This window comes from Bacillus sp. FSL K6-0069 (assembly GCF_038007785.1).
Taxonomy (GTDB): Bacteria; Bacillota; Bacilli; order Bacillales; family Bacillaceae_G; genus Bacillus_A; species Bacillus_A mobilis.
On record NZ_JBBOXN010000001.1, the window covers coordinates 880,344 to 938,014 of the forward strand.

Annotated in this window: 49 protein-coding genes and 1 pseudogene (1 of these 50 only partly in view); 33 read left to right on the forward strand and 17 right to left on the reverse strand. The window is 35.5% G+C overall.

Annotation, left to right across the window (positions count from 1 at the left end; genetic code table 11):
* Window positions 1-201: 201 nt before the first annotated feature.
* Window positions 202-405 carry a small acid-soluble spore protein, SasP family gene (gene sasP, locus MHB74_RS04505; RefSeq protein WP_000013349.1) on the reverse strand — a complete coding sequence of 68 codons (204 nt, stop codon included), beginning with the start codon at window positions 403-405 and terminating at the stop codon, window positions 202-204.
* Window positions 406-806: 401 nt separating this feature from the next.
* On the opposite strand from sasP, the gene MHB74_RS04510 reads away from it, so the two are divergent.
* A complete protein-coding gene (locus tag MHB74_RS04510; protein ID WP_061677876.1) occupies window positions 807-1,052 on the forward strand; it encodes a hypothetical protein in 246 nt (81 codons plus the stop codon).
* A gap of 16 nt (window positions 1,053-1,068) precedes the next feature.
* Here MHB74_RS04510 and MHB74_RS04515 read toward each other — a convergent pair whose 3' ends face one another.
* Window positions 1,069-2,529, reverse strand: a complete 1,461-nt coding sequence (locus MHB74_RS04515) for a YheC/YheD family endospore coat-associated protein (RefSeq protein WP_061677877.1) — start codon at window positions 2,527-2,529, stop codon at window positions 1,069-1,071.
* 20 nt (window positions 2,530-2,549) lie between these two features.
* Window positions 2,550-3,602, reverse strand: a complete 1,053-nt coding sequence (locus tag MHB74_RS04520; RefSeq protein ID WP_061677878.1) for a YheC/YheD family protein — start codon at window positions 3,600-3,602, stop codon at window positions 2,550-2,552.
* Window positions 3,603-3,736: 134 nt separating this feature from the next.
* Here MHB74_RS04520 and MHB74_RS04525 point away from each other — a divergent pair, with 134 nt between their 5' ends.
* Window positions 3,737-4,873: a DUF445 domain-containing protein gene (locus tag MHB74_RS04525; RefSeq protein ID WP_061677888.1), complete on the forward strand. Its 1,137-nt coding sequence runs from the start codon at window positions 3,737-3,739 to the stop codon at window positions 4,871-4,873.
* Window positions 4,874-5,015: 142 nt separating this feature from the next.
* Window positions 5,016-5,372 (forward strand): YlbF/YmcA family competence regulator, encoded by a 357-nt coding sequence (locus MHB74_RS04530; RefSeq protein ID WP_000164617.1) that lies wholly within the window; start codon window positions 5,016-5,018, stop codon window positions 5,370-5,372.
* Between the two features lie 41 nt (window positions 5,373-5,413).
* Here MHB74_RS04530 and MHB74_RS04535 read toward each other — a convergent pair whose 3' ends face one another.
* Together MHB74_RS04535 and MHB74_RS04540 are read right to left on the reverse strand one after the other, a co-directional pair.
* Window positions 5,414-6,010, reverse strand: coding sequence for an NDxxF motif lipoprotein (locus tag MHB74_RS04535; protein ID WP_061677879.1), 597 nt, complete (start codon window positions 6,008-6,010; stop codon window positions 5,414-5,416).
* Window positions 6,011-6,027: 17 nt separating this feature from the next.
* Window positions 6,028-6,588 (reverse strand): HAAS signaling domain-containing protein, encoded by a 561-nt coding sequence (locus tag MHB74_RS04540; RefSeq protein ID WP_061677880.1) that lies wholly within the window; start codon window positions 6,586-6,588, stop codon window positions 6,028-6,030.
* A 400-nt stretch (window positions 6,589-6,988) separates the two neighbouring features.
* On the opposite strand from MHB74_RS04540, the gene alsS reads away from it, so the two are divergent.
* Together alsS and alsD are read left to right on the forward strand one after the other, a co-directional pair.
* Window positions 6,989-8,677 carry an acetolactate synthase AlsS gene (alsS, locus tag MHB74_RS04545; RefSeq protein ID WP_061677881.1) on the forward strand — a complete coding sequence of 563 codons (1,689 nt, stop codon included), beginning with the start codon at window positions 6,989-6,991 and terminating at the stop codon, window positions 8,675-8,677.
* Window positions 8,678-8,693: 16 nt separating this feature from the next.
* Window positions 8,694-9,452: an alpha-acetolactate decarboxylase gene (alsD, locus tag MHB74_RS04550; RefSeq protein WP_061677882.1), complete on the forward strand. Its 759-nt coding sequence runs from the start codon at window positions 8,694-8,696 to the stop codon at window positions 9,450-9,452.
* Between the two features lie 61 nt (window positions 9,453-9,513).
* Here the strand turns inward: alsD and MHB74_RS04555 are convergent, their stop codons facing one another.
* Window positions 9,514-10,131 carry a DNA-3-methyladenine glycosylase gene (locus MHB74_RS04555; RefSeq protein ID WP_061677883.1) on the reverse strand — a complete coding sequence of 206 codons (618 nt, stop codon included), beginning with the start codon at window positions 10,129-10,131 and terminating at the stop codon, window positions 9,514-9,516.
* Window positions 10,132-10,265: 134 nt separating this feature from the next.
* On the opposite strand from MHB74_RS04555, the gene MHB74_RS04560 reads away from it, so the two are divergent.
* The 3 genes from MHB74_RS04560 (at window position 10,266) to MHB74_RS04570 (ending at window position 15,421) form a co-directional block, all read left to right on the forward strand.
* The gene (locus MHB74_RS04560; protein WP_061677884.1) at window positions 10,266-11,138 is read left to right on the forward strand and encodes a Cof-type HAD-IIB family hydrolase; all 873 of its coding nucleotides are present in this window, start codon (window positions 10,266-10,268) and stop codon (window positions 11,136-11,138) included.
* 230 nt (window positions 11,139-11,368) lie between these two features.
* The gene (locus tag MHB74_RS04565) at window positions 11,369-14,848 is read left to right on the forward strand and encodes a chitobiase/beta-hexosaminidase C-terminal domain-containing protein (RefSeq protein WP_081110219.1); all 3,480 of its coding nucleotides are present in this window, start codon (window positions 11,369-11,371) and stop codon (window positions 14,846-14,848) included.
* 12 nt (window positions 14,849-14,860) lie between these two features.
* The gene (locus MHB74_RS04570) at window positions 14,861-15,421 is read left to right on the forward strand and encodes a hypothetical protein (protein WP_061677885.1); all 561 of its coding nucleotides are present in this window, start codon (window positions 14,861-14,863) and stop codon (window positions 15,419-15,421) included.
* 343 nt (window positions 15,422-15,764) lie between these two features.
* On the opposite strand, the gene MHB74_RS04575 is transcribed toward MHB74_RS04570, so the two are convergent.
* A complete protein-coding gene (locus tag MHB74_RS04575) occupies window positions 15,765-17,504 on the reverse strand; it encodes an S-layer homology domain-containing protein (RefSeq protein WP_061677886.1) in 1,740 nt (579 codons plus the stop codon).
* A gap of 260 nt (window positions 17,505-17,764) precedes the next feature.
* On the opposite strand from MHB74_RS04575, the gene MHB74_RS04580 reads away from it, so the two are divergent.
* From MHB74_RS04580 to MHB74_RS04590, 3 genes are all read left to right on the forward strand, one after another.
* Entirely contained in the window at window positions 17,765-19,255 is a 1,491-nt protein-coding gene (locus MHB74_RS04580) for a coproporphyrinogen III oxidase (RefSeq protein ID WP_002007015.1), read from the forward strand.
* Window positions 19,256-19,475: 220 nt separating this feature from the next.
* Window positions 19,476-21,032, forward strand: a complete 1,557-nt coding sequence (locus MHB74_RS04585; RefSeq protein WP_061677887.1) for a fatty acid--CoA ligase — start codon at window positions 19,476-19,478, stop codon at window positions 21,030-21,032.
* Window positions 21,033-21,645: 613 nt separating this feature from the next.
* Window positions 21,646-24,387 carry a Cna B-type domain-containing protein gene (locus MHB74_RS04590; RefSeq protein ID WP_340844712.1) on the forward strand — a complete coding sequence of 914 codons (2,742 nt, stop codon included), beginning with the start codon at window positions 21,646-21,648 and terminating at the stop codon, window positions 24,385-24,387.
* Between the two features lie 269 nt (window positions 24,388-24,656).
* Here the strand turns inward: MHB74_RS04590 and MHB74_RS04595 are convergent, their stop codons facing one another.
* Window positions 24,657-25,262 carry a DedA family protein gene (locus MHB74_RS04595; protein WP_061679989.1) on the reverse strand — a complete coding sequence of 202 codons (606 nt, stop codon included), beginning with the start codon at window positions 25,260-25,262 and terminating at the stop codon, window positions 24,657-24,659.
* A gap of 106 nt (window positions 25,263-25,368) precedes the next feature.
* Entirely contained in the window at window positions 25,369-26,004 is a 636-nt protein-coding gene (locus MHB74_RS04600; RefSeq protein WP_061679990.1) for a GNAT family N-acetyltransferase, read from the reverse strand.
* A gap of 109 nt (window positions 26,005-26,113) precedes the next feature.
* Here MHB74_RS04600 and MHB74_RS04605 point away from each other — a divergent pair, with 109 nt between their 5' ends.
* Window positions 26,114-26,932: a MerR family transcriptional regulator gene (locus tag MHB74_RS04605; protein WP_270401955.1), complete on the forward strand. Its 819-nt coding sequence runs from the start codon at window positions 26,114-26,116 to the stop codon at window positions 26,930-26,932.
* A gap of 79 nt (window positions 26,933-27,011) precedes the next feature.
* Here MHB74_RS04605 and MHB74_RS04610 read toward each other — a convergent pair whose 3' ends face one another.
* Entirely contained in the window at window positions 27,012-27,482 is a 471-nt protein-coding gene (locus tag MHB74_RS04610; RefSeq protein ID WP_061679992.1) for a hypothetical protein, read from the reverse strand.
* A gap of 152 nt (window positions 27,483-27,634) precedes the next feature.
* Here MHB74_RS04610 and MHB74_RS04615 point away from each other — a divergent pair, with 152 nt between their 5' ends.
* Window positions 27,635-29,149, forward strand: a complete 1,515-nt coding sequence (locus MHB74_RS04615; RefSeq protein WP_141658096.1) for a SulP family inorganic anion transporter — start codon at window positions 27,635-27,637, stop codon at window positions 29,147-29,149.
* 218 nt (window positions 29,150-29,367) lie between these two features.
* Window positions 29,368-29,727: a hypothetical protein gene (locus MHB74_RS04620; RefSeq protein WP_061679994.1), complete on the forward strand. Its 360-nt coding sequence runs from the start codon at window positions 29,368-29,370 to the stop codon at window positions 29,725-29,727.
* A gap of 63 nt (window positions 29,728-29,790) precedes the next feature.
* Here the strand turns inward: MHB74_RS04620 and MHB74_RS04625 are convergent, their stop codons facing one another.
* Window positions 29,791-30,669 carry an accessory Sec system S-layer assembly protein gene (locus tag MHB74_RS04625; protein WP_061679995.1) on the reverse strand — a complete coding sequence of 293 codons (879 nt, stop codon included), beginning with the start codon at window positions 30,667-30,669 and terminating at the stop codon, window positions 29,791-29,793.
* Between the two features lie 13 nt (window positions 30,670-30,682).
* Window positions 30,683-33,046: an accessory Sec system translocase SecA2 gene (secA2, locus tag MHB74_RS04630; RefSeq protein WP_061679996.1), complete on the reverse strand. Its 2,364-nt coding sequence runs from the start codon at window positions 33,044-33,046 to the stop codon at window positions 30,683-30,685.
* A gap of 251 nt (window positions 33,047-33,297) precedes the next feature.
* On the opposite strand from secA2, the gene MHB74_RS04635 reads away from it, so the two are divergent.
* Both MHB74_RS04635 and csaB read left to right on the forward strand, forming a co-directional pair.
* Complete coding sequence (locus tag MHB74_RS04635) at window positions 33,298-34,818, forward strand: putative polysaccharide biosynthesis protein (RefSeq protein ID WP_061679997.1); 1,521 nt, start codon at window positions 33,298-33,300, stop codon at window positions 34,816-34,818.
* Window positions 34,819-34,948: 130 nt separating this feature from the next.
* Entirely contained in the window at window positions 34,949-36,037 is a 1,089-nt protein-coding gene (gene csaB / locus MHB74_RS04640) for a polysaccharide pyruvyl transferase CsaB (RefSeq protein ID WP_061679998.1), read from the forward strand.
* A 25-nt stretch (window positions 36,038-36,062) separates the two neighbouring features.
* On the opposite strand, the gene MHB74_RS04645 is transcribed toward csaB, so the two are convergent.
* The gene (locus MHB74_RS04645) at window positions 36,063-37,484 is read right to left on the reverse strand and encodes a glycosyltransferase family 39 protein (protein WP_068987172.1); all 1,422 of its coding nucleotides are present in this window, start codon (window positions 37,482-37,484) and stop codon (window positions 36,063-36,065) included.
* Between the two features lie 264 nt (window positions 37,485-37,748).
* Here MHB74_RS04645 and MHB74_RS04650 point away from each other — a divergent pair, with 264 nt between their 5' ends.
* Both MHB74_RS04650 and MHB74_RS04655 read left to right on the forward strand, forming a co-directional pair.
* Window positions 37,749-39,587, forward strand: a complete 1,839-nt coding sequence (locus MHB74_RS04650) for an S-layer homology domain-containing protein (protein WP_061679999.1) — start codon at window positions 37,749-37,751, stop codon at window positions 39,585-39,587.
* 543 nt (window positions 39,588-40,130) lie between these two features.
* Window positions 40,131-42,614: an S-layer homology domain-containing protein gene (locus tag MHB74_RS04655; RefSeq protein WP_061680000.1), complete on the forward strand. Its 2,484-nt coding sequence runs from the start codon at window positions 40,131-40,133 to the stop codon at window positions 42,612-42,614.
* Between the two features lie 138 nt (window positions 42,615-42,752).
* Here MHB74_RS04655 and MHB74_RS04660 read toward each other — a convergent pair whose 3' ends face one another.
* On the reverse strand, window positions 42,753-44,132 hold the full coding sequence (locus tag MHB74_RS04660; RefSeq protein ID WP_061680001.1) for an O-antigen ligase family protein: 1,380 nt from the start codon (window positions 44,130-44,132) through the stop codon (window positions 42,753-42,755).
* A 460-nt stretch (window positions 44,133-44,592) separates the two neighbouring features.
* Here MHB74_RS04660 and MHB74_RS04665 point away from each other — a divergent pair, with 460 nt between their 5' ends.
* The 3 genes from MHB74_RS04665 to MHB74_RS04675 all read left to right on the forward strand — a co-directional run bounded on the left by MHB74_RS04665 (window position 44,593) and on the right by MHB74_RS04675 (window position 46,155).
* Complete coding sequence (locus MHB74_RS04665; RefSeq protein ID WP_061680313.1) at window positions 44,593-45,381, forward strand: enoyl-CoA hydratase; 789 nt, start codon at window positions 44,593-44,595, stop codon at window positions 45,379-45,381.
* A gap of 112 nt (window positions 45,382-45,493) precedes the next feature.
* Window positions 45,494-45,811, forward strand: a complete 318-nt coding sequence (locus tag MHB74_RS04670) for a hypothetical protein (protein ID WP_061680314.1) — start codon at window positions 45,494-45,496, stop codon at window positions 45,809-45,811.
* A gap of 17 nt (window positions 45,812-45,828) precedes the next feature.
* Window positions 45,829-46,155 (forward strand): nucleoside triphosphate pyrophosphohydrolase, encoded by a 327-nt coding sequence (locus tag MHB74_RS04675; RefSeq protein WP_061680315.1) that lies wholly within the window; start codon window positions 45,829-45,831, stop codon window positions 46,153-46,155.
* 22 nt (window positions 46,156-46,177) lie between these two features.
* Here MHB74_RS04675 and MHB74_RS04680 read toward each other — a convergent pair whose 3' ends face one another.
* Window positions 46,178-46,357 carry a hypothetical protein gene (locus MHB74_RS04680; protein WP_061680316.1) on the reverse strand — a complete coding sequence of 60 codons (180 nt, stop codon included), beginning with the start codon at window positions 46,355-46,357 and terminating at the stop codon, window positions 46,178-46,180.
* A 126-nt stretch (window positions 46,358-46,483) separates the two neighbouring features.
* Here MHB74_RS04680 and MHB74_RS04685 point away from each other — a divergent pair, with 126 nt between their 5' ends.
* The 3 genes from MHB74_RS04685 (at window position 46,484) to MHB74_RS04695 (ending at window position 50,504) form a co-directional block, all read left to right on the forward strand.
* A complete protein-coding gene (locus MHB74_RS04685; protein ID WP_061680317.1) occupies window positions 46,484-47,533 on the forward strand; it encodes a M42 family metallopeptidase in 1,050 nt (349 codons plus the stop codon).
* Between the two features lie 262 nt (window positions 47,534-47,795).
* Window positions 47,796-49,418: an N-acetylmuramoyl-L-alanine amidase gene (locus MHB74_RS04690; RefSeq protein WP_061680318.1), complete on the forward strand. Its 1,623-nt coding sequence runs from the start codon at window positions 47,796-47,798 to the stop codon at window positions 49,416-49,418.
* A 132-nt stretch (window positions 49,419-49,550) separates the two neighbouring features.
* The gene (locus tag MHB74_RS04695; RefSeq protein ID WP_061680319.1) at window positions 49,551-50,504 is read left to right on the forward strand and encodes a TRM11 family SAM-dependent methyltransferase; all 954 of its coding nucleotides are present in this window, start codon (window positions 49,551-49,553) and stop codon (window positions 50,502-50,504) included.
* A 204-nt stretch (window positions 50,505-50,708) separates the two neighbouring features.
* Here the strand turns inward: MHB74_RS04695 and MHB74_RS04700 are convergent.
* A pseudogene (locus MHB74_RS04700) lies at window positions 50,709-50,909 on the reverse strand (YflJ family protein); the annotation flags it as partial.
* Between the two features lie 131 nt (window positions 50,910-51,040).
* On the opposite strand from MHB74_RS04700, the gene MHB74_RS04705 reads away from it, so the two are divergent.
* The 4 genes from MHB74_RS04705 to MHB74_RS04720 all read left to right on the forward strand — a co-directional run bounded on the left by MHB74_RS04705 (window position 51,041) and on the right by MHB74_RS04720 (window position 54,408).
* Window positions 51,041-51,502 (forward strand): VOC family protein, encoded by a 462-nt coding sequence (locus MHB74_RS04705; RefSeq protein ID WP_061680320.1) that lies wholly within the window; start codon window positions 51,041-51,043, stop codon window positions 51,500-51,502.
* A gap of 236 nt (window positions 51,503-51,738) precedes the next feature.
* Complete coding sequence (locus MHB74_RS04710; RefSeq protein WP_141658102.1) at window positions 51,739-52,791, forward strand: proline racemase family protein; 1,053 nt, start codon at window positions 51,739-51,741, stop codon at window positions 52,789-52,791.
* Between the two features lie 19 nt (window positions 52,792-52,810).
* Complete coding sequence (locus tag MHB74_RS04715) at window positions 52,811-53,788, forward strand: ornithine cyclodeaminase family protein (RefSeq protein WP_061680322.1); 978 nt, start codon at window positions 52,811-52,813, stop codon at window positions 53,786-53,788.
* Between the two features lie 107 nt (window positions 53,789-53,895).
* On the forward strand, window positions 53,896-54,408 hold the full coding sequence (locus MHB74_RS04720; RefSeq protein WP_061680323.1) for a hypothetical protein: 513 nt from the start codon (window positions 53,896-53,898) through the stop codon (window positions 54,406-54,408).
* A gap of 92 nt (window positions 54,409-54,500) precedes the next feature.
* On the opposite strand, the gene MHB74_RS04725 is transcribed toward MHB74_RS04720, so the two are convergent.
* The gene (locus MHB74_RS04725) at window positions 54,501-54,839 is read right to left on the reverse strand and encodes a hypothetical protein (protein WP_061680324.1); all 339 of its coding nucleotides are present in this window, start codon (window positions 54,837-54,839) and stop codon (window positions 54,501-54,503) included.
* A 229-nt stretch (window positions 54,840-55,068) separates the two neighbouring features.
* Between MHB74_RS04725 and MHB74_RS04730 the strand changes: the two genes are divergently transcribed.
* The 5 genes from MHB74_RS04730 to MHB74_RS04750 all read left to right on the forward strand — a co-directional run.
* Window positions 55,069-55,698 (forward strand): hypothetical protein, encoded by a 630-nt coding sequence (locus tag MHB74_RS04730; RefSeq protein ID WP_061680325.1) that lies wholly within the window; start codon window positions 55,069-55,071, stop codon window positions 55,696-55,698.
* 272 nt (window positions 55,699-55,970) lie between these two features.
* Complete coding sequence (locus tag MHB74_RS04735) at window positions 55,971-56,267, forward strand: WXG100 family type VII secretion target (RefSeq protein ID WP_000918591.1); 297 nt, start codon at window positions 55,971-55,973, stop codon at window positions 56,265-56,267.
* Window positions 56,268-56,427: 160 nt separating this feature from the next.
* Entirely contained in the window at window positions 56,428-56,703 is a 276-nt protein-coding gene (locus MHB74_RS04740; RefSeq protein ID WP_048545595.1) for a TIGR04197 family type VII secretion effector, read from the forward strand.
* Window positions 56,704-56,743: 40 nt separating this feature from the next.
* The gene (locus MHB74_RS04745) at window positions 56,744-57,106 is read left to right on the forward strand and encodes a DUF3958 family protein (RefSeq protein ID WP_048545593.1); all 363 of its coding nucleotides are present in this window, start codon (window positions 56,744-56,746) and stop codon (window positions 57,104-57,106) included.
* On the forward strand, window positions 57,103-57,671 hold the 5' end (the start) of the coding sequence (locus tag MHB74_RS04750) for a T7SS effector LXG polymorphic toxin (RefSeq protein ID WP_061680359.1). Its footprint extends 811 nt past the window's final position; the window shows 569 of its 1,380 coding nt (coding positions 1-569); it begins with the start codon at window positions 57,103-57,105; its stop codon lies off the right edge, out of view. Before MHB74_RS04745 ends, MHB74_RS04750 begins: the two co-directional genes overlap by 4 nt.

A 57,671-nucleotide genomic window follows, 5' to 3' on the forward strand; every position in this document is an offset into this window, starting at 1 on the left:
GAAACTTTAATCAGTGGGGGTTTTCTTCATCCCCCACTGATTATCAGCCCTCACCAATCGGACTTTTATGGGCAGCCCGATCCCCACCTAACTTCTTCGCTTTCGCTGAATTTTGAGGTGGGGGTCTTACTGCCCATTAAAGCGGGATAAACTAAGGAAGGTCTCAAGGCATATGCCTTGAGACCTTTTTGCCATATATATTTATTTTTGGAATCCGCCAAGGCTTTGCTCAGCCATTGCAACTAGACGTTTTGTAATTTCTCCACCAACTGAACCGTTAGCACGAGCCGTAGAATCTGCTCCTAATTGTACACCAAATTCTTGAGCGATTTCGTACTTCATTTGATCGATTGCAGCTGTTGCACCTGGTACTACTAATTGATTGTAAGAACTTTGGTTTGCCATAGGAATATATCCTCCTTAGAGTTATAAAAATTTTTTTGGTTGGACTAGCTGGATTTGAACCAGATTATCGCCCCGTTTGGCGCTAATCCATCGGTAATTAAGTTTGTACTCATAGTATGGATGTTACCTAGAAAGATATACGAAATAATAATTTGTAAATTTTGTAAAAAAATCTTAGTGGTTTCGTAAAGTATGAAATAAGAGTAATCGTTGTATTTTTTAGAAAGAAGGCTAAACTAAGAGCGATTTGAAATATGTTTTTTTGTTTGTATCCCGCTATTGTGGGGCAAACCATTAACTTTATAGTTCTATTTTGAATAGGAGTGGAACAAAATGCTCCTATGCACGGCTAGATGTTCTCTTCAATCAGCTTGTAAATGATAATGCATGGAGGAATCGTGATGGGAATTTGCCCGCTTTGCAACGCATTAGAATCACAAACATATTCTTGTCAAAATTGCGAAGGTATACTCCAAGATTATGGGAAAACTGTAGATTACATAGACGATTATAGTGCGTATATGGATCAAGAATTATTAAGTGCAGTAGATGGTTTAACACATAGTAATTCACAAGAGTATTGCAATCATGTTTTTTATTGCGGGATATGTAATGTGGAAACAGAAGTTGTAGTAAAGCTTGTGTAAATAGAAAACTTCCACCTTATGAATGAGGTGGAAGTTTTTGTTTTCGTATTTGTGAGTGAATCATAGGGGAAGGGATATGTTCGGTGTTTGAGGGAGCCTCTGATTTTATTTGAGACATTTTTTCTTTTGCATCGCGCAAAGAATGTTCAGTTAAGTAGATGGCATATTCGTAAAATAATTGGCGCGTCAGTTCACTTTGTTCTTTTAACTTTTCATCTTGGAATACAGTTCGCCCGGGTTTAGAGTTTGCTTCAAAGAGCCACGGGTTTTCCTGCGTGTCTAAACCGATATCAAAACCAATTTCTCCAATATTTCCGGTTACTTGTTCATCAAGCGCGTAACTGATTTGTAAGGCAGTTTGTTTTAATTTATTTTCAATTTGAACTTGTTTCGTTGAATCAGGAAAAAGTTCTTGTAGTAATTTTGTATCGCCACCGCTATTTACATGTGTTGTTAAGCTACCTTTGCCAGCAATTTTTGCAACGATTGCACTGACAATCCATTGACCGAAATGATTTTTATTTGTATGAATGCGGAAATCAACCGGTTGCCCATCGAAGCGAAGTAAGGAAATACCTTGTTGTACGATAAACTTTTTTAAATCATGTCCTTTTAATACATGGTTCAGAAGCGTTTCTAATGATTGATACTTTCTTAGTTTGTTTTCTTCATTTTCGCGATAACGACAGTAGTAGCAATTCTCTGCTTGAGAATAAAATAGTTGGTGAATATTTCTCCCGAAGCTGCCGTGAATCGGTTTCATGTAAATCGATTTATACGTACCGAGAAACCGCTCTACTTGTTCGAAGTGTTGAAATGTTTCTGTGTTCGGTAAGAATGGCATAATGGACTCATCTTTCATAAGAAGTTGATGCACTTCCCATTTATTAAAAAAACCTGGATTAAACCATGGAATCGCATAGTCATGCTCTAATTTTCTTTTTGCTCTTACAATTGGTTTATAATTTTCGGCTTTCCGATTTGGTAAGCGGTCATAAATGACATTCGGGAAAGGTACTTTTTTCTTGATCCATTGTTCCTCTTGAAAAAAATAGCCTTCAATTGTTTCATCTTCCCAGTTTATATGTTGCACACCAAAAACGAATACAAATGGTCGCAAGGTGAATGGCGGCGTTAGTAACTCGCCAAGAGAAGTTGAACGGTTTCCTAAAGGGTTAGAAGAGTCATCGTTAAAACCAGTTGTGAAAATCCCGATTAATGGTCCGAAAATAATTGTTTCATTTTGCGTGAATGCATGGATAGTAGTGGAATGAGGAAGCAAAAGTTTCTCTGCAATTTGTTGTCCGATAATGATTTCACGAGTAAAGGAATAATGAATTTTTACCTCTTCACTTGCAACATGGCGTACGCCGAAGGAAAGGGATGTAATGGGTGGTGTAATGGAAAAAATATAAGGTAAAGTAATGCTATTTGGATGCTCATCTGAAATATTTAACGTATATATGTGCTCTTTCAAAATGGGTTTACCCCCTTTCATTATGGTGTGAAGCGACTAAACTTTAATGGTCCGTGATATATTTTTTCGGCTAATGAATCACTATGACGAATGTAATGTTCGTATGGGGGAATCGTGTTGACATACATAAGCCAAATTGCCCCTTTTTGATCCATAATGGTGGAAAGCTCTAGCTCGAATAACGAAGAATAAGATTGATCTAATGTTTGAAACACTTCATTTATAATGTCTTGTAAAGCGTCTTGTAATAGTTGAACACCGGTACTAGATAGTACGTATTTAATTTTTGAAAATGAATGCAGTGAGGAATCATCCGTTGCCGAAAGTAAAAGTTGATTCGGAAATGAGCTTTTTTGTATAAATTGGCCGATAGCATGCCACTTCTGTTCTTTATTTTTTTGCAAAATGGTTCGAATATGGAGTGGGTATGTTAATTGATTTGGTGGCTGTAGCATGATATGGGTGATGTAACGTGCTGATCGTATATTAGATTTGTACCAAGATATAAATTCATCTGTCCGCTTGATTGGAGTAGAAGTATGATAGTCATCATTTATCGTATCGATATGAAACGTTTTATTTTTGTAAGCAATCCGGTACAGACTTTCATTGGAATGTGTATGAGTAGGACGTATAATAATATCTTTTGTTTTTAATAACAGTTTGAAAATGTTTTGGATTGTCGCTATTTCAAATTTTGGTATATAAGGAGATAATTTTTTATTCGTGAGAAATACGTCATGTAGTTCGCTTAAGTCAATGAGTGTGTTATTTAAAAAGGTAGTGGTAGGACGGTTGTGTAATGAGTGAATAATTGACTTTGCTTTTTCGGAGTCTGTTTCCTCGTTAAAAGAAGAACGATCGTATATATAAGAAGGAATAGGGAATGTTTGCTCTTTCCATTTTCCTGTATCAGTATCATAAATCAGACCAGAAATAAGATCTGTTTTAGGATCAATACCAAATGGCGTAAACTGGGCAACGACATTATGATAAAGCCGAGCGCGTTTAGCGATTTCGGTGTAATACGTTTGCTCATAATGAGGGTGAGAAGTTAAAATACCGAGAACCAACGAAATCACTCCTTTACTAACAAAATGTTGGCACAATAGGCGAAGCTATATATTGCAAATACGTTTTTATAACATTATACTTTTGTCCGTATGATGATATGCTATAGTTTTGGAGAAGCGAAAGGTTGATTGTAATGAATATATGGTTAAGTATGTTAACGACGACAGGGCTCGGAGCAATTATTGGGGGATTCACAAATCATTTAGCGATAAAAATGTTATTTCGTCCGCATCGCCCTATTTATATTGGGAAGTTTCAAGTTCCATTTACACCAGGATTAATTCCGAAGCGCCGCGATGAGCTTGCTGTTCAATTAGGAAAAATGGTTGTCGAGCATTTGTTAACGCCAGAAGGAATCGGAAAGAAGCTAACAAATGAAGAGTTCCAAAAAGGTTTAATTCGCTGGGCGCAAGTAGAAGTGGATAAAGTAATGACGAATGAACAGTCGTTACGACAAATGTTAGAAAAATGGAACGTAGCGCATGTAGAAAAAGAAGCAAACGAGAAAATCGAGCATGTAATTACAGAAAAAATTCAGGCATTTTTAGAAGAGTACTATACATATACATGGGAACAGGCTTTACCTCATTCTGTTCATGAAAAAATTGAGAATGCGATCCCGAACGTTTCGGCGTTTATTTTAGGACGAGCAACTCAATTTTTTGAAAGCGAAGAAGGGAAAGCACGTCTTTCAAAAATGGTTGATGATTTCTTTGCTTCTAGGGGAACGCTGCTTAACTTAGTCGGAATGTTTTTAGGTAATGTAAGTGTAGTGGATCGTGTGCAGCCAGAGGTTATTAAGTTTTTAGGGCAAGATGGCACAAAACAGCTTTTAACTGATGTACTGCAAAAAGAGTGGGAGAAGTTAAAAGGAAGAGATGTAAAAGAAGTAGAAACGTTTGTAGAAAAAGAAATGATTGTAAGCTCCATATTGTCAGCAGTTAAAGTGGAGGAAACAGTAAGTAAGTTTTTAAACCAATCTGTGCAGCAAGTATGTGAGCCAGTTCGAGAAACAATCAAGGAAAAGGTAGTCCCGAGCGCAGTAACGAAAGGCTTGAAGTGGGGAACAAAAAACGTAGCGAGTATATTAAAAAATCTCCATCTTGCGGAAATTGTGCAGCAGGAAGTATCCACATTTTCAACAGAGAGACTAGAAGATTTAGTTCTATCCATTACAAAAAATGAACTGAAAATGATTACGTATTTAGGTGCCTTATTAGGCGGGATGATTGGACTCGTGCAAGGACTGTTACTGTTGTTTCTTAAATAATAAGAAGAGTACATAGAAATAAAAGTGAAATTTCTTCACATCTCTTGCATAGTTTGATATGGTAAGAAGAGGTGCGTATGTAAATGCACTTAAAAGGCAGTGCGAGTGAAAAGCGCTAGCCTTCTAAAGGAGGAAAAATAAAATGACAAAAAACATTCATGATGTTGCATATGAATTACAAAAAGCAATCGCAGAAAACGAAGATTTCCAAACATTAAAAGCAAGCTACGCAGCAGTTCAAGCTGATACTGCTTCAAAGAACTTATTCGATGAGTTCCGTACAATGCAACTTGGCCTACAACAAAAAATGATGCAAGGTCAAGAAATCTCTGAAGAAGATAACCAAAAAGCACAAGAAGTTGTAGCTCGCATTCAACAAGATGCTAAAATCACAAAGTTAATGGAAACTGAACAACGTTTAAACATCGTTATCACTGACGTTAACAAAATTATCATGAAGCCACTTGAAGATTTATATAACGCGCAACAACAAGCGTAATAGTGGAAGACGCCCCTGTATAGGGGCGTCTTTTTTGTTTGTTATTTGCGGAAATACTCAGTCTCAATATTCTTCTCCTTCAAAAACTTTTCAATTTTTTTTTGCTTCCTACCATTCACTTGCTCAAAGCGTTTTGTAAAAGAAAAATCAGTTTTGAATAAGTTACCATCTTGCGCGAGTTTGTCTAATTCTTGCTCTAGTTCTACTGAAAGTGCCGTAGACGCTGAAATGTAATCATGAATTTCCTTCGAAGGCTGTTTGTAATCCTCGGGGATCGTATTGTTACTAATAAAATTAAGGAAGTTCGCATCGTTTTGTTGCGCTAGATTTACTAGTTGTTTTAATTTCTCCCGATCGGATTTCGTGACTTCCTCGTCAGACATGGCTGACGAAAGTGGAACGATGTTTTCGTCTAAATCTCCGCTATAATCTAAATACGTTTTTATATTTTGTTTCATTTCATCTTCATTAATCGTTTCATTCTTTTTTGAGGAAGTGAATATAGTTTCTGGAATTTTAACCGTAACATCTTTAATAGATTGTACATCGTTTTCTTCCTTAGGTTCTGCACTGTTTGAACAAGCTGATAGAAATAAAATTGTAAGTAACGTGAGTGGGTATAAAATATACTTTTTCATCTTAATCTCCTTTTGCATTAGTGTCTTTGTAAAATAGCTATATTCCATTTCAAGTACTTAACTAAAGTTGCGTATAGATGTTTTATCATTTGATAACATATGACAGATATGAGTAAACCGCTGCAAAAAGCGATAAACACATTATAAACATCGGAATAGCTAATTTGATGAAACCCTTTAAAGAATCCTAACCCTATTAATAAAATAGGTGAGATGATTAATAATGGAGTAGCAATGATAAGTGCTAGAAGAATCGGTAATAAAAAGAGTAATACGAAAAAGGCGATAATGATAAAGGCAAAGTTTAAAACACTTAAGCTCATAACAGAAAATAGTGCGGTTATCATATTTTTAAAGCTTCGTTTCTTGTCAGCATTGCTTATTGCATAGGAAACAGTAAGTTCTTTCGCGATCGTTTTAGGGTTTCCTAGTTTTCTAGCAATTTCTTCTTCGCATTTTCCATCTTGTTTACCACTGATAAAATGAGTTTCATACTCCGAAATAATATCTTTCTTTTCTACATTAGGCATATTCCGTAGGGAAGAATGAAGTTGTTCCAAAAATTCATTTTTGTTCATAACAATCACTTCCTTTATAAAATGATGAATGAAAGCTGAGAATCCTATCTTTTGAAAGGGAGGATACGAAATACAAGATACGTTCCAATTAATGGGTATTCCAATATTTACAAATATATCATTTACTAGTGTTCTTTGCAAGGTACTGTGAAGTTTTTAATACTGTGATGAGATGAAAGTTTTCCGTATATTTTTAGAGGAGATATAAAAATATTATTTTAGGATAAGCAAAGGGTTGTAAGCGTATTCTCTAATGGTTGTCAAAAAACTTTCAAATTCATATTGTTGGAAAAATAATGCATTTGTACTATAATGATAAACGATACTTCACCACATTAATTAACTAGGTGAAATTAAAAAATCTTTATTACACACATTATGAAATAAAGGAATGATTAGTTTGAGTACAGGTGTAAAAGCAAACGACGTGAAGACAAAAACAAAAGGAGCAGATCTTGTTGTTGATTGTTTAATTAAACAAGGTGTGACACATGTTTTCGGTATTCCAGGGGCGAAGATTGACTCTGTATTTGATGTACTGCAAGAAAGAGGACCAGAGTTAATTGTTTGTCGTCATGAACAAAACGCAGCATTTATGGCAGCTGCTATTGGTAGATTAACAGGGAAACCGGGCGTATGTCTTGTAACTTCAGGACCAGGGACATCAAATTTAGCGACAGGTCTTGTTACTGCGAATGCGGAGAGTGATCCCGTTGTTGCTTTAGCTGGTGCAGTTCCGCGTACGGATCGATTAAAACGTACGCATCAATCTATGGATAATGCTGCACTATTCGAACCAATCACAAAATATAGCGTAGAAGTAGAGCATCCTGATAATGTGCCAGAAGCATTATCAAATGCATTCCGAAGTGCGACTTCCACAAATCCAGGGGCTACTTTAGTAAGTCTTCCGCAAGACGTTATGACTGCGGAAACGACTGTAGAGTCTATCGGTGCGCTTTCTAAGCCACAGCTTGGAATCGCTCCCACACATGAAATTACATATGTAGTAGAAAAAATAAAGTCAGCGAAATTACCGGTTATTTTACTCGGTATGAGAGCGAGCACAAATGAAGTGACGAAAGCTGTTCGTGAATTAATTGCGGATACAGAACTTCCTGTCGTTGAAACATATCAAGCAGCTGGTGCAATTTCACGTGAGTTAGAAGATCATTTCTTCGGCCGTGTTGGGTTATTCCGTAACCAACCAGGTGATATTTTATTAGAAGAAGCAGACCTCGTTATTTCGATCGGTTATGACCCAATTGAGTACGATCCGAAATTCTGGAATAAACTTGGAGACAGAACGATTATTCATCTTGATGACCATCAAGCAGATATCGACCACGATTACCAACCAGAGCGTGAATTAATTGGCGATATCGCTTTAACTGTAAATAGCATCGCAGAAAAATTACCGAAACTTGTGTTAAGTACGAAATCAGAAGCAGTGTTAGAGCGATTACGCGCGAAATTATCAGAACAAGCAGAAGTTCCAAATCGTGCTTCAGAAGGTGTTACGCATCCACTTCAAGTCATTCGTACACTTCGTTCTTTAATTAGTGACGATACAACTGTTACATGTGACATCGGTTCCCATTCTATTTGGATGGCGAGATGTTTCCGTTCTTATGAACCACGTAGATTATTATTTAGTAACGGTATGCAAACGTTAGGTGTTGCACTTCCTTGGGCAATTGCTGCTACTTTAGTAGAGCCAGGTAAAAAAGTAGTTTCCGTATCAGGTGACGGTGGTTTCTTATTCTCAGCAATGGAATTAGAAACAGCGGTACGCTTAAATGCGCCAATTGTACATCTTGTATGGAGAGACGGTACATATGATATGGTTGCATTCCAACAAATGATGAAATACGGTAGAACATCAGCTACAGAGTTTGGCGATGTTGATCTTGTGAAATATGCGGAAAGTTTCGGGGCGTTAGGTCTTCGTGTTAACAAGCCTGATGAATTAGAAGGTGTATTAAAAGAAGCACTAGCAGCAGACGGCCCTGTCATCATTGATATTCCAATCGATTACCGTGATAACATTAAATTAAGCGAAAAATTATTACCAAACCAATTAAACTAATGGAGGCAGATTTGAGATGACTGTTGCGCAATTAATCGATATTGATGCAAAAAGAACGAAAACGAGTAATGAAGTATATCAAACATCTACAATGCTTGCGCTATTAGATGGTATATATGATGGTGTGATCAGCTTTGAGGAATTGAAAGAACGTGGTGATTTCGGCATCGGCACATTTGATCAATTAGATGGTGAAATGATTGCATTTGATAACGAATTTTATCATTTACGTTCAGACGGTTCAGCAGAAAAAGTAGAACCAGAAGAAACAACACCGTTTGCTACAGTAACGTTTTTTGAAAAAGAAATGAGTTATACGGTAGAGCACCCGATGAATCGTGAAGAAGTGGAATCTTTATTACATGAATTGATGCCGAGTAAAAACTTATTTTACGCTATTCGAATGGACGGTACGTTCCGTGAAGTAAGAACGAGAACTGTTCCAAGGCAAGAAAAACCGTATACACCACTTGTTGAAGTGACGAAATCACAACCGATTTTTTCATTTAAACATACAGAAGGTACGCTTGCTGGATTTTGGACACCTGATTACGCGCAAGGTATTGGTGTAGCTGGTTTCCACTTACATTACATTGATGATGCAAGAAGCGGGGGCGGACATGTTTTCGATTATGTTGTAGAAAACTGTACGATCCAAATTTGTCAAAAAGCTCATATGCATTTAGCACTTCCAGAAACAGCTGACTTTATGACAGCTGAATTATCAAGAGAAAACTTAGAGGATAATATTGCGACTGCGGAAGGCGCGGAGTAAAAGAGAGGGACTGTTCCATTGTGGAACAGTCTTCTTTTATTTGTCGGTAAGTCGATATCGTTTATTTCTTTGAAACAAACGGATGCCCCTCATAATAAAAACGCCACGGATAATGTACAGCTTCTTCTGCATAGTCGATGTTAATACGAGGTCCTGCTGTTATTTTATATTGTGATGACATGTGTTCTTCTTCTCGGACGAGTTCAATATGTAATGTGTCGCTTTGTAACGATACGCCTCGTTCTTCTAACGTAATTCCGAGGGCACGGCATAGTTTGCCAGGGCCGTTCGTTACATTTTTATATTGCGCTTTTGTAACGTCTGTTTTGTTGTAGCGTGCTAATTTTATTTCTTCTATTCCGTCTACTGGTTCAAGGGCTCGAATGAGAACGCCTTGCGGGGTGCCAACTGGTGCTGTAATGACGTTGAAGCAATGATACATACCGTAAATCAAATATACGTAAGCATGTCCCGGTGAGCCAAACATGACTTCTGTACGATCTGTTCGTCTGCCGCCGTAACTATGCGCGGCTTTATCATCCGGACCTTTATATGCTTCTACTTCTACAATGATTCCGCTTCGTTTTACTCCGTCTACAATATGTACAAGTTTTTGCCCAAGTAATTTCTTTGCGACTTCTAACGTATCGCCTTCATAAAAGGAAGGTGGTGCTTGCATTGTACTATCTCCTTTACTGAGTGTATATGTATATAGTAAACCAAATTTTCAGTAGTAATTCTAACTCGTTCTATTTGCTACATTTATTTCATAAATTATGGATAGAGTACAACAGCGAAGAGGGGGAGTGCGACATGATTTATCGCTTACTAGCTCTTAATATAGATGGGACACTACTATACAACAACGGAAAAATTGCAAAAGGATTACGAGAAACGATTGAATTTGTGAAAAGAAAAGATGTATACGTTACATTATTTACGAGTCGTAATTTTCAATCCGCTCATAAAGTTGCAAAGGCGTTAAAATTAGATTCTATATTAGTAACACATGGCGGTGCTTTCGTTTCAGCAACGTTAGATAAGCCGTACGCTCAAAGAAGATTATCGGAAGAGAAGACGTTTAACATTGTGCAAGTGTTAGAGCACTTCGATTGTAACGTCCGCATTTCTCATGAACGGTTTTCAATCGGAAATCGTGAGAGAAATACACCGAACTTAATTGCTCGTACTGTATTATCAAGCGCAGATCCGTTATTTTATCCGGTTCAGTTTGTAGACTCGTTAGGTGATGCGCTTCGTGATCATCCAGTAGCGGCACCAAAAATTGATGTTATTTTCCAAAGTAAAGGTGAAAAAGAACGAGGGCTAAATACATTACGAAAAGCATTCCAAGATGTAGAGTATGTTGAGTGTGATTCAAAACGAATAGAAATTTTGCCGCAAAATGTATCAAAATTACGTGGATTACAATTGCTTGGAGAGCATTTAAATATTTCGCTAAATGAAATGGTTGCGATTGGAGATAGTTTAGAAGATCTAGAAGTAATTGAAAATGTAGGGCTTGGTGTAGCGATGGGGAACTCGCCTGTAGAATTAAAGCAAGCAGCCGACTGGATTACACGTTCAAATAGTGAGAACGGCGTAGAATATATGATTAAAGAACATTTCCGTAAGCAATTCCCGCTTCCGTTTTTGAAGAATCATAAAAATGAACCGAAACGATGAAAGAAAAACGTAGCTTTTTGGCTACGTTTTTTTGTTTGCAATCTCTTTAGTCGAATAACCTATTAATATACTAAAAATGATATGTTAGAAAACATTTACTAATCTGAATATCAAGTTTAATATTTTTATTAAGTGTTTTTATTGTATTGAAGTTCAAATAATTGGAGGTGTGAAATCTGAGGGTTTTTGGTAGTTGCTGCTTAATATAAAACAATAGAGGAGTCTCGTTTATGAAGAAACGAAGTATATGCTTTCTGATAGTTATAATAATGTTTTCACAATTTTATTGGTTACCGTCGTTGAACATAAAAGCTGAGAAAATTTCGGATTCTTCTTCGGTTCACAAGCTGATGCCTAAATATTTAGTTACTAATTTTAATTTTGATATGACGGCATCGACAGTTACTGTGGATAAAGATAATTTTTACGTTTCAGGTAATTTTAGAACAGGAAAAGATTTAGTGGGGGTAAAATGGGAGACCAAAGATAATTATAGCCATCCAGATTTAAAGTACCCTACGAAGCCGGATTTCAGTGGAGTTACCTTAGACTATGATTATACTATAGAAGGTTTTACAAATTTGATGGATAGCGGACTAGCACCAAGCTTAACTATTGAAACGAATAATGGTGAAACCCATTATGTTCGTCTTTGGAACTATGTAATAAATCGGCCGATGGAATCTTGGGAGTTGGGAGCTACACGAGATGTAGGTAAAGATATTAGATTTCCTGAAAAGCGGAAAGAGGGGAGTGCGAATGGATCAACTGGACACATCAAAATTGATTTTAACAATTTATATTCGGGGTGGACTCCGTACATATATGATATGAAACAAGCGAGATATGTTCCGGATCCTAATTGGAAAAAGATACCTGTTAATGATATAAAATCGATTATGTGGTCAGTTGTTCCGAAGGGATATCAGTCTTCGGGATCAGAAGGATTGGGGAAATCTGAAAAATTCAAAGTACAGTTTAACAATTGGAAAGTATCAGGTGACACATTTTTAATGAATGATCTTAAAAGTGCTCCAAATCACAACGTTAGAATGACTGATGATTATGATGATATATATAACTTAACACCGGAAAGGGTTGTAGGTGATTATAAAAAATTAGGGTATAACAAGCTAGTTAATTTTTATATAGGTGCTTCTCATTATTATGATAAAAGTTTCACGGGTTCAGGCGTTGAGATGAATACTGATTACCCATTTAATCAGGGTTTTGAAGAATGGTATAAAAATTACGCAAAGCGCTTAAAAGAAAATAATTTTGAACTTATTCAGTCTATTTCAATGGAATCAGTAGATGCACCAGAAACATGGTGGCAACGCACTTGGGATAATATCCCTGGTACTACGGGGTGGAAACCAACTCCGCATCTTTTAAGTTTTACAAATGATGAAGTGAAATCCTTTTATCAAAAATATACGCTAGGATTGGCAAAGATAGCGAATGATGCAGGGCTTACTCCAATGATTCAATTAGGAGAACCATGGTGGTGGCATAAGGAAGACATACCTGGTAAACCACCATGTTTTTATGATCAAGCAACTAAAGAATTATTTGAAAAAGAAAAAGGTTATCCAATGTATGAATTTCGTACATCCAATGAAGATTTTACTGGTCATGAGGATGTGTTGGAGTGGTTAAGTGATAAAAATGGTGAGTTTTCATTAATGTTACGAGATACGATAAAGAAAACGTATTCTAATGCGAAATTCACAGTTTTATTTTTTACGCCGTCGGTAATTGATAAAGATCGTGTTCCACCAATGATGTCTATGGTGAATTTCCCAAAAAAACAGTGGAAATATCCAAACTTAGATTTCTTTATGATAGAAGATTATGATTACTTGATTGATAATCATATGGATAAGCATAAGGAAACATTGAATTTTGCACAAGAAAATCTAGGTTATCCAAGTGGAAAAGTACACTATTTTTCAGGTTTTGTTTTGAATAAAGACCAGCAACATGTATGGAAAAATATTAACCAGGCCATTAATGATGGATTTAACCAAGGGCTAGGTGAAGTGTATATTTGGGCATATGCTCAAGTTATACGTGATGGTTGGAAAACACCTGATATTATTAATGTGAATTATCCATCGGGTAATTATACTTCTGCAATAGATATTACTTTAAATTCTAAAGGAGCAGATAAAATAGTATATACAACAGATGGAAGTGAACCAAGCCTTAAGAATGGATTACAATATTCACAACCAATTAAATTGAATTCGAATACAGTTATTAAAGCCATTGCTATCAAAAATAATAACAGTGGAAATGTAGTTTCTTTTGATTATAAATTTATTAATTATAATAAATTAGTTGAGGATAGTTCCCTAGATATTAATCAAGAAAGTAAGGAACTTTACTATAATTTCACACCAAAGAAAACGGGACTTTATAGAATCTTCACGAAATCGTTTAAGGATAGTGGAGAAGGTACGGATACAGAATTGAAATTATATACAGATCAGGCTGTATTAGAGAGTAATAGGATTTCAAATGGACCTTATGGTAAAAAATATTCGAAAGTTGAGCATAATTTACAGGCTGGCATAACTTATCATATAAAATTATCAAACCCACATGAAAGTCAAATGAAAACGACTTTAGTAGCCGAGAGTGATCTAGATAACAGTAGGGAGAACGCGATAGCTGCTAATTGGAGCCAAATAAAAGATGACACATTATCTTCTTTATATGATGTAGATTATTATAAAGTAGAAGCAACAGTTTTAGATAAGATACAATTAAAGCCTACTAGAAACGTGTTAACTATTGAGAATAATAAGGGTGAAATTCTGCAAACGATTTATCCAGGTAGCTCTTTTAATGTTTTTACGCCACCTAATAAAGGAACATATTATATTAAAGTGTGGAGTAATACAAGCTATAATACGCAGGCAGATTTTGTACAAAAGATTCATGAACTAAATTTACAAACAGATCCAAAATCTATTTTAGAATTGCAAAAAAATTTAGCGAAACTAAAATTTTATTCGGGCACACTGACAGGTGTATATAATGAAGAATTATATATGAGTTTAATTGCGTATAAAACTATATTAAATAAGTGGGATGCTGGTGTTGCTGTAAGTGGTAAATTTCTTAAAGAGGATGCGTCTATTGATGACAGAATAAAGTATTATGCAAAACGAGATGTTGATTTAGGGCGTGATGCTCAAGGAAGTATTTACGATGTCTTATTTACTGGTGATTTATTTATTTTGTCACAAGCAGGATCGTTTGTAGGAGATGCTGCATTTGAAGCAATTATTCTTACTAAGTTTGGATCGCAAGTAACAAAAACTACAACACACTTAACCAGCAAATCTGGTACGATTTGGGATGGGATTAAAGCAACAGACCTCGCTCTCCCAGGTACGGTTATACCTAAATCATTCCAATTGAAAGATGTAAAGCTAGGGGAAAATTTAGTTTGGATTCATCCTAATGCTACCAAGCATTTAAAAGAATATATTGTGGATAATGAGAAGATAGCTTACTTACAACCAGGATTGCAAAATATTATACAACAAGCTATGTTGACTAGTTTTAAAGCTGCTGTAGAAAAAGCAGCTACAAAAGCAACTCAACCTGGTCAAAATTTCTTTAAGAATATTGATGGATGGGAAATTGGTATAACACGTGAAACAGGGGTAGTATATCATGCCCTTAAAAAATATTAAGGAGTTTTAAAGATGGCTATTATATTGGAAAAAATAAAACCTTGTTTGCAGCAATCTAGTAGGAGTTTCGAAGATATGAGTGGATTTTTGTTAGTTAATGTTAATGTAGAAAATCCAAAGCCGAGCAAACCTTATTTTCATAAGAAGAATATTCCATACTCTATTAATGAAACTGCATATCCAGTAACAATCAATTTACAGTTGCGCGGTGATCTGTTAGAAGAAGTTGATGGAGTTATAATATCAAATATAACCTTTTTGATAAATAAATTACGGTTAACAGATAGTACATTTGAAAATCAAATTAGTAAAGGGTTCCCTATCTTTAAATTGAAAGACCAATGTGATGAATTTAATGTATTGGATAAAATGTCAAAGATTAATTATTTATTAAAAAATAATAGTTTATATTGTTTGTTTTCCGATGACATTTATCCAGATGTATATGGCCAAAGCGTGGAATATACAGATGATTTAATAGTATTGCTTGATTTTAATAAAGATATCGTGGGGTTCCATTTATGTAATTTAACAGAGGAAGAGTTAAGTTTGTTAAAAATATTTATTAAGTAATTAATATATAATAGAAAAAGAAATGTTTTATGAAAGTATAAAATGATATTTGTAAAATTAAATATTAAAGACCTAAAAATAACAAAAATGAAAGAGGATAAAATAAAAAAACTTCTGTACTGACCTGCAAATGCTCTTCAAGTAAGTTTGTAAATGAAAAGGTGATAATGTTGTTAATTTTAATTAAAACGTTACAGGATGATCGTTTTTTGTTAGAACGGCGTAGAGTATATGATTAAAGAGCATTTTCGTAAGCAATTCCCACTTCCATTTTTGAAGAATCATAAAAATACACCGAAATGATGAAAGAAAAACGTAGCGAATACGCTACGTTTTTTCATGTTTAAGCTTCAATAACCTTAAGCATTCGATTTAAAAATGCGGCTGATTCAGCACGTGTTGTTGTGCCTTTTGGTACGAATTCATTTCGTTCGTTCCCTTTTACGATTCCGTATGCATACACATTTTGTAATGCCTTCTTATCGTATGCTAAATCTTGGTCAATGAATGGTAATTTCATTTCTTTTCTATAAATCGAGTTATATGCTAAAGCACGGTCAATCATAATAACAGCTTCGTCACGTGTGATTGTAGCGGTTGGATCAAATTTATTATTTCCACGGCCACTAATGATACCTGCGCTAGCAGCACGATTAATTCCATCTACTAAAGATGGATGTGCTTCGTTTAAGTCTGTAAATTTAGCGTTTCCAGCCGGTAATTTTAAAGCTCGCGACATTAAATTTGCAAACTCAGCTCGTGTTACAAGGCGGTTTGGCCAGTAAGAACCATTGCCGTCACCGAACATGATTTTTCTAGCTGCTAACTGACGAATGTCTTGTTCATACCATCCACCTGTAATATCGTCTTTTTCATGTGGGACTTCTGTCGGCGGAATAACCTCTTTGCGATTTTCATTATAGTAAGCGTTCGTGCCTTTTAAGAAAGCATCCCATTGTCCGCGCTGAATCATAAATGCAGGGCAGTTTTTTCCGCTCCAAAATTGATGCTTTTGAACGTGATCTATAGATATGTTTAATTCGTTCATTAAATAAGCAGCTAATTTTCGGGCATTTTCTACCGCTTTCGTATAATTTCCATCACTATTCACAGCAATTTCAATTCCGATAGATTCATAGTTTCCAGTCTTATTTCCAGCATGCCAACCAACTTCATTTAATGGAAGATGTTGATAAATTTCTTTGTCATCTACTGTAAAATGCCAAGATGCTGAACGATCCGTATTTCCGCGGGCTTGGCTATCTAAGTACTTCGCATGATTTAAAGCGTTAGCACCTTTACTTGTATTAGCAGTTTCATGAATTGTAATGTATTTCGGTTCCATTGCATAGCCAGGACGAATGTTTTCATTCCCTTTTGGAACGATCATTTCTTTAAATGTAACACCATAAACGTTATTTGTAGGCAAATTAGATGGTGTTTTGAAGAAAGTTGCGCTTCTTTTTTCGATAGAACCTGTTTTTTCAAATAATGATGCTTTCGTACCTTCAAATGTAGCTGAAGGTGCATAAATCCATTTTTCAGTTCCATTCATTTGAAGTTTAAACCAATTCCCAGCTTGTTCAGTAGGAACTACTGTTTGTGGCTGTAATTTCGTTTCTTCTTTAAACGATTGGAAAGGGAAGGAATATACGGATGCTTCTTCTGTTACAATTAATTTTTGATTCGAGAGTTTATGAATTTCTTGTACTTCTAAACTATTATTTTCCTTATTAACCCAACCAGAACCGGATGTAGTTTGTACGTAATATGCATTACCTTTTTTCTTCGTTGCTTTTACTACCGGTTCAGCAATTTCAATATTTGTTTTGGTTTGTAAGTCGTTTGTATCGTATAGTGGAAGTTTTGTTGATAAGTGGAGAAGATATTCACCCGAGATTTCAAGGTCGTTTTCTTCGTCATGTCTATGCTGCTTTGCATGTTCTTCAATGCTTTTTAAAGCTTGTTCATCAATAGACAATTCTGCAGTTTTCTCTATATTTTCTGCGAATGAAAGGGTAGGTGCTACAAATGTTTGTAATGCCAAAGATAGTGCAAAAATGTTGTAAAACCTTTTTTTCATAGTTGTTTTTTAACACGTTATAGTATCTATGTCGTGTTAACAGTCCTCCTTTAGATGTATTTTAAATTAGTATCAAGTACTAATACGTTCTAGATTGTAACAAGAGTATATTCTAATGTCTATATAACTAGGAAAAGTTCGTGGAAAACCAATATTCAGTTTGTTTTAAATAGGATATAGAAATAAGGTAAAACCTTCTGTATTGACCTACAAACGCCCTTCAAGTAAACTAAAGAGAGTTTGCAAATGAAAAGGTGATAATGTTGTTAATTTCAATTAAAACGTTACAAGATGATCGTTTTTTACGTCCGCTGCAAAATATTGGCGGCTTATTTTTTGAAGATAGTACGATTGGATTTGAACAAGAGGAAGCAAATCTTATCGTTGATATACACATTGAAGAGAATGTAAAAGCATCTGCTCGTTTAACAGATGTTGCTACTGGAAATGTGTATGAAGAAACATTCGCAAAAGATTTATCTGCTTTCACAGATGAAAAAGAGCGTATGAAGCAAGTGAAGCACGTTGTTTCGTATGTATATCTTTCTGTTCTTCAGCAGTTAACTGGTCTTGAACAAAGCTGGGGCATTTTAACAGGAGTTCGTCCGACAAAACTTCTTCATAAAATGCTTCAAAGTGGTATGTCAAAAGAAGAAGCGCATCAAGAGCTTCGTGAAAGCTATTTAATTCATGAAGAGAAAATTGAACTTCTTCAGCGTATTGTAGATTGCCAATTAGCGGTAGTTCCGGATTTATACCGTTTGAAAGAGGAAGTAAGTATTTATATCGGTATTCCATTCTGCCCAACAAAATGTGCCTATTGTACATTCCCGGCTTATGCAATTAACGGACGCCAAGGATCTGTTGATTCGTTCTTAGGTGGTTTACATTATGAAGTTCGTGAAATTGGTAAGTTTTTAAAAGAAAAAGGTGTAACAGTTACGACGATTTATTACGGCGGCGGTACACCGACAAGTATTACAGCAGAAGAGATGGATATGCTGTATGAAGAAATGTATGAAGCGTTCCCAGATGTGAAAAATGTGCGTGAAGTAACAGTTGAGGCAGGTCGCCCCGATACAATTACGCCAGCTAAGCTAGAAGTGTTAAATAAATGGAATATTGACCGCATTAGTATTAATCCGCAGTCATACCATCAAGAGACATTAAAAGCAATTGGGCGTCATCATACTGTAGAAGAAACAATTGAGAAGTATCACTTAGCTCGTGAAATGGGAATGAACAATATTAATATGGACTTAATTATTGGTCTTCCTGGTGAAGGGCTAGATATCTTCAAGCATACGTTAGATGAAACAGAAAAGTTAATGCCAGAATCATTAACAGTTCATACGTTATCATTTAAACGTGCTTCTGAAATGACGCAAAACAAACGTAAATATAAAGTAGCTGGTCGCGAAGAAATTACAGCGATGATGCACGAAGCAGAAGAGTGGACGCAAAAGCATAATTACGTACCATATTACCTATATCGTCAAAAGAATATTTTAGGTAACCTAGAGAACGTTGGTTATGCAATGCCTACGCAAGAAAGTATTTATAACATTGTTATTATGGAAGAAGTTCAATCAATTATCGGACTTGGCTGTGGTGCATCAAGTAAATTTGTTCATCCGAAGACAGGTGCAATTACGCACTTCGCAAATCCGAAAGATCCAAAATCATATAACGATGGCTTCGTAAAATATACAGAAGATAAACTGAAAATTTTAGAAGAGCTATTTGTATAAGAAGAAAGAGGTTGTTCCGATTTGGAATAGCCTTTTTTTATTCCGCTATTTGTGGGTTGATTCAAGTTGTGGTTGGTATAATTTCACTTACCGATAAACAGCACTGTTTGTAAAACTATGTCGATAATAATCAGAAAAATTAGTCAAATCATTAGAGGACAATGTCTACTTATGGACGAAATGATAGATTTATGAAAGAGAAAAGGGGGAAATTGTTGGCATGTACATGACGATAGGGAGAATATTCGATTTAGCTGTTGGTAAGTATCCGAATAAAGAGGCGTTAGTAGAGCCGGAAAAAAATATTCGCTGGACATATAAACAGTGGGATGAGCAAATAAATAAAACGGCGCAAGCTCTGTTGAAAGAAGGGGTAAGAAAGGGAGATACTGTATCTGTTTACTTATATAATTGCCGTGAATTTGTAAACGTTTACTTAGCCTGTGCGAAACTTGGGGCGATCTTTAACCCGATTAACTTCCGTTTAAAAGCAAAAGAATTATCGTATATCCTCCAAGATGCAGCCTCGAAAGTAGTAGTCTTTGAAAAAGCAGTTGAATCAACTGTTGCTATCATTGAACGAGATTTTCCAAATTCGTCTTTTTGGTATGTAGAAGACGATACACCTTCCTATGCGAGTTCTTACCATGAAAAAGTCAATGCGGCATCTTCTGACAAAGTAGATATCGAAATTGATGAAATGGATTATTGTTCTATGCTGTATACGAGCGGCACGACTGGTCATCCGAAAGGCGTACTACATCGCCATCGTGAAATGACTGAGCATAGTATGATTTGTACGTATTTTATAAAATATAATAGAGATAGCGTTGGGCTTGTAGTTGCGCCTTTATATCATTGCGGTGAGTTAAATGCTGGAATCATTCCGCGCATTCAAGTTGGTGGAAAGAATGTAATTTTACATCACTTTGATACGGATAGAGTATTACATACGATTCAAGAAGAGAAGATTACGACGTTTTTTGCAGCACCGACGATGTGGAATATGTTACTGCAAAAAGATTTAACACAGTACGATTTAACTTCGATGAAGATTGGTGTTTATGGAGGAGCGGCGATGGCTCCAGCGCTAGTGAAGGAATGTAAAGAACGTCTTTATATTGATCTTGTACAAATTTACGGCATGACAGAAATGGGACCAGTTGTTGCGTTTCTCGTAGAAGAAGATCAAATTACGAAAGCAGGTTCAGCGGGAACACCATGCTTTAGTCATGAAATCCGCATCGTAAAACCAAACGATGATGCACCAGCAGAGCCAGATGATGTATTGCCTCCTTATGAAGTTGGGGAGATTATTTTGCGCGGCCCAACTATGATGGCTGGTTATCATAACCGAGAAGAAGCAAATGCAAAATCGATGTATAAAGGATGGTATCACTCTGGTGATTTAGGTTATTTCGATAAAGATGGCTATTTATTCGTCGCAGATCGTGTGGATGATATGGTAATTAGCGGAGGGGTTAATATTTATCCACGTGAAATTGAAGATTTCCTTCATAGTCATCCTGGTGTATTAGATGTTGCGGTGCTTGGTGAGCCAGATGAATTATGGGGAGAACGTGTTGTGGCTGTTGTTGTAAAGAAAGATGAAGCGATTACAGAAGAAGATTTAGAAATATATTGTAAAGAAAGTGATGAATTAGCAGATTATAAACGTCCGCGTCATTATTTATTTGTGGATGAACTGCCTCGTAATGCGAGTGGAAAATTACAAAAATTTGTCCTGAGAGAGTCGTTGAAAGGCGCAAAACAATAGGGTGTAGAGCAGTCGTCTATACAAATAAAGCTATCTTTTTTCATAAGAAAAGATAGCTTTATTTTTTTGAAAACGATTGGAAAAATGGTATGTATTTTCTATGTAAACTCTCTTTTGTTATTATATAAAAATATTTTTTAGGGGATTACATTTTGCTTATAAATGTATCGAAATCGCTTTAAATAAGGGATTTTTGAACTTTTTAGGTAGATTGTATAGATTTTAAAATAATAAATGTAGTAAGAGTGGAATAAAGGTATTAGAGGAGAATTATCGATGAAAGATAAAGAAAGTCAGTCATCAGATGACTCTATGAATAAAGTGGTCATTTAGTATATTTTGGTAGCATGAATATAGTAACAAATTAATATGTAAATGAATAGTCTTGTAATGCACTTTTATTAGGAATAGTATTTATTGTTGGCTGCCCGAAAAAAAGTAGAAATGAACACAATATAGGGAATGAATTGTGTTGTTTATTACTTTATGTTGTAGAACTAACGATGGTTTGATGCTGCAAATAATCTTTAGTCTGTATCCCCTTAGTTTAAGGGGTATTTTGGGTGGAATGGATTTCATGGTTAAAAGTTTAACAATTCATATTGGAGGTTTTATGAGTACATATTTAAAAAGAATATCTGTAATTTGTTTTATTTTTACTGTTATCATTGGACAAGTTTTTACACCGATCATAGGTCATGCCCAAGAATTAAACACGACAGGACTTGTTGATAGTTTTGCGATTGAAAAAACAAAATTAAATTATGGGGAACAGACTAGCATACGTGTAGATTTTAGTGAAAAGCCTGGGAAAAGGATGAAGTCCGGGGATACATTAACGTTAGCACTTCCTCCAGAATTAAAGGGTTTTAGTGGCACAATTGCGTTAAAGGATGAGTCAGGACGTGTTTTTGGTACGTGCCAGATTAATGGGAATAATGTAGTTTGTACATTTAATAATGCGGTAGAGGAACTTGAAAATATTAGAGGGAAATTTAATTTCACCGTTCAAGCTACGAATGTAGAAGCAGGAAAAACGAAAGATGTACAAACAAATTTAGGAACAAACTTAGAAAAACAAACGGTTAGCATTACTCATCCAAAAGGGGACGGGAAAGAACCGGGAATCTTTTTCTATAAATCTGGTGATATTCAGCCAGACAAAAGTAATGAAGTACGTTGGTTTTTAAATATTAATTTAAAGAAACAACATTTACATGACAATATCGTTTTGAAAGATACGTTACAAGAAGGACAAACGCTTAATAAAGGTAGTTTTAATATAACGATTAATAATAGAGAATATTTGTCTCTTGAGCAATTTCAACAGCGAGGTTATGGATATATTAAGTTTACTAGCGATAACTCATTTGAAGTTGTAGTGTATAGACATATGGGGAGTGCTAATTCATTTACCGTTGCTTATACATCAACTATAACTGAGAGTGGAAAGAAATTAGAATTTCTACAAAATGACTATAAACTTGATTATCAAATTTTATATGAGAAACCTACTTCTGAATCTAATAGTGTAAAGGTTAAAAATATATCATTCGGTGGCGAAGCTGAAGGGGATTTACCTGCAAAAGGAACGCTGCAAATTGTAAAGCATATTGAAGGAAATGAAGGGAAAGTGATCCCAGGTGTTTCTTTTAAATTATTTACAGAGTCAGGTCAGCAAATTGGTGATTCTTATACAACAAACCAAGACGGAATAGTTGAAGCGCCAAACCTTGCTCCAGGTAATTACTATGTGCAAGAGATAGCTGCTCCGAACTACGTAGAGTTTGATCCGAAAGCAAAAATTTCTTTTACAATTAAGCAGGATGCTGTAAACGGAATTAAACTTATGATTTCAAATAAGTTAAAAACTACATCTGTTGCAGGAACGAAAACGTGGGAAGGCGACAAAGTAAACGATCGCCCAAAAATGATTAAAGTAGATTTACTACAAAACGGTAAAGTCATCGCAACGAAAGAAGTTACGTCAGCGAATGGCTGGAAATATGAGTTTGAAAAGTTACCAGCAGTTGATAGTGAAGGAAAAGCTCATACGTATGAAGTGAAAGAACAACTAGTATCAGGATATCAATCGAAAGTTAACGGATATGATATTACAAATATAAAGATACATGAAGCAACAGAAGTAGAAGAACAAAGTAAAGAAGAATCAATAGAAGAATTGGAAGCTCCAACTAACCCAGAAACACCAAAAGTAATAGAAGAGCCAAAAGAGCTAGAGAAGCCAGAAGTTACGGAGAAGCCGGAAATTCATGTGAAACCAGAAGAAGAGCAAGTTGAAGAAGGAACAACAGAAGAAATAAAAGAAGAAAAGCCGGAAGAACCGAAAGTAACAGAAGAGCCGAAAGAGCTAGAGAAGCCAGAAGTTATGGAGAAGCCGGAAATTCATGTGAAACCAGAAGAAGAGCAAGTTGAAGAAGGAACAACAGAAGAAATAAAAGAAGAAAAACCGGAAACACCAAAAGTAACAGAAGAGCCGAAAGAGCTAGAGAAGCCAGAAGTTACGGAGAAGCCGGAAATTCATGTGAAACCAGAAGAAGAGAATAAAGAAGAAACAACAGAAGAAATAAAAGAAGAAAAACCGGAAACACCAAAAGTAACAGAAGAGCCGAAAGAGCTAGAGAAGCCAGAAGTTACGGAGAAGCCAGAAATTCATGTGACACCAGAAGAAGAGCAAGTTGAAGAAGAAACAACAAAAGAAATAAAAGAAGAAAAACCGGAAGAGCCAAAGGTGACGGAAGAACCAAATGTGTTAGAGAAACCAGAGGTAAAAGAGAAACCGGAAATTTTAGTAACACCAAAAGAAGAAGAAAATAAAGAAGAAACAACAAAAGAAATCAAAGAAGAAAAACCGGAAGAGCCAAAGGTGACGGAAGAACCAAATGTGTTAGAGAAACCAGAGGTAAAAGAGAAACCGGAAATTTTAGTAACACCAAAAGAAGAGCAAACTAAAGAAGAAACAACAGAAGAAATAAAAGAAGAAAAACCGGAAGAACCAAAGGTGACAGAAGAACCGAACGTGTTAGAGAAGCCAGAGGTGAAAGAGAAACCGGAAATTTTAGTAACACCAAAAGAAGAGCAAACTAAAGAAGAAACAAAAGAAGTATTAAACAAACAAAGTGTACAAGAAAAAGTAGAAGTACAAAACAAGCAAGAGGTACACAGTAAAGTAGAAGTGCAAAAAAAATCTGAAGTATCACCGAGTGAAGAAGATAATAGGAAATCAAAACTTCTTCCTCAAACAGGTGGAGCATCAACAGAAGCTACTTCTGTTAAGGTAGGTATGTTCTTATTACTTTTCGGAGCGATGTTGTTTAGACGTCAGAAAAACTAATGAACATGAGAGTTCGTTTGAAAACAAAATGCATGTAAAAAAGCGGAGACTATAGGTCTCCGCTTTTTATTATCCCGCTTTAATGGGCAGTAAGCCCCCCACCTCAAAATTCAGCGAAAGCAAAGAAGTTAGGTGGGGGATCAACTGCCCATAAAAGTCCGATTGGTGAGGGCTAATAATCAGTGGGGGATGAAGAAAACCCCCACTGATTAAAGTTTCACTTTATTTTCGTATGTGGCTAAGTTGAATTTTACTTATTAAGTATTGTTTTAATTGATGCGTTTTAAAATCATGTGCTTTATGTTTTTACGAAATCGGGTGATTAGCGCAATGATAATTATGCCGAAGAGAATTTTCCATATGTGTTGCCCGAGTATTTGGAAGATCGCATCTAAATTTTCACCTAACCAATAACCGCCGATCAAGAAGAAGGATACCCAAAATAGAGCCCCGGAATAAATTGTCATCGCAAAGCGGCGAAATGGTAAGTTGATAATGCCTGCAAAGTATCCTGTGAAATGGCGGACACCTGGGATGAAAAAGGCGATAAAGATTAAAAAGTAGCCGTATTTATTGAACCACATTTTTGTTAAATTAATTTTCTTTTGAGTTAAAAATACATATTTCCCGTACTTCTGAATGAAGGGCATGCCTAGTTTATTTCCTACAAAGTATTGGAAGGTCATACCTACACTTGTCCCAATAAAAGATAACAGAATTAAAATTGGCAAGCTTAAATCACCTTGGTGCGATAAAAATCCTGCATAGGCTAATGTAGGCTCCCCTGGAAACGGAAGCGCAATATATTCTAAAAGTAAACCGACAAGTACTACATAATATCCATATTGCTGAAATAATTCTTGAATCCATTCCATGTTATGAGCTCCTTTTAAAGTGAGTTCTCTCTATTTGAATCGAGTTAAGGCCATACTCAATATAGCTCTTTGCTAAGTAGCAAAGAGCATTGAAGTGTACATGTTACTATGAGTTAAAGTTATAGCGGTACAAAAATACGTTGAAATCTTCTTCTGTTGGTCCGAAATTAACGGCCTTTTCTTGTATGCGTTGGAAGTTTTGTCTGTCATAAAATTCATAGTTACATTCGTTATCTGTATATAAATATAAAGATGTTACGTCTTCTTTTTTCATGTATTGGAATAGATGATTTAGTAAAGACTTTCCAACCCCAAGACCTCTTGATTCTTCGGATACGATGAATAATTGTATACAGCCTTGAAATTGCTCTTCTTTTCCTTGAATGAGTTCTTTATATGTTTTTTGTACTTGTATAAATGCTTTTAAAAATTCTCTATTCTCTTTATTCGTTATGAATAGCTTTAGCGTGTTAAAGGCAAAGCTAATAGTGTTATGGAATCTTTTTAAACGGTTTTTATCTTTTTCAGAATCGCCTAAAATGACACCAATCACTTTATTATCTTTTTCAGCTACTTTACTGAAGGAACTCCCTAAAATACAACTGTGTAAATAAAAGTTTAATACTGAGTTTAAGAAGTTTTTATCGGAAATGAATTCATTAAATCCAAATGCTTCACCGATTAAATGTTTTATAGGCTCATAGTCTTCCTTAACAAGACTTCTATATTTTACTGTGTTCATAATTGTATACTCCCTTTATTAATGTAAATGACTTATTATAAATAGTAAGGTCTCCTCTAAGGGGAGAGTCAATGGTTGCATACGAAAAAATATAAGGGAAGAGATGCAAATGAAAAAGTTATTTTCTATTGGAGAAGTTGCAAAAATAAAGGATATTACGATAAAAGCGCTAAGATACTATCATAAGATGGGGATTCTGATTCCAAAACATGTTGAGGAATCAACTGGGTATAGATATTATTCGATAGATCAATTTATTCACATTGATATTATAAAAAGCTGTCGAGAGTTGAACACGAGCATAGTAGAGCTGCAAGAGATTTTTAAAGAAAGTAACACAGATAAATTGCTACAATTTTTACAATTGAAGAGAGAAGAAGCGGAAGAGCATATAAAGAAAATGAAAGAGGTAATGGAAACGATTGATGACTTACATGCGAAAGTAGTGAGTTCGCAGGAAATATTAAAGAATGATGAAATCTCTATTGAATGTTTTGACCAGCGTTATGTCGTTGTTGCGCCTTGTAAAGAAGTAGGGAGTTTACAGGAGTTACTGTATTATTCCGATTTAGAGAAAATCGTGCAAGAGTATGATGAGAAGATGGAAATGGAGATGGGGATTCTCTACAACGTAAATGCGCATTGGGATGTAGAACCGAAGTATGTATTTAATAAAGTACGAGATGATGTACATATGGAAGAGATGAAAAATATAAAAGTATTACCGGGCGGAAAATATATAACGTTAGCGTATAGCAAAGAGAATGAGGAAGAATGTCGAAATACCATAATGAAATATGTAAAAGAAAATAGTATAGAAGTAGAGAGTTTTATTGAAGTGGAGTTAGTTAGTGATATTTTTAATGCGGAGACGTATAGTTGTCAAATTCAAATTTTGATAGGGGATAGTGAGAATAAGAAGTTTTGATGCTATATATTTAGGGGGGCGCCTACTTATTAATAAGAAAGACCATCCCAAAAAAATGGGATGGCCTCCTTAAATCGTATTATTTACGTGAAAATCCTTCTTCATCAAGGTATTCCGCAGCTTCTGGATAAGAGTTGAATGTACCATCTAAGTTTACACCAGCGTACACGTTCCACATGTCATCCTCTTGAATAAGAGTTAGGATATGACCGTCTTCGTTCTTCCATTCTTCTTCAGCAGCAGGTTCCATTGGTGCTACAATTTCCTCTGGCTCTTGTGATAGACGTTCAATTACTTTTTCAATTAATGAACGTAGTTCTTCTTCTGAAAACTCACGGATGTTAATCATACCTTTATCATCTGTTTTATAACCTTTAATGAAGTTTGCATATACAAATCCGTTTCCATTTGGGTGTAAATGATATACGACGTTCTTTTTATCTAAACGACTTTCTTCAAAGTGAAAGTTTACGCGTTTTAGTGATACGTTCTTTCTTTCTAATTCAGGGAAAGATTCAATAATCGATAATTTTTCTTCAAAAGTTAGCATAGTGCCTCCAAATATATAATAAAAGATTTAATTTATCTATTATAGCATAGTTATAATAGTTTCCAAAGATGCGGCGTGAGCTTACAATTGAATGCGTTTACGTCACGATACTGTAAAAAGTGGGCTAACGAATATATTCTTTTAGGTGTACAATGGAAAATGGACTTTATATGAAGGTGGTTATTTATATGTTTCAAAAAATAGCAAAGGAATGTTTAGCAGGTTTTACTGTTGCGATTGTTGCGTTGCCACTTGCCATTGCATTTGGTATTGCTGCAACGGGAACGTCTGAGGGAGCACTAGTTGGATTGTATGGTGCGATTTTTGCAGGTTTATTTGCGGCGTTGTTCGGTGGTACACCGGGTCAGGTTACAGGGCCAACTGGACCGATTACTGTTATCGCAACAGGAGTTATTGCGACGCACGGATTAGAGGCGAGTTTTATAGCCTTTATGATAGCGGGACTGTTTCAAATTTTATTCGGTGTATGTAAGCTTGGTTCTTACGTTCGATATATTCCGTATCCTGTCGTTTCAGGATTTATGAACGGAATCGCATTAATTATTATTTTAGGTGAAATGAAGCATGTGCAAAATAGTTTTCTACTTGTAGTATTAACGATTATTGTAATGATTGTTTCTGGAAAATGGATTAAGGCTATTCCATCTAGTTTAGTTGCATTAGTTGGTGTGACTGCTTTGCTTCCTTTATTTTCTTCTGCGTTAGAAGGACTTACAGTGAAGTTACCGATTATCGGCAATCTGTCATTAAATAAGGTGATTGAGAAGATCGGGACGATTCCAGAAGCGATGCCGACGCTTCATATTCCATCTTTAAGTGGAACAGGCATCGCAGAACTTATTTTACCAGCGCTTAGTATTGCTTTATTAGGATCGATTGACTCGTTGTTAACATCGGTCGTAATGGATAATGTGACAGGTACACGTCATAAAAGTAATAAAGAACTGGTCGGACAAGGTATCGGTAATATGGTGAGCGGATTGTTTGGCGGATTAGCAGGGGCAGGAGCGACTGTACGGTCTATCGTGAATATAAGAAGTGGCGGTAAAACGGCGCTTTCAGCAAGTATGCATAGTGTTATATTATTTATTTTCATTATGGGACTAGGATCAGTCGTGCAATACATTCCGCTTGCTGTATTATCAGGTATTTTAATTTTAACTGGTATTGGTATGTTTGATTGGGAAAGCATGAAGAAAATGCATGTAGCACCAAAAGGTGATGTTATCGTTATGCTCGTAACGATGGTTGTCACAGTGAAGTTTGATTTAATGATTGCTGTTGCGTTCGGTATTATTCTTTCGTTCATTATATACATGGTGAAATGTAAAGAACGTAAAGCTTCTATTGTAAAAGAAAAGGAAGCGACGTATAAAATTAAAGGCCCACTTTCTTTCCTAACAGTGGATCGTATTTTTTATGCGTTACAAGACGTAAAGTCTCCGGTTGTTTTACGTATGAAAGATGTGCGCTATATGGATGTATCAGGAGCTATGGCGTTGTTAAACTTTGTTGAGCAGTCGGATAAAGCGGGCGCGAGTGTGACGCTTGAGCAATTGCATCCGAGTATTGAACAAATAATCGTGACGATGGCAAGTAATGAGCAGAGGGAACAATTACAGTTCTTAAAGGCAAAAATAAGTTAGAGATAAGAACCCTTACGTGATAAAATGTGAGGGTTTCTGATTATTCGCATATGCATGTATTGAATTTGAATATCTGGATGTTATACGTCTGTTGACAATTGCCAAACTTAGCAGTATAGTAACATTTTAGATTAGCAGTATGCTATCGCAATAAGTGTAAGAATTTTAAGATTTCTTTGCATTGAAAAGAAATCGCTTTAAGCTGGAGGGAATATTTGATGTACAAACAGTTACCACATGGAGTAAAAGTCGGGATTACACGTTCAATCGTTGCTTCTTTTGAGAAGTATATGCAGGAAATTGAATGGAACGAAGAAAAGTTTGACATACAACAATTTGTTGAACAGTGGAAACAATATTTATATACAAAATCAACTTGGATTAATAAAGTAGATGACAAGTTGAAAGAACATCCAGATTTCCATCAAGCGTTAGCAGTAAAAGTGAATGAAAAAATTAACGAGCTTATTAATGAAGAGCCGACTGAAGAGCAATTGAAAATTTTAAAAGATCACGAAGTAAACAATATAGATGATTTTTGTAAGTTAGAAGCAGCGTATCATATTGAACGTTTGTAGTTGAATTTTTACATAAAAAAACACGTCGTATTCATAAAAGGATACGACGTGTTTTTATTTTGTTTATTTTGGAACAAATGCAGTCCATGTTGATAAATCAATATCTTGTTGAGCTACTGTAGTTGTAGGGAAAGTAAATGTCCACGGTTTTGTTGAATTTGCTTTTATTTCAAAGTTTTTCAGATTGAAGCTACCTGTTGCAATGACGTTTCCAGTCGCATCAGAGATGTGAAGAGGTAGCTGTTCTATCGTGATATTTCGGTTGTGACCATTACGTAATAAGATTGTTGTATGTAAACCATTATTTTCTGCTAGACGAGCTTGTAATCCTAAGAAATTAAGTTCGTTTTCTTTAGGAGGTGTTAGGCCTGCAACGATTTCTTTTAATTTTTCTTTTGCAGAATCTGCTAGTTGTGCTGCCCAAGCAGGATCTAAATCTAAAGTATGTTCTTTATCAAATTCAAATGCTAATTGCCAATCTTCAGCAGATAATTTAGCATCCGTCATTGTAGATTCTTCAAAGGTAAATGTCCATGGCATATTCACATTGGAAGGGATATTTTCTAAGTTTGATAGATCAAATGTTTTACGTGCGCAAATCTCATCGTCTTTATTTAATAGCAATAAAGTAATTGTTTCGAACGAAATAGGTTGCGTGACACTATTTCGAATGAATGTTGTAATGTAATACGTGTGATCACGTCGTTCAGCTTCAATACCAGCCAATGAAATTTGATTTTCTTGTAAGCTAGGTAATGACTTATGTAAAAATTGATAAATATATTTTTGTTCTTGCGCAACCTCGCCCCATGAAGGGTGGAAGTAAAGCGTAGGTTTTACGTTTTTATTTTTCGGTGTAGTTTCTTCTCCGCCTAGTAGCTGAGAACTAGAAACGACAGTATCTTTTCCTTTTTTCTTTCCTCTTTTTAAAAACGATAACATGTAATTCACCTCATTATACATTTTGTGGAACTTTTAAGTATCGTGCAAGATATAAAACCATTTCTTTCTCGAAATGACTATACGTTTGTAAGAAAATTTCAAGAGCTTCTTTTTGATAAAGGCGTATTGGGTCTTCTTGTTGATATTGTCTTAGTCCAATACCTTCTTTTAAATGTTGCATTGCACTTAAGTGATTTGTCCAATTTGAATCAAGGAAGTGTAGACCTAATTGACGTAATGCGTGTTGTGCACCCGTATTATTTTCTAAAGCTTTCACACGCTCTACATAATTTGAAATACTATCCTTTAATAAAATATGTAAATCCTCGATAGAGTGGACATTATTTGCTGATAATGAAGGGATTTCCTCGTTTGATAGTAAGGCTTCTATCTCTTCTGTTAAACTTGCATAATCCCATTCTTCTGGAAGCATACCTTCTATTAAATACCTTTGTGCCACTGCATCTACCGCATGTTCAATCATTGGAATGATAGTCTCTATCATATTTGTTTCTGCGTTTAAAAGGTTATTACGAAGTGTATAGATGACATTTCGTTGATCATTAGTCACATCATCTAGCTTTAAGTTGAATTCTCGTATTCCATAATGACCGCCTTCACAAATTAATTGTGTACGGTTTACGAAATCGTGAATTTTTTGAGTTAGAATGAGACCATTTTGGTCAACCTTAAGTGATTTTTTTAATTTATCTACCTTTTCACCTGCGAAACGTTGAATCATCTCATCTTCTAATGAAAGGAAGAATTGGGAACTTCCAGGATCACCTTGTCGACCCGCTCTACCTTTTAATTGATTATCAACGCGACGAGATTCATGTCTTTCTGTTCCGATTACATGTAAACCACCAAGTTCATGAATACCTTTTTCTAATAGAATATCAGTTCCGCGTCCGGCCATATTTGTAGCAATAGTAATTTGCCCTTTTTTCCCGGCTAAGGCAATTAAATCAGCTTCTTGCTCGGCGCTTTTTGCATTTAATAGTTGATAAGATAATTTTGCTTCATCTAAATAACGTGCAACTGTTTCAGATTGAAGGATGGACATCGTACCAATTAAAATAGGGCGCTGTTTTTTATGTATATGTAGTACTTCTTCACGGACCGCTTTATATTTTTCATCAGCAGTAACGTATATAACGTCTTGTTTATCCTCACGAATGATAGGGCGATTCGTCGGGATTGAAATAACTTCCATATTGTAAACGCGGTTAAATTCTTTTTCTTCTGTTTTTGCTGTACCAGTCATACCAGATAATGACGGATACATACGGAAGAAGTTTTGAATTGTAATAGATGCTTGTGTTTGATTCTCATCTGTAATCTGTAAGCCTTCTTTCGCTTCAAGCGCTTGGTGTAATCCATCGCTTAAAGAACGGCCATCCATAATACGTCCTGTGAAAATATCAACGAGCATGATTTTCTCATCCTCGACAATATAGTCTACATCAAGTTGGAAAGCAACATTTGCACGTAATGCTTGAATCATATAATGATATAAAGTTTGATGTTCTAAATCATACAAATTATCAATATCAAATAAGTCTTCAATCTTTGTAATGCCATCTTCTGTGAAACTACATGTTTTTGTTTCTGCATCAAAAATATAATGCTCTGTATCTTGGAAGGTTTTCATTACCTTTGCGCATAAGTGGTGAAAATCAGAACTACTGGATTTCTTTCCAGCAATGATAAGAGGTGTTTTCGCTTCGTCAATTAAAACGCTATCAATCTCATCAATAATAGCAAAGTGATAGGGGCGCTGTACTTGTTGCTCTTTAGATGATGCCATATTATCGCGAAGATAGTCGAAACCAAACTCAGTCCCAATTCCATATGTAATATCAGCTTCATAAGCTTGTTTTTTATCAATAGATGATATTTGTCCCGTATTTAATCCAACTGTTAAGCCGAGAAATTCATGGACTTGTCCAATTAATTCTTTATCACGTTTCGCTAAATAATCATTTACTGTAATAACGTGAACGCCTTTTTTCTCAAGAGCACGTACGTACGTAGGTAAAGAGGAAACGAGAGTTTTTCCTTCCCCTGTAGGCATTTCAGCGATGTTTCCTTCTAGTAATACAAGGCCACCGATTAACTGTACATCGTAATGACGAAGACCAAGAACTCGTTTTGCAGCCTCTCGAACGACAGCAAATGCTTCTATTTTTATATCGTCAACTGTTTTTCCATTTTGTAACATATGTTGGAAAGTGACAGTTTTTTGGCGTAATTCATCATCTGATAATGTTTCCATTACAGATTCTAATTGATTAATATCATTCACAAGTTGTTCATAATTTTTAATCTTTCTTTTTTGTGAATCTCCCAGCAACTTCTTGACCGAATTCAGCATTCTTGTAACACTCCTCTTACTGACAATAGATACATTATAGTATAGTTATACTAGAAAAAAGTAGAAATGGAAAGTGGTAGGAAGTTTGAGTGAAACCGTTTTTGGAGTAAGTATACTTTTGTTTTGTTGTAAAAAAGAAAGTATTCAATATATAAGAAATTTGGTATGATAATTTAATGAGATAAAATATGGTCTCTATAATTCGTAACAATACGCTTAAGAATATATGTAAAAAAGAAAAGAGAAGGTACATGAATAAGAAGTTTGTAAAAGGTGCAGCAATTTTAACAATTACAACTTTTTTGTCGAAATTGCTTGGTAGTTTTTTTCAAATTCCGTTACAAAATATTGCAGGAGATGAAGTGCTTGGTATTTTCCGACTCGTATTTCCTGTATATATGATTGCTCTCACATTGTCAGTAGCTGGTGTTCCGCTAGCAATTTCAAAGTTGATTGCAGAGTTAAAAGAAAAAAATAAAGAAAAAGAAATTGCAAAATTATTTAAATCTGCATCAATTATAGGAATGGCTTTTGGTGCATTTGGATGTTTGGTGATTATATTATTTTCTACTGAAATTGCAAGTATGCTTGGTGGGCAAGAAACGAGGGTGCCCTTACTGGTTACGTCATTAGCGTTACTCGTTGCACCATATATGGCGGTTTATCGTGGGTATTTCCAAGGATTCGGTGATATGAAACCGACGGGGGTTTCGCAAGTCATTGAGCAATTTGTACGAGTATTCTTTATGTTAATCATCGCTTATATATTAGTATATTGGAATGAAAGCAGTGCTGTTATTACTAGTGGGGCAATGGTTGGATCTTTTCTTGGGGTAATAAGTTCACTTATATATTTACGTATGACGTACAATAAAAGTTCATACCGATATAAGAGCAACTCGTATTCACTGCAAGATTTGAAAAAAGATGGAAAGAAAATATTGCAAGTATCTATTCCAATTGCTATTGGAGCTTTATCTATGCCGCTTTTAAATTTGGTGGATTCGCTAACAGTGCCGCACGTGCTGCAAGGGTCGTCGGCCGAAATTCAAGCGCAATTTGGTATATATAGCCGCGGTTCTGCATTTACACAATTAATTGTTGTTTTCGCAAGTGCAATTGTATTTCCATTAATACCATTATTAACGTCTGCACTAGCAAAAAAAGATATGAATTTAGCAAAAACGACAGTTCAAAATACGAACTCACTCATGCATGTGCTAACAGCCCCGTTAACGATATGGTTAATAGCATTAACGGTTCCGTTAAATGTGGGATTGTTTACAGATGCGAAAGGAAGCAGTATGTTAGCTGTTATGATTGGTAGTTCGTATTTCACATCGGTTATGGTATTATCAATAGGAGTTTTACAAGGGATTAACCGCTCTGCCCAAGCTGCGTGGATTGTTATTGGCGCAAGTTTTGTGAAATGTTTCTTAAACATAGCATTAACAAAAAAGTTTGGCATAGATGGAGCTGCTTATAGTACATTGATTATATATGTGTTAATCTGTATCGTAAATCATTTGTACATTCGAAAATATCTTTCCTATTCTGTTCATATAGGGAGATTTTTTATTGTCATAGGTGTATCTTGTATTTTAGGATTAGGATTATATGAACTATCTACTATGATAGATGTTACATCTTCAAGAATGATTGCGTTATTATATAGTAGTATAGCATTTGCTATTGCAATAATTTTGTATGCGGTATGTGCTTTGAAATTAAACTGGATATCAACAAAACAAATACCATTTTTGAAAAAATAAATATAGAACTACGAAATGTAGGGATTGGAATTCGGACGGGCTTATTGTGATGATGCGTTTTTAGGTAAGGAGTTGGTGCCAGTTATGATGTGTGAAATGATTGGTCACCAAATGTTGGAGGAGATTAAGAGTGCGGTTAGTTTTATCAGGATATTATGGTTTTTATAACGTTGGAGACGAAGCTATTCTACAATCGATTATTGAATCGTTACATAAAGAGAATCCGAATATTGAACTCGTTGTGCTGTCAAATGACCCTGACTATACAAGGAAAATGTACGGAGTAGAAGCGGTGGATCGTTGGAGTATCAAATCGGTTTATGATGCAATTAAAAAAAGTGATGGGCTTATTAGTGGCGGAGGGAGCCTCCTCCAAGATAAAACGAGTATAAAAAGTATTTTATACTATACGGGTATTATGTGGCTTGCTCGTATGTTAAAAAAACCGTATTACATTTATTCACAAGGAATAGGTCCGATCACAAAAAGGCATAATCGACTATTAGTGAAATGGCATTTGTCGAAAGCAGCATATATATCAGTTCGCGATGAGGATTCATTTTTATACTTAAAGGAACTTGGTATGAAAAGGGATATTGAACTTGTTCCAGATCCAGTTTTAACATGGAAACGAAAAAAACAATCAGATTGGCTACAAAAACATTCTCTGCATGGGAAAATAATTGCAGTGAGTGTGCGTCACTGGAACGCAAAAGAAGATTATATAAAAAAGTTAGCGATGGCTTTAAAAAAATTAAAGCAAGAAGGATACCAAATTTTATTCGTCCCGATGCATGGTCCGTTTGATCAAAATGCTTCGCGTGATGTAGTGGATTTAATGGGGGAAGAGACGTATATGCTTCCATATAAAATGGATATTGATGAGAAAATATCTATTTTATCAGAGTGTACCCTTTTAATTGGTATGCGCCTTCACGCTCTTATTTTTTCGGCGGTCGCGAAAACACCGATGGTTGGAATTTCATACGACCCAAAAATCGATTCATTTTTAAGACAAGTGAATCAACCGGTTATAGGAAGTGTGGATGGAGACTGGAGTGCAGACGATCTATATAAAATTGCGAAGAAGCAAGTGATGCAACATGAAGAGATACAGCAATCTCTGCAAAGAAGAGTAGATGAGCTGCAACTGCAAGGAGAACAAGCGGCTAAGAAAATTATTTATCATATAGAAAAAAACACTCTACAGAAAAAGTAGAGTGTTTTTTTGTTAGTGTATTTCTTTACGCCCTGAATCTTTCTTTTATATATTGTGTAATGAGATAGACACCGTACCCTTGTATGATCATAAATGTCGGGATGATAAAGTAGCGATAGCGCGATTGAATTTCAATGAAGAAGTGCACGCCTACGTACCCTAAAATTAATAATGAGAAGAACAGTACCGTTTTATTTCGTTGTTCTTTTATTGTTTTGATGGAAGCTATGCAAGCGAATATGCAAATGCTTACGTAACATAATTTTTCTAACGTCCATAATAATCTTGATAATTCGGGTTTTGGATGTCCTTCTAATCCCCAATAAATGGCTGCGTCATAATCTCCCCACATAATTTTAAATTTATCTTTGAATAACAATAATAGTTGTCCTTTATCGGCAGTTCTTTCTTTAATGAGCTGTTTTTCAATTTCGAAACGTTCCTCGCCAATCGGATATTGAAAAACAAGTTTATGGTCTGGGAAAGAAAATCCACCTGTTGTTTCAGGATTGAATCCGACTACAAATTTCCAATAAGGGTCTCGACTAGACAATGGATATTGTGTAACCCCTGTAGCAATTAATGTATAGCTACAGATGAAATGTACGATATAAAAAATGCCAATCATGCCAATTAGCTTTGATATCACCATTTTTTTATTCAACTTTTGATCACCAATTATATGAGTAATTAGTAAGAAAAGAATGAGAGCTAGTAAAATAACAATACCAATCGGTCTCATAATATCGCCAAATGCAATAAGGATACTAACGAATATCCACGCATATGAATGCGAGATTCCTTTTTTTACGAGAAGATAAAAACCAGCATAGAATAGAAATGTTGCGAGATGCTGATTTGTTAGTACAGAAGTCATCATAATGTTAGGAATGTACGTTGCGAAAATAAGTGCGGCAACTCTACCGCTAAATTCATTAAATAGATGCGTAGCTATGCGATATATAAAGTACGTAATGCCAGTGCAGTACAGTATGTTTAATAGTTTAATCGCTAGTACACCTTCGCCGAACAATTTGATGACACCAGCTTGGTACATTGTAAAGCCTAATTGATATACCCAAGTAGTAAAATATGCTTTGTCCGCGAATGAGAAATTGTTATTTGCTGCATCAACGGCTCCGTTATACATTTGTTCGAAATCTTGTACGACATTTGTTTGAACTGTTAACACCCATGCAAGACGAAGTGTGAACGCTAGTAGACAAATAAAGATGATAAATTGTGTTTGAGTGAAAAATCGATTCACGATGATAGACATGAATATAATACCGATTAGAACGATTATAAGTGCCACTATAAGGAAATAGGGATGATCGTACTTCGGTTCAGTTATTAAAAATTGCAATGAGTATATAAGAGTCATTGCAAAAAATAACAATGTTAATATTTGCAGTGATTTAAATGCAAATGCATATAATCTAGGCATAATGATCCTCCGTTGTATGTAATATCTTTGTAGTTATTTCTATATAAACAGAAATAACTACGTCATTATATCATAAAGGATTTTACGGTTGTAAAAGGAATGGGGAGCATAGGACGATAGATAGAGTATATAAGTATTTTAATATAATAAAATATTTATTTTAAAAAGGCTGTATGTTAATTTTTGTTTATCATGTTTATATAATTAGTATATAATCGGTGTTGGAATGATAAATTCGTAGATTACGAGGAGGATTACATAACCGTGAAGAAATTTTCAAAAGGTATTACAGCAGTTGCGTTAACGGGGTCATTGCTTTTAACTCCTATTTCAAGTTATGCGGCAAGTGATGATATTACAGGTCATCCATTTGAGCAGCATATGCGTACTCTTATTAATAAAGGGATTATGTCAGGATATGGAAATGACGTGTATTTACCTGACAAAGAGATAACGAGAGCAGAGTTTGCTACATTAGTAGCGAAAGCCCTGCAACTTCCACAAGCAGACTCGAATTTTAGTGATGTACCAAAAACATACGGATTATATGACGGTGTAAGTAGAGCATTCGGAGCTGGAATTATTAAAGGGCGTAGTCCTGAGACTTTTGCACCAAACGATGTGATTACACGTGAAGAAATGGCCGTAATGGTAAAGCAGGCGCTAGATTATAAAAAGGTTAACGTAACTGTAAGTCCGCTTACATTTGCTGATACGAATCGTATTAACTATAAAGAACATGTACAAGTTATGGTAGCAACGGGGATTATTAAAGGCTATCCAGAAGATAATACGTTTAGACCACACTTATCAGCGACAAGAGGTATGGCTTCGGCGATGCTAAACTTGATGCTTGGTAAAATTGGTGGTGGAGAAACGCCTGTAGAAACAAAGAATTATGTGTTGTTAAATGATGCAGGGAAAGTAGTAGAGCGTTACACTACATATAAAGAAGCTGTTACAGCTGCACAAAATAAAGGCATCAATGCAGTGAAGTATGAAAATGAATACGTATGGATTAAAGATGGCTTTGCAACGGCGAAGAGAGTTAATGGAAATACAATTAATATTTACGGTGAAAATTTAAAAACAGTATATACATACCTTGAGTATGGAACAGAATTTAAAGTGTTAGAAGTTGGAGAAGATCGCGTGAAAGTGCAACTCTCTGATTTAACAGGTTATGTGAAGAAAAACGAAGTCACTTTAGTTCCTGAAAAAGAAATGCAAAAATCAACTTATTATGTTGCCAATGATGGATATTTATATCATAGATATTATGAGTTTGAAAAGAAGCCGAGCTATACAGGATATAGATACGGCGCGGCACCTGCCTTTATGAAACCGGGGCAACAAATGGAGAGTATAGATGGAAAAACATTTGGAAATGAAACGTTCTATCAATATTTTAATTACGTATCATTACGTTCTAAAACAGAGTACACGGCAGAACAATTAGATAGTTATATAAAATCAGTTAGAGCAGATTCCCCATTAATCGGTTTAGGAAAGAAATTTAAAGAAGTAGAAAGCAAGTATAATGTAAATGCATTATTCCTATATTCATTAGCAGCTCATGAGAGTCAGTATGGAACAAGTGAACTTGCGCGAGATAAAAATAATTTATTTGGCTTAAATGCAACGGATAATAATCCATTTGGTAACGGTAAAAAATTCGATTCCAAAGAAGATTGTATTGAAGATGCTGCAAAAGTATATATGAATGAATGGTATTTAAATCCAGGACATTGGCGTTATACAGCAGCGTATACAGGTGATAAATCTGGTGGTATAAATATGAACTATGCATCTGATGCAAACTGGGGTAAAAAAGTAGCAGGGCATATGTTCCGTTTTGATTCGTACTTAGGTAAGAAAGAGTACAACAAATATAAACTTGCACGTGTAACAAACAAGGTAGAAGTGAAAAAAGATCCTCGTACGTCAGGTGCGAAACTGTATAGCTTATCGCCAAATAAAGTTGTTACGATTACAGGCGAAGAAACGATAAATGGACAAGCATGGGTTAAAATCATTTCTGACGATCCTGCTGTAAATGAAGCGTATGTGGCAAAAGAAAATGTAGAGTACGTAAAACACTAATAAAGAAAAAACAAAAAGACTGATCACCTAGACGATCAGTCTTTTTGTTTGTCGAATCAAATGAATAAATAAGATGAATGCAATTTAATAACATTTATATGAAAATAATCCCACTATATAGAAATTAATAACAAATAATTCGACAAAAAAACAAAAATAAAACGCATTATTGTCGAAGAGTGTCGATAATTTTTAAAAGTGTAAATTGTCTTTTCATTTATATTATGTGCTATAATTCTATTTGTATATTAAATATAAACGATGTATATACGTTTACATATTAGAAAAGTTGATAAATATATAATTCGACAAAGATTATAAATTTGTCGAATTGTGCGATAAAAAATTCTTTTAAAAAAAAGAATTATGACGTATTATATACATGGTTTAACTTTTTGGAAAAAGATAGTATTTATTATGGCTAATAAATTACTATTCTTCAAAAAGTGTTTGTAGATTAATATATAAATTTAGTAAATCACTAGTTTTTCAAATACATATTTCTAAAGCTAGTATTATATTTCTCAAGGAGGAAATAGATCAATGGCAAAAAATAAGTCTTTTAACAAATTAATGGCTGGTACAATGACAGCTGCAATGGTAGCAGGAGTAGTAGCACCAGTTGCTGCATCTGCACAAGAAAACGTATTTAAGGATGTTCCAAGTGGTGAGTGGTATTCAAAAGCAATCAATGAAATGGCTGCAAAAGGAATCATCTCAGGTAAAGGTGAAGGTCTATTCGGTTTAGGTCAGGATGTAACTCGTGCTGAAGTAGCTACTTTCATGGTAAAAGCGAAAGACATTAAAACTGGTTCAACAAACACTCCATTTACAGATGTAAATGAAAAAGACTGGTTTGCTCCATACGTTTCAGCTGCTGAAGCTAACAAAATTATGGCTGGTTTAGGCGACAATAAATTCGGTCCAAACGAGAAGTTAACTCGTGCACAAATGGCACAGCTTCTTGTTAACGCATACGGATTCAAAGCTGATGCAAACAATAAAGTAACTTTCAATGATATCGATGGTTTATCTTGGGCAACTGCAAAATCTTCAATCGAGACTCTTGCAAGCTTAGGTCTTGTAAAAGGTTATGGTGATAACACATTCCAACCAAACAAAGTTGTATCTCGTGAGGAAGCTGCTCAGTTCATTTACAATGCAATGAACTACAAACAACCAGAAGCAAAAGTTGTTTCTGCAACTCCAATCAATGCTAAACAAGTAGAAGTTAAATTCGGTACTGAAGTTAACATTGATACAAAAGACGAAGCTAAAAAAGCTGAAGCTTTAAAATTATTTACTTTAGAAAATAAAAATGCTACAGACATCACTGTTTCTAGCGATAACAAAACTGCTGTAGTAACTTTCGAAAACTTAAACGATGTTAAAGACGTTGTATTAGTTGTAAACCCAGTTGCAACAAAAGCTGATGCTAAAGTAAAAACTGGCAAATTTACACAAGTAATCACTTACAAAGATACAGCTCGCCCAGAAGTTAAAGGTGTAGAATATGTAGATGTAAACACTGCTAAAGTTTTATTCTCTGAGCCAGTTAAAGACATCGGTAAAGTAACTGGAACACAAGGTGCAACTTTAAAATCATTTAACTCAGGCGACAACTTCGCAACTATCGATTTATCTGCAGTTAAAGAAAACACTGAAGCTGTAGTAACAATCGTTGGTGCTACTGACTTTGCTGGTAACTTAATTTCTCCAAACCCAGCAAAAGTAAAAGTTAAAAAACAAGCGATCGATAAAACTGCACCACAAGTAACAGGTGTAGAAGCTATTTCTAACAACCAATTAAAAGTAACATTCTCTAAAGAATTTACAGCAACAGCATTAGAAGATGGTGTTACTGTAAATGGCGCTCCAGCAACAAAAGTTGAACTAGATAAAGACAACAGCAAAGTTGCTTACGTAACAGCTAACTTAGTAGATGGAATTAATAATTTCGCAGTTAAAGCTGGTACAGCTGATAGCGTTGGTGCTAAATTAGAGAAAGAGTACAAAAAACAAGTAGTTGTTACTCTTAAAGAAGATAAAGTAGCTCCAGAACTAGTTAAGCATGAAGTTGTAACTGAAAATAACAAACAAGTTCTTGTATTAACTTACAATGAAGATGTAGCAACATTAGATGCTAAACAACTTCCAGTAGCAGGTACTTTAGTTAAGGATTATGTAACTACAACACCTGACATTAATCTTACAGCTGCAGTAGACAGCAAAAACAAAAAAGTTGTTAAAGTTGATTTATCAACACTAGCAACTGGAAAATGGACAGTTGATTTAGGTGCAGGACTTACTAAAGATGCTGCTGGTAATGCAACAAAAGCAAAATCACTTACTTTTGATGTAGGTACAGTAAAAGAAGAAGTTAAAGAACTTACTTACAGTGTTGATGCTACTGCTACAAAAAATGAAGTAATCATTACATTTGCTGGTCAAGTTGACGGTGCTTCAGCTACAAATGCAGCAAACTATGCAATTGAAGGTGCAAAAGTAGAAAAAGCTGTATTAACTAAAAATGAAGCTAAAGAAGCTACAGTAAAACTTACATTAAAAGCTGATTCAGTAGAAGCTACTGGTAAATATGCTGTATCTGTAAACGGTGTTAAAGATATCACTAAATCTGTAGAAGCAAAAGTAGCTGAAAATGCTAATGTATATGTTGAACTTACAGAAAACGTAGCTCCAAAAGTAGAAAAAGGTGAGCTAGTAGATGGTAAAGTATTAGAACTTACTTTCAGTGAAGCTGTTAAAGCTGAAACTGTTAATGCTGCAGACTTCATCGTTCTTCTTGACGGTAAAAATGCTGCTGAGTTAGAAAATAAAATTACTGTAGCTGATACTAAAGTAGAAGGTTCTAAAGTTACATTCACGTTCAACCGTGCATTAGATAGCAAAGAACTTGCTAAAACTCTTACAGTAAAACCTGGTAAAGACGGCGTTAAAGTTACTGACGGTAACGATAACAAACTAGCTGCTTTCGAAAGCATTACTGTTAAAAACATCATTAAGTAATATATAATGATAAAAAAAGCGTTTCAAAGGTAGCTGAATAGCTACTTTTGAACGCTTTTTATTTTTTCTATTTATAAGGATAAGAAAAGGTGCTCCAAAAGCCAGTGTAACCGACTCTTTGGAGCACCTTCTTTTTTGCTATTCAATTTCCAAATCAACAACCATGTAAGCAAGTATGACAGTAAAGAATATACTTACGGCTGGTGCTGTTAATACGTGGCCGGACATAAAGGCTATGCCGAGTGATAGGACGAGTGTGCTAGCTAGTAGCATATGTTTTACGCTAAATAGTTTCTTGAAGTTTGTGATGATGCGAATGAATATTTTTATACCGAAATAAAGAAGTGGTAGTAAGTACATAAGGAATCCGACAATACCAAATGCGAAGAATAGGTCGTGGAAGTCCATTTCGACCAATTTCATTTTCGTTGTATAGTTACCGGCGTATCCCATTCCAAATAGTTTTTGAGATAGTGGTGCTTCTTTATAGTATTGTTTATATACTTTTAAGAATTTGTCGCGATCACTGTAAATTAAACTTTTCATTTCAGAGTCTGTTAGTTCGCCTTCTTTATGTTCTTCTTCTGTAACTACTTTTCCTTCTTTTCGGTCTTTTTCTTCTTGTGCTGATTTTTTGTATTCATACATTTGTAAATGGATACTCATATTTTTTGCGATAGGAGTGTGCGGTGTAAGGACTAGTAATCCTCCTAATACGACAGCCGCAACAACTGTGTTTACAAGATGTGTGAATCCTTTTCTTTCTTTTTTGCGGTTCATCATATATTGAATGAATGAGAATAAAAGTGCTACGCCGAGTGTAACAATAATTGCACCATATCCTACTTTCGTTCCGACCATAATGCTTGCATACATCGCGAGTACAGTTGGAATCCAGTAATAGAATTTCGAGAACGATGTTGTTTTATGAACGGAGTATAAGACAACGATTGGGAACATAATTGCAAAAATAGCACTTAAATCATTTCCAGCAAAGAACCATCCTCTTGAACCGATTTTGGAGTGCGGGTAGCTTTGGAAATCTGTACCTGTTACCATTGCGGCAATGAGTGAAATACTCAAAATCAATGTTGCATATAAGAAATAGGTAATGATTTTATGAAATACATATTCGTTATTTTTTAATTCTTTTAGTGCGATAATATATCCAAACAGTAGTACAATTGGATATACACTTTTCAAAATAAATTTCACTTCTTCTCCAAATGAAACTGGAGATTTGACCATTAAATTATTCACAAGGCCGATTGCGAGTACGATGCCAAAGAGACATAAGTAGAGAATATACTTTTTTGCACCGTGTTGTTTATGATGCAGAAGTAGATAACCTAATGCAAGAAGCATAAAGGCGAAACGGACTACGATTCCGACTGTTGCGCTCATGTGTAATACATAGATTGAAAAAGATGTTAATAAATCTAAAATTGGTTGAAACACAATGAATAGCAGTAGGAAATGCGGGAAGTAGTTATCCATCTGTTTTAACTTAGTAACCATATGTGCCTCCATTTCTTCATTCCTTTATTTCAGCACTTCTATATATAATAGGAAGGAAAATGAATTTCTATATTTGATTTTTTATATCAAACTTAAGAATACACCATTTCATTGTAATGGTAAATAGATGAAAAGTATGGATAAACCGACTTTAATTGCTATATTTTTCAACGGAATTGTATGTTTTATACAGGGCTATATACAAATTACGCGATTATTAGACAGAAAATTAAGAAAAAAGAAGGGTTTTGCGCCTGCTTTCTATAATTATATAAGTATAATCTTTATCCCACTTTAATGGGCAGTAAGATCCCCAGCTCAAAATGCAGCGAAAGCAAAGAAGTTAGGTAGGGGATCAACTGCCCATAAAAGTCCGATTGGTTCAACTAATAATCAGTGGGGGGTGAAGAAAACCCCCACTGATTAAAGTTTCACTTTATGTAGAAAAGAGGGGTATATAATGGAAGTAACAAGTAAAACAGAATCTGTTGTTGTGAAATATGAAGGGCACGTTGCAACGGTTATGGTCAATCGCCCAGAGGTGTTAAATGCATTAGATGAGCCAACATTAAAAGAGCTATTACAGAAACTGAAAGAAGTAGCGGAGAGTTCTGCGCATATTGTTGTGTTATGCGGAAACGGCCGTGGTTTTTCTGCGGGTGGAGATATTAAATCGATGCTTTCAAGTAATGATGAAAGTAAGTTTGATGGTATTATGAATACTATTTCTGAAGTTGTTGTAACTTTATATACGATGCCGAAGCTTGTTATTAGTGCGATTCATGGACCAACTGCTGGTCTTGGATTAAGTATTGCATTAACAGCTGACTATGTGATGGCGGATATTTCATCCATTATTGCGATGAACTTTATTGGAATCGCTTTAATTCCGGATGGCGGCGGCCATTTCTTCCTTCAAAAGCGTGTCGGTGAAAATATGACGAAGCAAATTATTTGGGAAGGAAAGAAATTATCAGCAACAGAAGCGCTTGATATCGGCTTAATTGATGAAGTAATCGGTGAGGATTTCCAAACGGCTGTGAAGCAAAAAATTAGTGAATGGTCACAAAAGCCGATTAAAGCGATGGTTCAAACGAAGCAAATTTTATGTGAAGTAAATCGCTCTAATTTAGAACAAACATTGCAGCTTGAAAAACGCGGCCAATATGCGATGAGACAAACAGCGGATCATAAAGAAGGCATTGCTGCATTTTTAGAAAAACGTTTGCCAGCATTTAAAGGGGAATAAAGTGAAATTTTAAGTAATGATAGTTTTACTGCTGGTTAATTTAAGGTAAAGGGGAGAAAGTGCTAACACATTTTAGTATAATTGTGTTAGCACTTTTTTTAAGGAGTAATATATGAAGAAAATTATCGGTGTTATCGGCATAATTGTAATAGCATATTATGCGTTACATAGTACATCATCTATGGCGGTACGGACTGCTTTGTTTTTTGAAGGACATCCAAGCGTTGCGTTTTCTGGCGAGGTAACGAAAGAAAAAGATGTGAAAAAAGAAGCAATTCCAGATGAGTACCAAACTTTATATGGTAAGGAAGAAGAATCAGAGCACTATTTTTTTCCACACGTAAGAGCACATGGATCAGGAATTGATATGCTTAGTGCGTGCGTGAAGAAAAAATGGTTTTTCTATACAGCAGAGCTCGGATGTTATTAAACATAGGAGGATGAATGATGTCAGCATATAACAAGTTAGTAAGAGACCGTGTTCCAGAGAAGATTTTGATGTCTGGAAAAACATATACAGCGCAAAAATTAACAGGACATGCATACATACAAGCTTTAGCGAAAATTGGAACGGAAGAAATTCGTGAATTTGCTTCCATGAAAGAGCGTGAACATGCGCTTGATTCTCTTGCAGATGCACTGGAAGTGATCGTCTCATTAGCGCGTGCAGAAGGTGCAACAATTGAAGATGTAGAACGTCTTCGTAAGCAAAAAGAAATAGAGCGCGGTGGGTTTGAAAGAGGCATTTATTTATTAGATGTGTCAGAAGAATAGTTTTGTAAGGGAAAGCATAGCGTTAGTGAGTAACGCTATGCTTTTTTGTTGCAATTAAACTAATAATGAAGAAGATAGCTGTTAATACCCAGCCAATTGTAATAGAAGTAATAGTGTGAACTGCATAAGAAACTTGTAAACAAAATAATGATGCTAAAAACCAAATGAGTGCAATGTGTATATATTTTTTTGATATATTCATATTTTATAACTCCTTTTATATACTAAAAAGAATTTTACTACAATTTAGAAAATTAGGCTATATGAGTAGAGGATTTATAGTAAATTCGGTATACTGAATAGTAGAGAAAATGAGGAGGAAACGACAATGGCACATCATACGAAAGAAACGATGGAACTTATTAAGGAGCTTGTCTCTATTCCGAGTCCGTCTGGAAATACAGAGAAAATCATTCGTTTTATTGAAAACTATGTAAGTGAGTGGAACGTAGAAACGAAGCGTAACAATAAAGGCGCTCTTATTTTAACGGTAAAAGGAAAAAATGATGCACAGCATCGTTTATTAACGGCACACGTTGATACGTTAGGTGCGATGGTGAAAGAAATTAAGCCTGACGGTCGTCTAAGTCTTTCTATGATTGGCGGATTTCGCTGGAACTCTGTAGAAGGGGAATATTGCGAAATTGAAACATCAAGTGGTAAGACGTATACAGGAACGATTTTAATGCATCAAACATCTGTGCATGTATATAAAGATGCAGGTGAAGCAAAACGTGACGAGAAAAATATTGAGGTTCGTATTGATGAGCGTGTCTTTTCAGCTGATGAAGTACGCGAATTAGGAATTGAAGTAGGAGATTTCGTTTCATTCGATCCGCGCGTTCAAATTACAGAGAGTGGATACATAAAATCACGTCATTTAGATGACAAAGTAAGTGTTGCGATTTTATTAAAATTAATTAAGAGATTACAAGACGAAAATGTAATATTACCATATACAACTCATTTCCTAATTTCTAATAATGAAGAGATTGGATACGGTGGTAACTCTAACATTCCAGAAGAAACGGTTGAGTATTTAGCGGTTGATATGGGAGCGTTAGGTGATGGACAAGCATCTGACGAATATACTGTATCTATTTGTGCAAAAGACTCTAGTGGTCCGTATCATTATGCACTGCGTAAACATTTAGTAGAGCTTGCGAAAACGAACAATATCGAATATAAAGTAGATATTTATCCGTACTACGGATCGGATGCATCAGCTGCGATTCACGCTGGATTTGATGTGAAACATGCATTAATTGGAGCGGGTATTGATTCTTCTCATGCATTTGAGCGTACACATGAAAGTTCGATTGCACATACAGAAGCATTAGTACATGCGTATGTAATGTCTCATTTAATTGAAGGATAATTTTATAGAAAATAGAGAGGGCTGATTGAAAATGTTATTTTTAATCAGCTTTTCATTTGGTGGGTAATTAATCGCCTTTTGAATTTCTTATATTTATTGTTCCTTATATATTCATCTTTGGTAATATGTGCAGGAAACGTATTTACTACAGTGGTAGAATGTTATAAACTATTATAGGAGTTATTTTCCAATTAATATTTTTAATATTAGTTTGATTAAGAGAATTGTATAACGTGGGATTTCGAGAGGAGATTTAATTTTTATGAAGTACAAGGCAATAGTTGCTGGTATGTTAGCAGCAAGTTTACTAGCTTATCCAGTTAGTAGTTTAGCAGAAACGAAGAAGTTTTCAGATGTTGCAGACGACTCATTTGCAAAAGACGCAATTTACTATTTAGTAGAGCGAGATGTAATTAGCGGTATGACAAGTGATACGTTTGCGCCAAAAGGTCTTTTAACACGTGCGGAAGCAGCGACAATTATAGCGAAAGCAATTGGATTAAAAGTGGATCCAGCTGGGAAACCATCTTTTAATGATTCAAAAAATCATTGGGCAACTCAATATATTGCAGCAATTGAAAAACAAAATATCATTGCAGGCCGAGGAGCAGGCGTATTTGATCCTGATGGAAAAGTAACGCGTGCTGAAATGGCTTCTATGCTTGTGAAGGCTTATAAATTAAAAGGTTTAGTACCAGCCCCAATCACGAATAAATTTACTGATTTAGAAGATCACTTCGGTAAAGAAGCAGCAAATATTTTAGTAGCGTTAGAGATTTCAGCGGGTACTGGGAAGACAATTTGGAGTCCAAATCAGTCTATACCACGTGAGCAAGCAGCGCAAATGACGTATAAAGCGGACAAGCTAAAGAAAAATAATGATAATACGAGCAAACCAGAAGAAACAACGAAGGAAATGTATATAGATCGTCAGTTCATTACATATCACCAACCATCTTTATCATCAGGAATTACTGACATGCAACATGAGCCACAAAAAGTTGTAGTAAAAGAAGAGCGAGATGGATGGATTAAAATTGTAACGAGCAAAGGTGAGAAATGGACACCTTTAAAAGAAAAAACAGAAGTTATTAATGAAGGATTTACAACATATGCAGAAGCGTCACATTCTTCTAAAGTGCTAGCGAAACGTGAAGCGCAAAAAGTAGTAGTTATTGAAGAAAAAGATAGTTGGATTCGTATCCGTACAAATAGTGGCTTCCAATGGGTTGATAAAAATCAGTTAAACCCAGTGAAGCAAGATAACTTCTTAGAAGGTAAAGCGATTATTATTGATCCAGGTCACGGTGGAATTGACTCGGGTAATGTTGGTTATTATGAGAAAGAAAGTCATATCGTATTAGACACATCTTTACGATTACAAAAAATATTTGAGAAAAAGACACCATTTACTGTTAAGTTAACACGTACGAACGATACACGCCCAGGAGTAGATTCTAGTGATTCTTTAAGAAAGAGAGTAGAATTTGCTAATGAAAATAAGGGTGATATTTTCGTAAGTATTCACGGTAACGGTTCGGATGAAAAAAATGGACACGGTACAGAAACATTCTATTATGCAGCAGCACCGACAAGATCAACGAATCCATATTCGGAAGACAGTCGCTTATTAGCAGACAAAATTCAAAAACGCCTTGTAGCAGCACTTGGGACATATGACCGTGGTGTTAAAAAGGATATTTGGTACGTAGTAAAATATAATACAATGCCAGCTGTACTAACAGAATTAGCATTTGTAGATAATAAGAATGATGCAAATAAACTCGCTACAGCAGCACAGAAACAAAGTGCAGCAGAAGCGATTTATCAAGGTATTTTAGATTATTACGAAGCAAAGGGTAATAACGTATCTTCTTTCCGTTAATAAATCAAAAGAGATTGCCAATGGGCAGTCTCTTTTATTTATTAACGTTTCTCTTTACTTCCGGCATGTGATATCATTTAATTTTATATGAAAAAGTATTGTAATTATAACGATATAGAGGATGATAATAGATTGAATAATCATAGTAAAACACCTGCATGTATATATACGTATGCGTTTCGTGAGGAGGAACGTGCTTTATGTTACTTGGAAATGCGCTCGTTCTTTGGAACGGAGTCTCACGTTAATATTTTGAAAAGTGATGTCAAAATTGATCCGAGTAGAAGTGCGTTTATAAAAGAGCGCGTTGAGGTTATGTATGAAGGCGACGACTTAGACAGCATTCTAAAACAAGTGGAACAAATTGATTTGGCGGGGGCATCATTTAAAGTTATCTTCGTTAAAATCAATGATCTTGGGAAAGAAAATAAAATTGAATATGGGGAAAGACGTCTTATTGAACGCGACCTTGGCATGCATATTGAAGGAGAAGCTGATGTTCGTAATCCAGAGCGTGTATTCGGGATTGTTCCTCTTGGAGGACGCTGGTACTTCGGACACTATGTAGAAAGTGAGCCAGTTTGGTATCATCACATAAAAAAACCGCATAGTTATTCGACATCTCTTAGCACACGTGTTGCAAGATCAGTTGCCAATATTGCTGTACCAAATCCAGATGGAGTACGAGCAATTGACCCGTGCTGCGGTATTGGAACAGTAGTAGTAGAAGCACTTTCTATGGGAATTAACATCGTTGGTAGAGATATAAATCCGCTTGTTGTGCTTGGAACGAGAAAAAACATCGCACATTTCGGGTTTGAAGGAACAGTAGCAAAAGGTCCAATCGAGGAAATTACGGAGAACTACGACGTTGCAATTATCGATATGCCGTACGACTTATTTACGCATGCAACACCAGAAGACCAGTTCTCCATTCTTTCAAGTGCGCGCCGCATCGCTAAAAAGGTAGTCGTTGTCACGATGGAAACAATGGACGACATGATCCATGAAGCAGGATTTGAAATTACAGATCGCTGTGTTACAAGAAAAGGATCATTTACTAGACAAATTCTTGTTTGTGAATAAGAAAAGAAGGTCACCCGTTTGGGTGACCTTCTTTTGGTTTGTATTGATGTGTGATTGGTTGGTAGTGTAGATAGATGAATTGGCGAAATTTGTCGGTAAGTCGATATCCTATGTCGAATCGTCGATATATTTAAAAAATCGCCGATATATTGTGCTAAATCGCTGATATATTCCGAGAATCGACGATATCGCTACATTAGTATATTACTGTTCTTTTAATTTCTCTTGTTGTGCGATGAGTAAATTACGTAAGACGTGTCCGCGGTAACTTTCTAGTTTGCGCCCTTCGTGATAGCGCACACCTAATTTTTTTAATTCAGCTACGTACCAGCCCTTTGTTCCGTAGTACATTGGATCACTTCCTTTTTGCTTTTGAACAGTATATGTGGTGGGGGGAGAGAATTTTCTTTTTTATTCAGCATTAGGGCCACAAATTTGAAAAACATGTAAGAAGAATACGATATCGCTTCTATTTTTATTTTATAAAAATAGGCTTTATAGTAGGAATTTCGAAAAATATAAAGGGGGGCTATGCTTTGTTTCCAGGTACTTTATATGAAACACATGTTAAAACAAGAAATTTAGAAGTAGCAAAAGAGTTTTATACGAAACTTGGATTATTTCATGCTCGGACAATTGAAGAAAGACGCGTAGCATTCTTTTGGTTTGATAAAGATAATAAGAAGGAACAAATGCTGGGCATTTGGGAAGTATCAGAAGAAGCATTTCATACAAGTCACTTTGCATTCAAGGTTAACTATGAAGAAATCATTCATGCAAGAGAATGGCTTCTGAATAAAGGAATACACCCAAGGGCAGCTTTCGGTCTTGAACCGTCTGAGCCAATGGTTCAGACGTGGACACCTACTGCCAATCTTTATTTTTATGATCCTGACGGTAATTCTTTAGAGTTTCTATGTTTACTTCCTGAAAAGAAAAACGTAAAACAAGATGTCATGCATTTAAGTGAGTGGGAAAAAATGCCGAGTGACATATAAAGTGAAACTTTAATTAGTGGGGGTCTTACTGCCCGTTAAATGCGGGATAAATTTAATTTTGGCACAAATCCCGCGAAATAATTTAAAAAGGAACCATAACTTTGCTCAAGTAGTGACGTTATGGCTTTTTTGTTTTGTGCGGGCTAATAATCGCGCACTGTCTACTGTATAAAAAAATAGACAGTAGTGTATGCTTTTTTACACAATGTATACAAATTTATCCCTTATGCGTTGGCATGATATTTGCAATGAAAATAGTATCAACTTATAGGGGAGAGATAGAAATGAAGGTTAGTAAAGTGTATACGACAATTGATGCTCACGTAGCTGGGGAGCCGCTTCGAATTATTACAGGCGGCGTGCCAGAAATAAAAGGAGAAACGCAGTTAGAAAGACGCGCATACTGTATGGAACATTTGGATCATCTTCGCGAAATTCTTATGTATGAACCGAGAGGACATCACGGCATGTACGGTTGTATCATTACACCGCCTGCGAGTGATCACGCTGATTTTGGCGTATTATTTATGCACAATGAAGGCTGGAGCACGATGTGTGGTCATGGCATTATTGCTGTTATTACAGTCGGAATTGAAACGGGTATGTTTGAAGTGACAGGTGAGAAACAAAAGTTCATTATCGACAGCCCTGCCGGTGAAGTCATTGCGTACGCGAAATATAACGGGAGCGAAGTAGAGTCCGTATCATTTGAAAATGTTCCTTCATTTGTATACAAAAAAGACGTCCCTATTAAAATAGATGACTATGAATTTCAAGTAGATATCGCGTTTGGCGGAGCTTTTTATGCAGTAGTAGATAGTAAAGAATTTGGTTTGAAAGTCGATTTCAGAGACTTAGCTGCTATTCAAACGTGGGGCAGTAAAATTAAGCACTACATCGAGAGCAGACTGGAAGTAAAGCATCCACTTGAAGAAGGGTTAAAAGGAATATACGGCGTTATTTTCTCAGATGAACCGAAATGGGAAGACGCAACTTTACGAAATGTAACGATTTTTGCTGATGGGCAAGTAGACCGTTCTCCTTGCGGCACAGGAACTTCCGCAAGAATCGCAACTCTTTTTGAAAGAGATGCTTTACAAAAGGGAGAAATTTTCGTCCACGAATGCATTACTGACGGGAAATTCGAGGGAGAAGTATTGTCGGTAACCGCAGTAGATACATATGAAGCTGTCGTTCCAAAAGTAACGGGGCATGCATTTATTACAGGATTTCATCAGTTCGTTGTAGACCCGAGAGATGATTTGAATCGGGGATTTTTGTTAGGATAGAAGGAGGAGGTGGAAAGATATGCTAGTCATAAGCGCGAACGAACAACGAAACTTAGCAAATATGAATGAAGTCATTGAATACGCGGCGCTTGCTTTAAAAGAATTTTCCGCAGAAAGAACGATCACGCCAATTCGCGGCTCATTACCATTTGCGAACGAGCAAAATACGGCATTAATTATGCCTTCAGTAGCGGAAGGACTTGAGGCACTTGGCTTAAAGGTAGTAACAGTAGTTCCCGAGAACAAAAAGATAGGAAAGAAAACGATAAACGGGATTGTGATGCTATCAGACTTTCAAACGGGAGAACCGCTCGCACTTTTAGAAGGATCCTACTTAACGATGATTCGAACAGGGGCTCTATCAGGAGTAGCGACAAAACATTTAGCTCGGCATAACGCAAAAACGTTATGTATTATCGGGACAGGCGAACAAGCGAAGGGAATTGCTGAAGCTGTATTTGCGGTAAGAGATATCGAAAAAGTCATTTTATACAATCGAACAGAAGAAAAAGCATATGCATTCTCGCAATATATACAAGAGAGATTCAATAAACCTGCATATGTTCACACAAATGCAAATGAAGCAATAAGCGAAGCAGACATCATCGTCACAACTACGAACGCATCCACACCAGTCTTCTCAGAAAAACTACAAAAAGGCGTCCACATAAACGCCGTCGGTTCATTCAAGCCGAACATGCAAGAACTACCATCTCACGCCATTGCGGGCGCTAACAAAGTAGTAGTCGAATCAAAAGAAGCAGCACTAGAAGAAACAGGTGACCTTCAAGTTCCAGTGCGAGAAGGTTTATTCAAAGTAAGCGATATCCACGCTGAACTTGGTCAAATTATAAGCGGTGAAAGAACTGGTAGGGAGAACGATGAAGAGATTACTATTTTTAAATCGGTTGGTTTGGCGGTAGTGGATATTGTTGTTGCGAAGTATTTGTATGAGAGAGCGGTGGAGAGTGGGGTTGGGAATAGGATTGATTTTTGAGGGGCTGCCTTTTGGTGGTCTTTTTTTGTTTATAATGCGCGTAGGCATCTTAAATGTGATGTATCATATATTCTGTTAAAATTAAACAAAAATGCAGGTGAGAAACTTTGGATTTAGTTCGAAAATTAACTCATATTTATGGCTTAGGGCTTTGCTGTGGGTTGTGGAGTAAAGCTGAAGTAATTCAATGGTGTGATAAATTGATTGAAGCAAGTGAAAATCCGCCATATGAATTAATTGAGATATCCTTAATGTCTAAAGAAAAGATAGATGATATGGAAGGGAAGTTATTTGAGTTTAGTAGCACGGTTGATGAAGAATACACTGTTAAATTAATTCTTTCCGTCATTCATGAAAAACTAAAAGAACATGAACTGACGATTGAAGAATCAATTAAATGCACCACTAGACTTTTAGTCAACAGGGGGGTGCATTGGGAGGCGGAATACTTTGAATTGTATAGTCTAGACGATAGCTATGACTTAGCTAAAGATGGTGTTCATTTTGATTTAATTCAAGTTATTCATACATATATTGAAATGTTAAGTATTTATAGTAAGTATTTTAGTGGATTTGAAAAACTGTATTTTAAAGTAATGGGAAATGAGTGGAGATTTTAATATATATCAGTATTTGATTATCTTTGTTTGTCCCTTATTTTCCAATTGGAGAATAAGGGACAAATTTTTATGAAGGAGTAAATGCAGTTTTTTTACCACTCACGCCATTCTTCTGTTATGTCTTCTTCGGATTCTAAGCCAGCTATTCGTGCAGCTGCATCGATAAATTCATAGAGATCTTCTCTTTCCATTGTTTCGATAAAATGGTCATGTTCGATATTTAGTTCATTTAATTTCATAACGACCTCTTTAACGACTTGCATGACTTCGACTTCGGTTGGATTCCCTCCTAATTGCTGTAAATTGTTAATGTATGTGTCAAGAACCGTATTTGTTGCACCCATATTTTCTTCAGTGAAAAATTCCCCATCTTCATCATACTCAACCCATGAGGTTGTTGGTTTGTTTTTTTTCAATTCATCAAATGTCATGTGAACCTCCTAAATGTGTTTTTTGTCTTTAATTTCATTCTACATTTTCGATCATATATAACAATCATTTTAGAGGGGTTTTCTGTAAGTTGCTAGTTTTTTAACTCATTTCATGTAAAAAACAATTGATTATTCTTAATTATTCGACACAATACAACAATTTAAGAATGTGTTTTTTGCTATAATAAGTAAGAAATTTACATATCGTGTTATTGGGGGATAAAAAGAGATGTTGAAAAAATTTACTACATGTATTTTAGGTGGCGCTTTAGTATTCAATTTATCTGGTTGCGGCAATACATCTGACAAAACTTCTTCAGAATCTAAAGAAACCAATTCTAAACAAGAAGAAAAGAAAGTACAAACAACTGATGAGGCGAAAACGAAAGAGAATACAAAGCAGAAAAATACAGAACAAATAAAAGAGAAATCAAAAATAAAAGAAAAAGAGTATGCTGTAAACAAGGATTTTCATACACCTAAATTTGATGTAACTGTAAAAAGAGTTGTAGAAAGAGATAAGGTTGGTAAAGAGAGTATAGGATTCCAAAAACCTGAAGATGGACATGTCTTTATTGTTGTAGAAGCAGAAGGGAAAAATATCACAAACGAATCGATGAAATTAGCTGTTTTACCATCAGTGGATTTAGTGGATGAAAATGATAATGCTTACCAAAGTGATGTGTTGGCAGTTAGTAGTTATGAGGTTGAAAAAGGTGAGACCTCTAGTATTACTAAGGAATTAAAACCAGGGGAGGTAAGGAGACAAAATAAAGTTTACGTGATTAATAAGGAAAAATTTGATACAGGAAAATGGTATGTAGTTGTTAACCGTGAGTATAAGGAACAAATTAAATAGTGATTATTTACTAGGAGGAGATGGCTCCTCTTTTTTTGTTACAAGTTAACATAAAATTTCGGTTTGAGGGGCTGCCTTTTGGTGGTCTTTTTTGCATAAAATCTTGTACAGCAAGAAAAAGTAGAATATTTAATGATTAGAATTGAATATTCATATTCTAATATTCAATAGAAAGATAAAACGTTTAAAAGTTCAGAATAATAGATCATAATATGTTTAGTAAAATTAACCAATATATATTTTGCTCATTATGTATTAAAGGGGAAATGAAAATGGCTGGACAAATTCGCATGTCACCAGAGGAGCTTAAATCGAAAGCTGCTCGATATGGACAAGGTGCAAATCAAATTGAGGATATTTTAAGTCAACTACAAAACTTACAAAATGAATTAAGAGGAGAATGGGAAGGTCGTGCTTTCGAAGGTTTTGATCAACAGTTCAATCAATTAAAGCCAAAGGTACAAAACTTCGCACAGCTATTACAAGAAATTAACATGCAACTTAATAAAACTGCAGAGGCTGTTGCTTCTCATGATGAAGAATTATCACGTAATTTCGGTTTGAAATAAAAATTGTTTTACCCTATATAACAAGCATTTTTAATGAGCCATACAGCTTATATTGTATGGCTCATTTGATTGCATGCCCAGCGAGTGATATTGATAGGGAAATATATGTAATGAGATTTCGTTGATGCGTTTGGAAAACTTATAGAAAGGGTTTGAAAGAATGGGACAATTTCAAAGTAATTTACAAACAGCGACGCAAATTGCTACGAAAATGGGATCAGCCTCTGATAGAATTCAAAGTGCAACCAGTCGTTCTATAACAAAGGCGACGCGTACAACGTTGTCTGTTAACTTCAAATCACAAGAAGCGAATCAGCAAGTTTTAGACTTGACGAAACAATTTTCCGCTGCTTTTCAACAAGCGGTTGATAATATTCATTTGGTATCTAACGAGTTTGAGAGAATGGATAATGAACTTCATAATACCTTTCGCTAATGTGACAACCTACGTAAAGTAAAATAGTAGGAGGAATATGATGAGTCAAGATATTGAAAAACAAATTAATCAAGTAAATCAAAAGTTACGAAGTGTATTTGAAGAGCAGGACCGAAATCAATCTGCGATTCAAAAACAGGAAAAAGTAGAAGAAGATTTTCATGCATGGAAGAATCAAAACCATCGTTTGTTTGATCGTATTTTAGGAACTTGGCATAAAGATAGAGAAATGTCATTGTTTTTTATGGATATGCGTCAAGAAGCACAATACATAGAACGAAAACTTACATTTGAATTGGAAAGCCAAAAAGAAACATTGTTTAAAGAGAAACGAGATCTTAGTGACTTAGAAAATGATCTTTCATATCAGCAACAACAATTAGTAAAGGAGGCTAATTCATGAGTTTAAATATGTATTTGGGAGAAGTACAAAACCAAACTCAAAGTATGAATGCTGTATGTACGGCCACCATTCAAGGTATGGAACAAGCCATTCAGTCGATTGACGCTTTTGCAATTGATACTGTTCTACAAGGACAAACCTATAGCAGTGCAAAATCATTTTTTGTACAAACCTTTCGTCCTCTAGCGCAAGGAATTATTTACTTATGTGAAGAACTAATTCGTCAGAATGATGCTTTTCCAAGTCAATTTCAATCACAAGTAGCTCAGGCGGATGTAATTGAACACGAGATATTAGAACAAATTCGAGAAATTGACCGAATGAAAACAAGTATGGAAGCTGTCAATCAAGCTATGCCAATGCCGGGTATGGATGCTATGGTAAATCTTTTTATTGTTATGAGGCAAAAACTGCAAGAAAAGCTGGATCATTTGTATCAATTCAATCAGAACTCTAGTAATAATTATAGTACAGCACTTCAATTAGCAGCTAGTATTGCTGCAGGTCTTGCGGAAGTTCAAAGTGGGAAAGGGTTTAGTGTTGTCAGCGGTACATTTAGTACACA

Coding starts and splice junctions, on each gene's coding strand:
- sasP (WP_000013349.1), bottom strand. CDS start 405: ATGGCAAACCAAAGTTCTTACAATCAATTAGTAGTACCAGGTGCAACA.
- MHB74_RS04510 (WP_061677876.1), top strand. CDS start 807: ATGGGAATTTGCCCGCTTTGCAACGCATTAGAATCACAAACATATTCT.
- MHB74_RS04525 (WP_061677888.1), top strand. CDS start 3,737: ATGAATATATGGTTAAGTATGTTAACGACGACAGGGCTCGGAGCAATT.
- MHB74_RS04530 (WP_000164617.1), top strand. CDS start 5,016: ATGACAAAAAACATTCATGATGTTGCATATGAATTACAAAAAGCAATC.
- MHB74_RS04535 (WP_061677879.1), bottom strand. CDS start 6,010: ATGAAAAAGTATATTTTATACCCACTCACGTTACTTACAATTTTATTT.
- MHB74_RS04540 (WP_061677880.1), bottom strand. CDS start 6,588: ATGAACAAAAATGAATTTTTGGAACAACTTCATTCTTCCCTACGGAAT.
- alsD (WP_061677882.1), top strand. CDS start 8,694: ATGACTGTTGCGCAATTAATCGATATTGATGCAAAAAGAACGAAAACG.
- MHB74_RS04555 (WP_061677883.1), bottom strand. CDS start 10,131: ATGCAAGCACCACCTTCCTTTTATGAAGGCGATACGTTAGAAGTCGCA.
- MHB74_RS04560 (WP_061677884.1), top strand. CDS start 10,266: ATGATTTATCGCTTACTAGCTCTTAATATAGATGGGACACTACTATAC.
- MHB74_RS04565 (WP_081110219.1), top strand. CDS start 11,369: ATGAAGAAACGAAGTATATGCTTTCTGATAGTTATAATAATGTTTTCA.
- MHB74_RS04570 (WP_061677885.1), top strand. CDS start 14,861: ATGGCTATTATATTGGAAAAAATAAAACCTTGTTTGCAGCAATCTAGT.
- MHB74_RS04575 (WP_061677886.1), bottom strand. CDS start 17,504: ATGAAAAAAAGGTTTTACAACATTTTTGCACTATCTTTGGCATTACAA.
- MHB74_RS04580 (WP_002007015.1), top strand. CDS start 17,765: ATGTTGTTAATTTCAATTAAAACGTTACAAGATGATCGTTTTTTACGT.
- MHB74_RS04585 (WP_061677887.1), top strand. CDS start 19,476: ATGTACATGACGATAGGGAGAATATTCGATTTAGCTGTTGGTAAGTAT.
- MHB74_RS04590 (WP_340844712.1), top strand. CDS start 21,646: ATGAGTACATATTTAAAAAGAATATCTGTAATTTGTTTTATTTTTACT.
- MHB74_RS04595 (WP_061679989.1), bottom strand. CDS start 25,262: ATGGAATGGATTCAAGAATTATTTCAGCAATATGGATATTATGTAGTA.
- MHB74_RS04600 (WP_061679990.1), bottom strand. CDS start 26,004: ATGAACACAGTAAAATATAGAAGTCTTGTTAAGGAAGACTATGAGCCT.
- MHB74_RS04605 (WP_270401955.1), top strand. CDS start 26,114: ATGAAAAAGTTATTTTCTATTGGAGAAGTTGCAAAAATAAAGGATATT.
- MHB74_RS04610 (WP_061679992.1), bottom strand. CDS start 27,482: ATGCTAACTTTTGAAGAAAAATTATCGATTATTGAATCTTTCCCTGAA.
- MHB74_RS04615 (WP_141658096.1), top strand. CDS start 27,635: ATGGAAAATGGACTTTATATGAAGGTGGTTATTTATATGTTTCAAAAA.
- MHB74_RS04620 (WP_061679994.1), top strand. CDS start 29,368: ATGTACAAACAGTTACCACATGGAGTAAAAGTCGGGATTACACGTTCA.
- MHB74_RS04625 (WP_061679995.1), bottom strand. CDS start 30,669: ATGTTATCGTTTTTAAAAAGAGGAAAGAAAAAAGGAAAAGATACTGTC.
- secA2 (WP_061679996.1), bottom strand. CDS start 33,046: ATGCTGAATTCGGTCAAGAAGTTGCTGGGAGATTCACAAAAAAGAAAG.
- MHB74_RS04635 (WP_061679997.1), top strand. CDS start 33,298: ATGAATAAGAAGTTTGTAAAAGGTGCAGCAATTTTAACAATTACAACT.
- MHB74_RS04645 (WP_068987172.1), bottom strand. CDS start 37,484: ATGCCTAGATTATATGCATTTGCATTTAAATCACTGCAAATATTAACA.
- MHB74_RS04655 (WP_061680000.1), top strand. CDS start 40,131: ATGGCAAAAAATAAGTCTTTTAACAAATTAATGGCTGGTACAATGACA.
- MHB74_RS04660 (WP_061680001.1), bottom strand. CDS start 44,132: ATGGTTACTAAGTTAAAACAGATGGATAACTACTTCCCGCATTTCCTA.
- MHB74_RS04665 (WP_061680313.1), top strand. CDS start 44,593: ATGGAAGTAACAAGTAAAACAGAATCTGTTGTTGTGAAATATGAAGGG.
- MHB74_RS04670 (WP_061680314.1), top strand. CDS start 45,494: ATGAAGAAAATTATCGGTGTTATCGGCATAATTGTAATAGCATATTAT.
- MHB74_RS04675 (WP_061680315.1), top strand. CDS start 45,829: ATGTCAGCATATAACAAGTTAGTAAGAGACCGTGTTCCAGAGAAGATT.
- MHB74_RS04680 (WP_061680316.1), bottom strand. CDS start 46,357: ATGAATATATCAAAAAAATATATACACATTGCACTCATTTGGTTTTTA.
- MHB74_RS04685 (WP_061680317.1), top strand. CDS start 46,484: ATGGCACATCATACGAAAGAAACGATGGAACTTATTAAGGAGCTTGTC.
- MHB74_RS04690 (WP_061680318.1), top strand. CDS start 47,796: ATGAAGTACAAGGCAATAGTTGCTGGTATGTTAGCAGCAAGTTTACTA.
- MHB74_RS04710 (WP_141658102.1), top strand. CDS start 51,739: ATGATATTTGCAATGAAAATAGTATCAACTTATAGGGGAGAGATAGAA.
- MHB74_RS04715 (WP_061680322.1), top strand. CDS start 52,811: ATGCTAGTCATAAGCGCGAACGAACAACGAAACTTAGCAAATATGAAT.
- MHB74_RS04725 (WP_061680324.1), bottom strand. CDS start 54,839: ATGACATTTGATGAATTGAAAAAAAACAAACCAACAACCTCATGGGTT.
- MHB74_RS04730 (WP_061680325.1), top strand. CDS start 55,069: ATGTTGAAAAAATTTACTACATGTATTTTAGGTGGCGCTTTAGTATTC.
- MHB74_RS04735 (WP_000918591.1), top strand. CDS start 55,971: ATGGCTGGACAAATTCGCATGTCACCAGAGGAGCTTAAATCGAAAGCT.
- MHB74_RS04740 (WP_048545595.1), top strand. CDS start 56,428: ATGGGACAATTTCAAAGTAATTTACAAACAGCGACGCAAATTGCTACG.
- MHB74_RS04745 (WP_048545593.1), top strand. CDS start 56,744: ATGAGTCAAGATATTGAAAAACAAATTAATCAAGTAAATCAAAAGTTA.